The 40393-nt window shown below is 46.0% G+C and carries 44 protein-coding genes; 21 read left to right on the forward strand and 23 right to left on the reverse strand.

Annotated features, from left to right (window positions below; translation table 11 throughout):
• Nucleotides 1-133 precede the first annotated feature (133 nt).
• Nucleotides 134-1186, forward strand: a complete 1053-nt coding sequence (locus WBA89_RS17230) for an NAD(P)/FAD-dependent oxidoreductase (RefSeq protein WP_424408398.1) — start codon at nt 134-136, stop codon at nt 1184-1186.
• A gap of 51 nt (nt 1187-1237) precedes the next feature.
• Complete coding sequence (locus WBA89_RS17235; protein WP_424408399.1) at nt 1238-1720, forward strand: hypothetical protein; 483 nt, start codon at nt 1238-1240, stop codon at nt 1718-1720.
• Between the two features lie 75 nt (nt 1721-1795).
• Here WBA89_RS17235 and WBA89_RS17240 read toward each other — a convergent pair whose 3' ends face one another.
• The 5 genes from WBA89_RS17240 to WBA89_RS17260 form a co-directional block, all read right to left on the reverse strand.
• Entirely contained in the window at nt 1796-2125 is a 330-nt protein-coding gene (locus tag WBA89_RS17240) for a MafI family immunity protein (RefSeq protein ID WP_424408400.1), read from the reverse strand.
• A gap of 16 nt (nt 2126-2141) precedes the next feature.
• Nucleotides 2142-2342, reverse strand: a complete 201-nt coding sequence (locus WBA89_RS17245) for a hypothetical protein (protein WP_333144455.1) — start codon at nt 2340-2342, stop codon at nt 2142-2144.
• Nucleotides 2339-2638: a BrnT family toxin gene (locus tag WBA89_RS17250; protein WP_424408401.1), complete on the reverse strand. Its 300-nt coding sequence runs from the start codon at nt 2636-2638 to the stop codon at nt 2339-2341. Before WBA89_RS17250 ends, WBA89_RS17245 begins: the two co-directional genes overlap by 4 nt.
• Nucleotides 2639-2970: 332 nt before the next feature.
• The gene (locus WBA89_RS17255) at nt 2971-3387 is read right to left on the reverse strand and encodes an NUDIX hydrolase (protein WP_424408402.1); all 417 of its coding nucleotides are present in this window, start codon (nt 3385-3387) and stop codon (nt 2971-2973) included.
• 285 nt (nt 3388-3672) lie between these two features.
• Nucleotides 3673-6291 (reverse strand): M1 family aminopeptidase, encoded by a 2619-nt coding sequence (locus WBA89_RS17260; protein WP_424408403.1) that lies wholly within the window; start codon nt 6289-6291, stop codon nt 3673-3675.
• Between the two features lie 226 nt (nt 6292-6517).
• Here WBA89_RS17260 and WBA89_RS17265 point away from each other — a divergent pair, with 226 nt between their 5' ends.
• Together WBA89_RS17265 and cas6 are read left to right on the forward strand one after the other, a co-directional pair.
• Nucleotides 6518-7600: a class I fructose-bisphosphate aldolase gene (locus WBA89_RS17265; RefSeq protein ID WP_424408404.1), complete on the forward strand. Its 1083-nt coding sequence runs from the start codon at nt 6518-6520 to the stop codon at nt 7598-7600.
• A 320-nt stretch (nt 7601-7920) separates the two neighbouring features.
• Complete coding sequence (gene cas6, locus WBA89_RS17270; protein ID WP_424408405.1) at nt 7921-8802, forward strand: CRISPR-associated endoribonuclease Cas6; 882 nt, start codon at nt 7921-7923, stop codon at nt 8800-8802.
• On the opposite strand, the gene WBA89_RS17275 is transcribed toward cas6, so the two are convergent.
• Complete coding sequence (locus WBA89_RS17275) at nt 8803-9129, reverse strand: antibiotic biosynthesis monooxygenase (RefSeq protein WP_424408406.1); 327 nt, start codon at nt 9127-9129, stop codon at nt 8803-8805. It lies immediately after the preceding gene.
• A gap of 352 nt (nt 9130-9481) precedes the next feature.
• On the opposite strand from WBA89_RS17275, the gene WBA89_RS17280 reads away from it, so the two are divergent.
• Both WBA89_RS17280 and WBA89_RS17285 read left to right on the forward strand, forming a co-directional pair.
• Nucleotides 9482-9952 carry a response regulator gene (locus WBA89_RS17280; RefSeq protein WP_424408407.1) on the forward strand — a complete coding sequence of 157 codons (471 nt, stop codon included), beginning with the start codon at nt 9482-9484 and terminating at the stop codon, nt 9950-9952.
• A gap of 100 nt (nt 9953-10052) precedes the next feature.
• The gene (locus WBA89_RS17285; RefSeq protein WP_424408408.1) at nt 10053-10346 is read left to right on the forward strand and encodes a DUF2103 domain-containing protein; all 294 of its coding nucleotides are present in this window, start codon (nt 10053-10055) and stop codon (nt 10344-10346) included.
• Here WBA89_RS17285 and WBA89_RS17290 read toward each other — a convergent pair.
• A complete protein-coding gene (locus tag WBA89_RS17290) occupies nt 10335-10961 on the reverse strand; it encodes a HEAT repeat domain-containing protein (protein ID WP_424408409.1) in 627 nt (208 codons plus the stop codon). The genes WBA89_RS17285 and WBA89_RS17290 overlap by 12 nt on opposite strands.
• Before the next feature lie 204 nt (nt 10962-11165).
• The gene (locus WBA89_RS17295) at nt 11166-11870 is read right to left on the reverse strand and encodes a helix-turn-helix transcriptional regulator (RefSeq protein WP_424408410.1); all 705 of its coding nucleotides are present in this window, start codon (nt 11868-11870) and stop codon (nt 11166-11168) included.
• Between the two features lie 91 nt (nt 11871-11961).
• Between WBA89_RS17295 and WBA89_RS17300 the strand changes: the two genes are divergently transcribed.
• Entirely contained in the window at nt 11962-12666 is a 705-nt protein-coding gene (locus WBA89_RS17300) for a DJ-1/PfpI family protein (RefSeq protein WP_424408411.1), read from the forward strand.
• A 251-nt stretch (nt 12667-12917) separates the two neighbouring features.
• Here the strand turns inward: WBA89_RS17300 and WBA89_RS17305 are convergent, their stop codons facing one another.
• The 6 genes from WBA89_RS17305 to WBA89_RS17330 form a co-directional block, all read right to left on the reverse strand.
• Nucleotides 12918-13751, reverse strand: coding sequence for a HEAT repeat domain-containing protein (locus tag WBA89_RS17305; RefSeq protein ID WP_424408412.1), 834 nt, complete (start codon nt 13749-13751; stop codon nt 12918-12920).
• 177 nt (nt 13752-13928) lie between these two features.
• Nucleotides 13929-14225 carry a phycobilisome linker polypeptide gene (locus WBA89_RS17310; RefSeq protein ID WP_424408413.1) on the reverse strand — a complete coding sequence of 99 codons (297 nt, stop codon included), beginning with the start codon at nt 14223-14225 and terminating at the stop codon, nt 13929-13931.
• 301 nt (nt 14226-14526) lie between these two features.
• Nucleotides 14527-15396, reverse strand: a complete 870-nt coding sequence (locus WBA89_RS17315; RefSeq protein WP_424408414.1) for a phycobilisome rod-core linker polypeptide — start codon at nt 15394-15396, stop codon at nt 14527-14529.
• A gap of 234 nt (nt 15397-15630) precedes the next feature.
• The gene (locus tag WBA89_RS17320; RefSeq protein ID WP_194066803.1) at nt 15631-16446 is read right to left on the reverse strand and encodes a phycobilisome linker polypeptide; all 816 of its coding nucleotides are present in this window, start codon (nt 16444-16446) and stop codon (nt 15631-15633) included.
• A 151-nt stretch (nt 16447-16597) separates the two neighbouring features.
• Complete coding sequence (gene cpcA, locus WBA89_RS17325) at nt 16598-17086, reverse strand: phycocyanin subunit alpha (RefSeq protein ID WP_424408415.1); 489 nt, start codon at nt 17084-17086, stop codon at nt 16598-16600.
• Nucleotides 17087-17184: 98 nt separating this feature from the next.
• Entirely contained in the window at nt 17185-17703 is a 519-nt protein-coding gene (locus tag WBA89_RS17330; RefSeq protein WP_193972088.1) for a phycocyanin subunit beta, read from the reverse strand.
• Between the two features lie 508 nt (nt 17704-18211).
• Between WBA89_RS17330 and WBA89_RS17335 the strand changes: the two genes are divergently transcribed.
• The 8 genes from WBA89_RS17335 (at nt 18212) to WBA89_RS17370 (ending at nt 26748) form a co-directional block, all read left to right on the forward strand.
• Nucleotides 18212-18394, forward strand: a complete 183-nt coding sequence (locus tag WBA89_RS17335; protein WP_424408416.1) for a hypothetical protein — start codon at nt 18212-18214, stop codon at nt 18392-18394.
• A gap of 284 nt (nt 18395-18678) precedes the next feature.
• Complete coding sequence (locus tag WBA89_RS17340) at nt 18679-21504, forward strand: cation-translocating P-type ATPase (protein ID WP_424408417.1); 2826 nt, start codon at nt 18679-18681, stop codon at nt 21502-21504.
• Nucleotides 21505-21812: 308 nt separating this feature from the next.
• Nucleotides 21813-23045 carry a DNA replication/repair protein RecF gene (locus tag WBA89_RS17345; protein ID WP_424408418.1) on the forward strand — a complete coding sequence of 411 codons (1233 nt, stop codon included), beginning with the start codon at nt 21813-21815 and terminating at the stop codon, nt 23043-23045.
• A gap of 286 nt (nt 23046-23331) precedes the next feature.
• The gene (locus WBA89_RS17350; protein ID WP_424408419.1) at nt 23332-23514 is read left to right on the forward strand and encodes a hypothetical protein; all 183 of its coding nucleotides are present in this window, start codon (nt 23332-23334) and stop codon (nt 23512-23514) included.
• 202 nt (nt 23515-23716) lie between these two features.
• Complete coding sequence (gene psb27, locus WBA89_RS17355) at nt 23717-24115, forward strand: photosystem II protein Psb27 (protein ID WP_424408420.1); 399 nt, start codon at nt 23717-23719, stop codon at nt 24113-24115.
• Nucleotides 24116-24683: 568 nt separating this feature from the next.
• Nucleotides 24684-25175, forward strand: a complete 492-nt coding sequence (locus WBA89_RS17360; protein ID WP_424408421.1) for a molybdenum cofactor biosynthesis protein MoaE — start codon at nt 24684-24686, stop codon at nt 25173-25175.
• A 163-nt stretch (nt 25176-25338) separates the two neighbouring features.
• Entirely contained in the window at nt 25339-25998 is a 660-nt protein-coding gene (locus WBA89_RS17365; RefSeq protein WP_424408437.1) for a sigma-70 family RNA polymerase sigma factor, read from the forward strand.
• Between the two features lie 144 nt (nt 25999-26142).
• Nucleotides 26143-26748, forward strand: a complete 606-nt coding sequence (locus tag WBA89_RS17370; protein ID WP_424408422.1) for an anti-sigma factor family protein — start codon at nt 26143-26145, stop codon at nt 26746-26748.
• Nucleotides 26749-26999: 251 nt separating this feature from the next.
• Here WBA89_RS17370 and WBA89_RS17375 read toward each other — a convergent pair whose 3' ends face one another.
• The 4 genes from WBA89_RS17375 to WBA89_RS17390 form a co-directional block, all read right to left on the reverse strand.
• Nucleotides 27000-27212, reverse strand: coding sequence for a hypothetical protein (locus tag WBA89_RS17375; RefSeq protein ID WP_424408423.1), 213 nt, complete (start codon nt 27210-27212; stop codon nt 27000-27002).
• A 143-nt stretch (nt 27213-27355) separates the two neighbouring features.
• Nucleotides 27356-27658, reverse strand: a complete 303-nt coding sequence (locus WBA89_RS17380) for a type II toxin-antitoxin system RelE/ParE family toxin (protein WP_424408424.1) — start codon at nt 27656-27658, stop codon at nt 27356-27358.
• Nucleotides 27655-27936 carry a ribbon-helix-helix domain-containing protein gene (locus tag WBA89_RS17385; RefSeq protein WP_424408425.1) on the reverse strand — a complete coding sequence of 94 codons (282 nt, stop codon included), beginning with the start codon at nt 27934-27936 and terminating at the stop codon, nt 27655-27657. The genes WBA89_RS17380 and WBA89_RS17385 overlap by 4 nt, the downstream gene beginning before the upstream one ends.
• 94 nt (nt 27937-28030) lie before the next feature.
• A complete protein-coding gene (locus WBA89_RS17390; RefSeq protein WP_424408426.1) occupies nt 28031-30463 on the reverse strand; it encodes an NACHT domain-containing protein in 2433 nt (810 codons plus the stop codon).
• 223 nt (nt 30464-30686) lie between these two features.
• Here WBA89_RS17390 and WBA89_RS17395 point away from each other — a divergent pair, with 223 nt between their 5' ends.
• Together WBA89_RS17395 and WBA89_RS17400 are read left to right on the forward strand one after the other, a co-directional pair.
• On the forward strand, nt 30687-31256 hold the full coding sequence (locus tag WBA89_RS17395) for an ATP-binding protein (protein ID WP_424408427.1): 570 nt from the start codon (nt 30687-30689) through the stop codon (nt 31254-31256).
• A gap of 48 nt (nt 31257-31304) precedes the next feature.
• On the forward strand, nt 31305-32039 hold the full coding sequence (locus WBA89_RS17400; RefSeq protein ID WP_424408428.1) for a response regulator transcription factor: 735 nt from the start codon (nt 31305-31307) through the stop codon (nt 32037-32039).
• A 4-nt stretch (nt 32040-32043) separates the two neighbouring features.
• Here the strand turns inward: WBA89_RS17400 and WBA89_RS17405 are convergent, their stop codons facing one another.
• A complete protein-coding gene (locus WBA89_RS17405) occupies nt 32044-32448 on the reverse strand; it encodes a gamma-glutamylcyclotransferase family protein (protein WP_424408429.1) in 405 nt (134 codons plus the stop codon).
• A gap of 120 nt (nt 32449-32568) precedes the next feature.
• Here WBA89_RS17405 and WBA89_RS17410 point away from each other — a divergent pair, with 120 nt between their 5' ends.
• Nucleotides 32569-33168, forward strand: a complete 600-nt coding sequence (locus tag WBA89_RS17410; protein WP_424408430.1) for a glyoxalase-like domain protein — start codon at nt 32569-32571, stop codon at nt 33166-33168.
• A gap of 175 nt (nt 33169-33343) precedes the next feature.
• Here the strand turns inward: WBA89_RS17410 and WBA89_RS17415 are convergent, their stop codons facing one another.
• From WBA89_RS17415 to WBA89_RS17425, 3 genes are all read right to left on the reverse strand, one after another.
• A complete protein-coding gene (locus WBA89_RS17415; protein ID WP_424408431.1) occupies nt 33344-34615 on the reverse strand; it encodes a bifunctional sterol desaturase/short chain dehydrogenase in 1272 nt (423 codons plus the stop codon).
• Nucleotides 34616-34746: 131 nt separating this feature from the next.
• The gene (locus WBA89_RS17420) at nt 34747-35370 is read right to left on the reverse strand and encodes a restriction endonuclease subunit R (RefSeq protein WP_424408432.1); all 624 of its coding nucleotides are present in this window, start codon (nt 35368-35370) and stop codon (nt 34747-34749) included.
• Nucleotides 35371-35494: 124 nt separating this feature from the next.
• Nucleotides 35495-36391: a polysaccharide deacetylase family protein gene (locus tag WBA89_RS17425; RefSeq protein ID WP_424408433.1), complete on the reverse strand. Its 897-nt coding sequence runs from the start codon at nt 36389-36391 to the stop codon at nt 35495-35497.
• A 101-nt stretch (nt 36392-36492) separates the two neighbouring features.
• Between WBA89_RS17425 and WBA89_RS17430 the strand changes: the two genes are divergently transcribed.
• Nucleotides 36493-37194 (forward strand): Uma2 family endonuclease, encoded by a 702-nt coding sequence (locus tag WBA89_RS17430; RefSeq protein ID WP_424408434.1) that lies wholly within the window; start codon nt 36493-36495, stop codon nt 37192-37194.
• A 108-nt stretch (nt 37195-37302) separates the two neighbouring features.
• Here WBA89_RS17430 and WBA89_RS17435 read toward each other — a convergent pair whose 3' ends face one another.
• The gene (locus tag WBA89_RS17435) at nt 37303-38952 is read right to left on the reverse strand and encodes a family 10 glycosylhydrolase (protein WP_424408438.1); all 1650 of its coding nucleotides are present in this window, start codon (nt 38950-38952) and stop codon (nt 37303-37305) included.
• 314 nt (nt 38953-39266) lie between these two features.
• Between WBA89_RS17435 and WBA89_RS17440 the strand changes: the two genes are divergently transcribed.
• Nucleotides 39267-39413 carry a hypothetical protein gene (locus WBA89_RS17440; RefSeq protein ID WP_424408435.1) on the forward strand — a complete coding sequence of 49 codons (147 nt, stop codon included), beginning with the start codon at nt 39267-39269 and terminating at the stop codon, nt 39411-39413.
• Nucleotides 39414-39806: 393 nt separating this feature from the next.
• A complete protein-coding gene (locus WBA89_RS17445; RefSeq protein WP_424408436.1) occupies nt 39807-40187 on the forward strand; it encodes an SH3 domain-containing protein in 381 nt (126 codons plus the stop codon).
• Nucleotides 40188-40393: the final 206 nt, after the last annotated feature.

Genomic DNA, 40393 nt, shown 5'->3' on the forward strand with positions numbered 1-40393 from the left:
TCGCCTGCGGACTGAAGAACACAAAGTAATTTTAACAGTCCGTTCTTCAACCCGCTTTGGTAGCGTGAAAGTTTGTAGAGACGCGGTTTCAACCGCCCGGTCTTCTTCTATAAAATAGAAAATATAATATTGAATGGTTCGCGTTGCAATTATTGGTTGTGGTATTGTCGGGACATCGATCGCCTTTGAACTAAGTAAATTCCCCGAAGTCAAAGTCACAGTATTCGACAAACAACCGCCGGCACAGGGTTCTACAGGTGCGGCCCTCGGCGTTTTGATGGGAGTTATCAGTCACAAAACTAAGGGCAGAAATTGGCAGTTGAGGGAAAGCAGCCTTCAGCGCTACGAAACTTTAATTCCTGAATTGGAAGCAGTTACGGGGCGGAAAATTCCTTTTAACAAACAGGGAATTTTGATGCTTTGTGCGGAGGGAGAGGATTTAAGTAAATGGGAAAAACTAGCAGCAATTCGCGAATCTCAAGGTTGGAAATTGGAACTTTGGGATGTGGAACGAGTGCGCGAGTTTTGCCCTCATCTCTATCTAAATGATAAGATTGTTGCTGGGATTTATTCGCCTCAAGACCGGCAAGTCGATCCGACGGCGCTAACTTTGGCTTTGGTGGATGCTGCTGAACGAAATGGGGCGATTTTTGAATTTGGGGTGGAAGTTGAAGGGGCGGCGATTGCTGCCAGTGGCGAGTTCGATCGACTAATTGTGGCGGCTGGTTTGGGTTCTGCTGCTGTCACTGCATCCTTAAATCAATTGGTTGACATTCGCCCGGTGTTGGGACAAGCGCTGCATTTGCGGTTAAAACATCCGTTAGGAAACCCAGATTTTACGCCGGTAATTACTTGCGACGACGTTCACATTGTACCCTTGGCAAATCAAGAATTTTGGATAGGCGCGACGGTGGAATTTCCCGAAAACGGCGGGGAAATTCCGGCGAATGCTGATATGTTAGAAAAAGTGATGGCGAGGGCGAGATCGCTTTGTCCCTCCTTAGCCGAAGCTGAAATCCTCAGAAAATGGTCGGGATTGCGCCCGCGGCCCGAAGGACGGCCGGCCCCAATTATCGAGACGCTTCCGGGTAACAGCCGCGTTCTCATCGCCAGCGGCCACTACCGCAACGGTGTTCTGCTGGCCCCTGCAACCGCGCGATCGATCCGAGAAGCAATTTTGCAATAATTAACAAATGTTAATACAATAAATAAAGTCATTCATATCTTACCTCAAAAAATGTCCGACAAACCTTTAGGTAAACCCCGCTCTTTGTGGCGAGTAATTTTGCTGTCCGCAGTCAGCTTGCTGCTATATTACGGATGGTACAAATGGATTATTCAAGAAGAATTGCGCCGCTATAACGGCACTGGTTGGTCTGGGAATCTTTGCTTGCTGCCCTTTGTTTTAGGAGTAGCCGTTCCCCAAGCTTTGCGGATATTCGACCCCGATGTTCCCGGATGGTTTGGTTGGTTTTCCTTCATCGGAATTGCTTGGATTTACATCGTGCAGTTCAAACTTTACAGCACAGTCAACGAACTTTACCGCCAAGAAGGAATCAAAGAACCGCTAACAGTTTGGTGGATTTTTGTACCGGGTTTAAATTTAATTGTTGGTTTGCGTCAAATCCACTTTTTGAGCCAATTTTGGGCAAGAAAACAAGGAATTGAAGTTAAGGATAACTTAGCCGAAAGCCTTCCTTTCCTCTCAGCTAACGCTTAATCTGTATTAAGGCATCTGGACTTTTTGCTGCAATTTCCCTGGGATTTGCAGCGATCGCATCTACATATTCTCTTCTCAAGGAGTTACGTGGACTTTTAACATTTCCCAAGTTTCCCGTTCCACGTTCAAGATATTGCCCACTTCTTGCAAAAGTTCATAACCCTTTAAATCTATGGAAATTTCTTCTTCAATGAGAATATCGCACAAAGTCTCTAATGCCAAATTCCACTCGCCCACTTGAATATCTGAAACAATAAATTCTATTTGAGTCTGTGACAGTTGTGGTTTCACGATGTTAATGACTTCATGGAGTTTACTTTCTACAAGTTTATAATCAAACATGAGTCTATCTCCTTTTGGGATCGATCGCGATCGGGCATTATGAGCCAAGCCACTTGAGAACACAAACTGGGTTTCTCACCTACTCAATACTTTGAATTAGTTTAATGTTATTTCTCAGCCATTCATTGACCAAAACTTGAACCTCAATCTTTTTATGTTCAGCAATTTTAGTCACAAATTCCTCGACATCAGGTTCGAGATAAATGGGATAATGAAACGTAGCATCAGGATGGTAAAACTTGCCTTGCTCTGATGAAGAAAAGTCATACTCTGATTTCATAATTTCCTCTCTTGATAAGCTTGGGTTTCAATGAAATTAGCTTGACGCGCTGAAATAATCCTAATTATACAGGAGGTGCGATCGGTTTGTTCAAAGGTATGGACAACTACCCTTAAAGTTCCTGTTTCATCTAAGCCTATGGTAATCCATCTATCTTCATCTTGACTGTGTTCTTCATCATATATTGTTAATTGAGAACGATCGCGGAAAACAGTTGATGCCAAACGAAAATTTAATTGATGCTTGCGAATATTTTGCTTCTCTTTGGCTGGATTCCAATCAAAGTTATAATCCAAGGCAATTTATTATGGTAAACGAAGGTGGAATTAAATTCTAACATAAATTATGAGTTAATGACTTCATGGAGTTTACTGTCAACAAGTTGGCAGTCAAACATGAGTCTATCTCTTTTTGGACTCGATCGCGATCGCACATTATGAGCCAAGCCACTTGAGAAATCTATAGCGAGCGAAATCTTGTTTGGTGACTTAAATCCTGGTAAGTGACTCCTGGAATCGCGCACATTTTAATCTTAACATTGCTGAACTTTGACTGCACTTCCGATTCCAGCTTGTCGAGAAGTTTTACAGCCCCGACTTCTTCAAGAAGTCGGATATCTGGGTATTGTTCACCAAAATTTAGGCGACAAATCAGCAAGAATCAGTTTGAGTTCCGGTTCATTAACCCGCTTAATTGCTTTCGGAATACTTACCCACTGCCGGTTTCTCTTGCTAGCTTCCGGCCAAACTTCCAGAACTGCTTGCACTTGCAGTAAAAACACTCCTACTTGACAAATACACCCGGACTTTTGATACTCGTAAATTCCCAGCAAATCCGGGAACACTTTACCCAACAAACCTGCTTCTTCCCAAGCTTCTTTGGCCGCAGAATCTTGGGGAGTCATGTCAGGTTCAATTAACCCTTTGGGAATCACCCAGCGCTTGCTAGCCGAAGAAGTAATCAGCATTACTTCAATTTCTCCGTCTTGAATGCGGTACGGAATTACTCCCGATTGTTCTACCAATACAGCGGTTTTTATACTCATATTTTCGGCAATATTTCTGGATGTAAAAGCTGCTTCAACCTCATCAACACTCCATCGCTATAAAATAAAAATTGCCTTCTGATTATAGATTATTTCCCAGTTGAAACAACAATCAAGTGTAGCATAAAGATATTTAGCTTTTTCTATCTGTTGAAATTAATAACTGTAGATGCAATGCTGAAAAATAATAATATGATTGCAATTGCGCGCAATCCTCTACCGACACGCAGATAAAAGCCGATCGCCAAAATCAGCCTCTATCCGCGCCAGTATGCAGTTTTCCCTCTAATCTTTCTTCGCCTTAGCCTCCAGATTTTCCATCCGACTCCTCAAATCTTGATTCTCCTTCTTCACCTGGTCTAACTCCTCCCGCAACTGCTTCACCGCTGCATCGGAACCAGCATTTCTCTGCACTCTTTGCACCGCTTCATCAGCCATCATACGGACGCGGCCGTCGGGAGTTTGGTCAGCTAAAGAACGCAAAATCCGAATTGCTTTGCGATTTTCCATCTGTCCTAAAGCCACTACCACAGATACTTGAGTCAAGAAAAACGTCTCCTTAGATAATTCTGCCAATCGGTGCAAAATTCGTTCTAAATTAAGCTTAGTTTGACCTGTTGAAATTGTCCCCAAAGAACGAATTGCAGCCAAGCGCAAAGCTTGCGGAGTACCGATGGCTGTATATTTCAAAATTAGATTCAGCGCATCTTCAGAAGTTTTCATTTGCGCCAAACCGGCAATAGCACCCGATCGCACAACCTCATTCCAGCCCTGACGTTCTTTCAGTACCAATTTTAACTCTTTGAGTACCTGTTCGTCCGTCGGTTTTTCGTCGGGATTAGCGCCTGCAATCGAGCCCATAGCACTAGCTGCGGCCGCTTCTACATAATAGCTGTCGTCGCCTTTTTCGACGATCGACCTCAGCGACTTATAAGTTTCGTGAGTCTTGATTTTACCCAGCGCATTCACCACAGCGCGGCGAACCCTAGCATCTTTATCTTTCAAACCACTTGCTAAACCTTCAAAAGCTTGGTCGAGTTTAATTTCAACTAACTGACCGGCTACTTCAGCCCGCACCCCCCAAAACCGATCTTTTTTGAGAACTTCTGACAGCGCTTTCACAGCTTCCAGTCCTCCCTTTTTTGCCAAAGCTTTGGCTGCATAAATCCGGGAAACCGGGTCGGGGTCGAACTGCAACTGAGCTTTTAATTCGGCAACTCCATACTCTAAAGCAACGGTTTTTAAGTATTTATTGCCGACATCAAAACTGATAAAAGCGGGCTTCTCTTCTAAGGGAAAATAGAAACTTTGCTCGCGTTCGTGCACTCGAACCGTGAAAGTTTTTATATTAGCAGAATTTCGCTCGCCTGCATCTTTTTCCGGCTTATAACCGAAGCCGATCGGAATTTTTAGATCGAAGACATCTTTGCTATTACCGTTGTCCTTTTTGCTATCTTTGATCTGAGTTTGTGTGACAGTCACTTTGGCTAATTTGCTGTCGCCGTCCCAGGAATAAGCAACTTTGTAATCTGGATGACCGCCGCGATAAACGTACTGATCGAACAAAAACATTAGATTGCGGCCTGTCGCGTTTTCGATCGCCCTTAGCAAATCGATCGTTTCTACAGTTTTGTGAGCGTTATCCCGCACAAAAGTGTGAATTGCTTTGTAAAATAGTTCGTCGCCTAACTCGGCGTGAATCATGTGATACACGCAAGCGCCTTTTTCGTACAAATGGCGATCGTACAATTCGATCGCTTCCCGGTAAACGTGAGTGACAATCGGGCGGCGGTAACGAAAACTGTCTTCAGCTAAATAATTGCGGGCTTCACCCAACATATAATAAGCCGCATCTTCTTTGCCGTATTCTTTGTCAGTCCACAGCACCTCAGAATAGGAAGCCATACCTTCCTTGATCCAAGCATGAGACCAGTGTTTAATTACTACTAAATCGCCGAACCATTGGTGAGCCAATTCGTGAGCAACCAAGCTTTCTGTACCGCGATTGTCAAGGCTAGCGCGTTCGTCTAGCAAGCACCTATCTGTTAGCAAAGTTGTCGAAGTATTTTCCATGCCGCCGAAGATGAAATCATCGACGCAGACTTGAGCGTATTTAGGAAAAGGGTAAGGATAGCCAAATGCTTTAGAGAAAAATTCAATCATTTGGGGCGTTTTGCCCATGCTGCGCTTGCCGTCGGCTTCGCGGCCTTTTTCGACGTAATAATTAACTGGTTTGCCGTTCCATTCGTCTTTAATTTCGGCAAAATCTCCGACGGCTAAGGTCATTAAATAAGTTGGGTGGATCTGGGTTTGCGACCAGTGATAAATCTTATCGTCGCCGTCATTTTTTGTGCTAATTAATTCGCCGTTAGATATTGCAAAAAGTTGTTTCGGTACTTGCACTCTAATTTCGGAAGTTGCGAGTTGTCCGGGATAGTCGAAACACGGAAACCAGAAGCGGGAATCTTCGTCTTCGCCTTGAGTCCAAACTTGTGTTGGTTTGTCGGGATAGTGTTTGTCCGGCCCGACAAAATAGAGACCGCGCTGGGGTTTTTCGACCGAGTATTCGATCGCGATTGTAATTGGTTCGTATGCTGCTGTTGGTTCGCGCAGGTGAATTTGCAGCACTTCGCCGTCGCTGTCGAAATTTTGCTCGGTTTCGCCGATTTTTACTGATTTAATGTTCAGGTTGACAGCATCTAATGTTAATTTGTCAATACCGCTGCGGACTGGATTGATGCGGATGCTGCAAGTGCCGCGAAAACTTTGTTTGGGAATATCCAGCACTAAATCGAGGAAAATATGCTCTACTTGTCCGGGGCGATCGGGGTTGTAGTGGGGTTTGGCACCGGGCATCTCGAAGGATTTGTGACCGTTTTCAGAATCAAAGTAAGTTTGTGACATTGTGATGGCGGATTGGTGTATCGATCGGCGATCGCGGGCAGCAGCGAGGAAAGCTAAACTGCCAGCTTATTCTAGAGTAGCGCGTCCTAGTTGATGTTGTCTCTAATCTTGTTAAAAACTCTGGCGATCTTTGCCGGGATGAAAAAAATGATTTTTTCGCTACAATATCAGCAAGGCTAATGTCTGCAATCATCAGCCTGAAATTGAAATTGAGAGGGAAATCTGCATGACAGCTACACGATCAGTTCCCAATTCCATCGCATCTTTGCTGGGCGACGAAGCCGAAGACTTGCTCACCCATCAAGCAAAAGTTTCTAAAGATTTGTTGCACCTGCCAGGCCCGGATTGGGTCGATCGCATTTTCGCCCAAACCGATCGCTCTCCTCAAGTTTTGCGATCGCTCCAGCAACTCTATTCTAGCGGACGCTTGGCGAATACCGGCTATTTATCCATCCTGCCAGTAGACCAAGGAATCGAACACTCAGCAGCCGCTTCTTTTGCACCAAATCCCATTTATTTTGACAGCGAAAACATCATCAGACTAGCAATTTCTGCAGGCTGCAACGCTGTCGCCACCACCCTAGGAGTGTTGGGCAGCGTATCTCGAAAATACGCCCACAAAATCCCTTTCATTCTCAAACTCAATCACAACGAACTGCTGACTTATCCCAATCAATCCGACCAAATAATGTTTGCTTCAGTCGAACAAGCTTGGAATTTGGGAGCAGTTGCAGTCGGAGCAACAATTTATTTTGGTTCCCCAGAATCGGCGCGACAAATCCAAGAAGTCAGTCAAGCTTTTTCCCTCGCTCACGAGTACGGAATGGCAACAATTTTGTGGTGCTACCTCCGCAACGATATCTTCAAACAAGACAAAGATTATCACTTAGCAGCGGATTTGACAGGTCAAGCAAATCACCTTGGAGTGACAATTCAAGCTGACATCATCAAGCAGAAATTGCCCGAATGCAACAACGGCTACGCAGCAGTTGCTAAAGCCAGCGGCCACAGTTACGGCAAAACCGACAAGCGCGTTTATTCCGATTTGACGACGGATCACCCGATCGATCTAACACGCTATCAAGTGCTCAACTGTTATGCGGGAAGAATGGGTTTAATCAACTCCGGCGGTGCTTCGGGAAAAAACGATTTTGCCGAAGCCATTCGCACCGCAGTAATCAACAAACGCGCTGGCGGCTGCGGCTTAATTTCCGGCCGCAAAACTTTTCAGCGTCCCTTTGAAGAAGGTGTAAAATTGTTCCGCGCCATTCAAGACGTTTACTTGTCGCCCGAAATTACGATCGCCTAATTCATTAATATCAGCCGTAGGGTGTGTCGCCTGCGATAAATCTTTGCCAAAAAAGGGACAATTTGATAGCGACGCACCCGCACGGATTAAGAACTCTTGTAATACCATTTATCTAAAATCATGCAATAGTCTCCGACCCCCCCTAGCCCCCCCGAGCTCGCGGGGGGGGACAAGAATACTGTTGCATTATTTTTTGAAATTGGTATAAACAACCCAAAAATGTATTGTAGGAACAATCATTAGAAATATTATAAATTGCAAATTAACTGTAATATTAATACTAGCTGAACATATATACAGACAAAATATATAATTAAAAGATGCCTCACAGCCTTATTTTAAACCTGCGGCCAGTTGCACCAATCCCATCCCAGTTTTTTACGGGGCGACATCTCCACGCCTTATTTCTCAACCTTGTGAGTGCTGCAGACAGCGATTTGAGCGCGTACCTGCACGACCAATCCAACGAAAAAGCTTTCACATTAAGCCCTTTCCAAGTAAGCAGAAAAGAGGCTTACAAAACTAGCGCACCGCAGCCACAAAAGAGGGTTTTGCCTCCGGCGGGGCGCACAAGTTCCCATACCCTACAGTGGGAACACAATCAAGCAATTGGGGAAAATACAGCGATTTGGTGGCGAATTTCTCTGCTGGATGACGGTTTGTTCGATCGGCTAACTCAACTTTGGCAGCAACTGAATTTTGACCGCCCTTGGCATCTGGGCCCGACAGATTTGTACATTACCAATATTTTAAGCGAACCGCAATCAAACCAGCCTTGGGTGAATTTTTGCAGTTACGCCGAATTGTTCGATCGCGCTTCCGACACCAATCGCCAAATTGCATTTAGTTTTTGTACTCCTACTAATTTTCGGCAAGGTGTTTACGACAGTGCTATGCCCACTCGTGAAAGTATTTTTGGCAGTTTGGCGAATCGGTGGAACAAGTACAGCAATAGGGCGATCGAACCTACTTTTATAGAAGCTATTTTCCCCAGTTTCTTCGATATCCGCACCGAAGTTTGTACGGATTCTCGCAGTAAATTTATTGGCTGCGTCGGTGAGGTTAGTTACCGAAGCATGGGAGATGTCGATCCGGTTGCTATCAAGCAAATTAACTGTTTAGCAGATTTTGCGCTTTACAGCGGAGTTGGGCGAAAAACGCCGATGGGAATGGGAATGACGCGCCGGTTGCATATTTTTTAATCATGCACTTTTCGGCTTAATTTCACTAACTATTTCGTAAATATCTGTGTCGGGAATTTTGGCGAACAAAGGAGTCATCTGCTTCAATATTTCCTGATAAGCTTCGCTTTGATTGGCGGCCATTTCTTCTACGCTTTCCCAAAAAATGATCGCAATACCTTTGTCTGTATTGGGCAATTGCAGCAGGTACGCTCCCTTAAAACCTGTGGCATAAGTTGCAACGGCTTTTTCAAAAAGTTCTTCTGCTTCTTTGAATTTCCCTGGTTTAAATTCGCCAATGGCAACGTAGGCAAACTGATGTCGGAGAAAGTCGAGAAATTCTGACATATCCTGTTCCTCAAGAAATCGCTATACACCAGGTTATATTTTACCCGATCGCCCGAAATTTGTGAATAAGCTGGTGCGCGTCTAGTTTTAACAAATATGTTTCTGGAAACAAGGAGTGGGGCGTTGCTTTGAGCGGTGCCAGAAAAATTCAATCTCAATACCGCAACAGGTTAGTAAGTTTTGGAGTGTCGCGCTCAGCCCAGCGGCGAATTGATGAGATACTGCACGTAGCTGCGATCGCGCTTTACCCGAAAAAAACGGTTTTTTGCAATAACCCTATTGAATTCACAAAATTTACCTGCAAAGATTATAAGGTATAAAGACAAATAAATTAGAGAGGCAACTAAAATAAATGCCAAAAATATTAGTAATTGAAGACAATAACTTTATCCGAGCAACCGTTATAGAACTCTTGCAATTGCACGGTTTTGAAGCTGTAGGCGCCCAAAACGGACAAGTCGGTATCCAGTTAGCGACCGCCCAAATTCCCGATTTAATCTTGTCTGATGTGATGATGCCGGAACTCAACGGTTTGGAAGTATTCGCGGCTTTGCGATCGCACCCTGCAACCGCCAGCATTCCGTTTATTTTTATGACGGGTTCAGAAATAGAAAAAGCGATCGAACTCAAAGCCGACGGCTATCTCAAGAAACCTTGCAGCGCCACAGAAATGTTCCGGGCGATCGCAACTCAACTAGAAAAACCAAAAGTTACCAACCCAAAACATCAAAAAGTACGGGACAATTCCGGTAAAGAAAATCTCAGCTTGGGCGCCCGGACTCAAAAATATCGGTTTGAGATGGCGTCGGTTTGCTCTCAATGACAGGCACTGTAACGTTCTTGATACATAAGTTGAGGGAATTTCAAATTGGTTCCAGCCAGAGGTGACTTAGACTGGGTATGTTGAATTTGGTTAAAAAGTCATGAACCCACAATCTAAAGGCCGCCTAGTTTGGAATCACTCCACCCACCTTCCCGGTTTGATCCCAATTTTAGAGCGCCTCACCCTCAAAATGGGCATTCAAACTGTCACGCCGGGGGTCATCAACAAAGTTAAAGGACACATCCCCCGCATGACATTAAGAGTGTCAGTACCCATCCGCGGGGGATTTAAAATCATCGCCAGACAGGGCAAAACCGTACAAGAAGTCTTTATATTAACCACTCTCAGTCAAGGGGACTTGGAAGAGATAATCGCCCAAACCCTAGCCCGGTGACAATTTTTCCTTAGCAAGCACTGCGCGAGCTCTAACTGCTAAAGTTTCATCGCTTTGGGCAATTTCCTCAAGTTGGGCCAAAACTTCCGTTAACCAATCCGGTTGAACAGTTGCAGCAACCGCCAAAGCTTGCAAAGCCCCCGCTGCTGCGTAGCGAACCACCCATTCCGGGTCTCGGGACGCTTGCAGCAGGGTTTTCACTGCGCGAATTTGAGCATCTAAAACTTGTTCTGCGGGCATAAGTTCCCAGCAAATCGTCCCCAAACCCCTAGCCGCCGCCCGCCGCACGCTCAAAGCAAAGTCATTCGCCGCAGCATCGAGCAAAATCTCTAAACCTCTGGGGTCGCCAATTCCAGCCATTGCCCGAACAGCCCAAGCCCTCGCTCCGTAATTGTAGCCGTCAAGCTGTTCTAGAAGCGGGAGTACGGCGGGTTCTCCGAGTTGAATCAGCCCGTCAACGGCGGCAACTGCAGCGCCGGGGTTGTTGTAGCCGAGGACTGTAATTAAGGTAGGAATTGCTTCTTTGGAAGGAGTCTCCGCCAGTGCTTTGACTGCGTTTAACAAGCCTTCGGAAGAATCTGCTTGTTCGACTGCGCGAATTAGTTCTAATGCCATTGATTTATATAATTTACAACAGGTTTACACAAAATTTTAGAGTGGAAATTTTTGATTTTAAGAATATAGGGCCGATCCACGGATGGCCAGAAACCGGGTTTTTTGCGAAAATTCTTCGCTGTAATCCGCAGATTATGTAAAAAACCCGGTTTCTTTGGTCTTGATGTGTAATTCCTGGAATATTGCAGGTACACTCAAAACCTCTTAAAGTCGCGCTATCATCTCGGTGCGAGAGCCAACATTGAGTTTGCGGAACATCCGTTTGAGAGCTTGCTTGACAGAATTCTGCGTAATCCACAGCGCTGCACCAATTTCAGCATTTGTTAATCCCCGCGCTACCAGTTGAGCAATTTGTAGCTCTCGCGGTGTCAAACTACTAGCTAAGGGGGAATTAAGTTCGATCGCACGTACCTGTAACGTTGCCAGACTCGCTGACAAGTGAAGACACAAAGCACCCAAGTTAGCAATTTCTTCGGCACCAAATGCAGGAATGTCGCCCACGCGGGCAAAATTAACTGTACCGATGAGGCGGCCGCCGCCGACAATTGGCCCTGTCATAATGTGTTCGTGGTCGTAGTAGGAACAGCAGCGCTGGTAAAGTTCGCACTGCTTCCAACCGCCTGATGGTAGCACCATTTCTTCGTGAGCGGGAGCGTGGCGGAGGGCGACGTAGCGCAGCACCGGATCTACTGCCCGACCAACTGTTTCGTAGCGCTCCAAAAAAGCACTAACATTTGGTACGCCGCGAACATCAATTTCAGCAATGCCGGAATGTTGGTTCAGGAAAGAAATCCCCCAGCGCTGTACTCCAAAATGCTCGCCAACTCCATCCATAAACCGCCGTCGAAGTTCTGCCTCGTCGCGCGCGCGGGCGATCGCATCAAATAGGGCATAAAGAGAATTAGCCATTTATAGCTTTAAAGTGTACCCACTTGGGGACTGTGCAATTTTTAGATTACTTTCTACCATAATTCGTAGCAAGGTTCAAATAATTAGAAAAATGACAACTCAAGCAAAATATCATATTGGCCTGGTGATTTTTCCAGGCATGACTCAACTCGATATGACCGGCCCTTACCAGGTATTTTCGATGATGCCTGACACTCGCGTTTTGCTGTTGTGGAAGACTCTAGAATCGGTGACAAGTAGCGAGGGGATGACGATTTTACCTACCGCCACGTTCAATGACTGTCCGACTTTAGATGTTTTGTGTGTTCCCGGTGGCGCGATCGGACAAGTGGAAATGATGCAAGATATAGAGGTACTGGATTTTCTGCGCCAACAGGGCAAAACAGCAAAATATATCACCTCGGTTTGTACTGGTTCTTTGATTTTAGCTGCTGCTGGACTGCTTCAAGGATACCGCGCTGCTTGCCATTGGGCATTTCGCGACCAGCTAGCAATGCTGGGTGTTGAAGTTGGAACCGAAAGAGTTGTTGTCGATCGCGATCGAATTACAGGAGGCGGCGTAACTGCTGGCATCGATTTTGGATTGGTGCTTGCCGGCAAGCTCTGCGGCGAGGAAACTGCCAAAATGATTCAGTTACTTTTAGAATACAATCCCGCGCCGCCTTTTCATGCTGGTTCCCCAGAAAGTGCTGGAGATATTTTAGTTGAGCAAGTGAAGAAATTTGGGGAACAGCTAATATCTGCCTCCCTAGAAGTTACTAAGAAAACAGCGCTCGGATTGGGTATTAACAATTAAGGATCGAAAACTTAATAACTGAAACACCTTCTACAGTCCTCTCTCTTGTAAGTTGCCAGATAAAAGGAGGCAGAGCCAAAGCATCTGCATTACCAGGCTCTGCCTGGTAACGATCGAAAGAAAAGAGCGATCGTATTAGGTATGAATAGTTAAGTTAATATCAATCTCTGTTGGCTCTTAGTCCGCGTAGGCGGACTTCGTTTTTGTAGCAGCGATTTCAATCGCCGAGGCCGATCGAAGAGTTTTAAAGTTTACAGCAAACTATCCATTAAATCCATAACCCGGATAGCTTCATCGGACAAAGATAGAGATGTTTGTTGATTTAGGTGATGCTCCAAAACTCCTTTGAGGGCAATCAATTTCATGCTATTTTCTGCTAAAGTTTCAGCAATAGCTGGCGCTGACGGCAAATAGCCGATCGCCCCCAAGTCCATCAAAGCCGATCGCCGCAACTGCAAATTATCCCCATTCAAAGCTGTCACCAATAGATCTCCGTAAATGCGATCGCCAGTCAACTGATACATCGCCCGCGCCGCAGCGTACTGCACCCGCTCCACAGAATGATCTAAAAAAGGTGCAATTAGCGGTATAGCTTCTGTCGCTCGCAGCGTGCCCAAAGCTTCAATTACCGAGTCGTAAGGCTGCACCAAGTGCGATTTGCCAGCCACACGCACGGCCCTGGCCACGCCCCCATCTAAGAGTTTCATCAGCGACGGAATGGAATCGATATCGCCCAGCATTTCTAGAGCTTGAGCCGCCGCTTCCCGCACGTAATAATCCGCGCATTCCAAACACCGAATCAGTGCCGGTAAGGCTTGTTTGTCGCCCAATTTACCCAGCGCCCGCGCCGCATTTCGCAATAGGGAATAATCGCCTATTTTTGTTTGTTCTGATTCTTCCTGCAAGGCTGCAATCAAAGCTGCGATCGCCGCCGGTTCTTTGACTCGAAATCTGCCAACCCACCAAGCAGCGTAATACCGGAGACTGTAGTCTTGGGAGTGCAAATTTGCGATCGCCTGTTCTACTGTTAAAGACTCGCCGTCAGCTACACCCGCCGGCGGTGAATCGGATTTGTAAAAATCCATAGTTATTTAGTTATTGGTTATTGGTTATTGGTTATTAGTTATTAGTTATTAGTTATTAGAAACTCGGCGATTGAAATCGCAGCTACAAAAACAAAACCCGCCTGCGCGGGTTGGGGAACCGGGCGATTTCGATCGATCTTTCAATCACCGACTTTAATCGCCCTTTGAAGGAGACTATTAATTATCATCCTCGGATGATTCAGGCGCTGATTCTGCCGATGATTCTGCCGATGATTCGGCGATCGCACTTAGCGCCTGAATGTTCACAATCTTTCCGCCCATGCGAGTAATCCGCTGCATTTCTTGATTCATCCGATTGTACGGCACGGTGATAAATGTACTGCCGCTCGATCGAATCGAATAATCAATATTTTCTGTATCATCGCTTTGGCGCAAGCCAACCACTTCGTACCGAAAACAGCGACCTGCGGAAGCTGTATTGCCACTTTTTCCAGCTACAATTTGACCGAACATAAGCTTCTTGGTAATTGGTAATTCTGACTGTTGACTGTTGACTGTTGATTGTTGACTGTTGACTGTTAGCTGTTGACTGTTGACTGTTGACTGTTGACTGTTAGCTGTTGACTGTTAAGAGGGCGGGCACGGGGGCACCGCCCCTACTGACTGTTAAGAGGGCGGGCACGGGGGCACCGCCCCTACTGACTGTTAACTGTTGACTGTTGACTGTTGATTGTTAACTGTTAACTGTTGACTAATGACTAATGACTAATGACTAATGACTACTGCCAACTGCCAACTGCCAACTGCCAACTGACTAAATTGGAGTAATGCTGGCGATTTTTGCGCCCATGCGCTGAAATTTCTGCATTTGCGAGGACAAATCGTCAACAGGTACGATAAACGCCTTGCTGCTGCGGCGCACGCTGGGATAGCCGCCGGTGCGAATTCCCGAAACTTCCACGCGGAAAAGCCGCCCTTCTTTGCCGTAAGCTGCGCCGCCGCCGAAACCGGTGCCGGGAGTTACGTTTCTGGCAGAAGGCCGATATGCCCAACCCTCGTTACCGCCAGAAGGCCCAACTACTGCTGTAGCGCTGTTAGTACCGAGTTCAACTGCTAAGCGGGAGTTATTGCCTTCTAGTTGCGATGTATCGCTGTTTGCGTAGCCGCGGTACAGGCGGAACATCCGGGTAAAACCGACGGTTTTTTGCCCGCGCTGCGTGTTAAAGCCGCGGTAGTAAGGGACAATATTTTCGCCGAAGTTTTCTTGATACTCTACTGAATCGACATAAGAATCGATATCAGCATCGTAGCCTTGTGTTTGGTACAAATCTAAGTGGTAAACTACTTCAGATTCGTCGTAGGGAGCGCGACCGAGCAAGTGTTTGTAGTTTAGTTCGATCGTCCGAGTTTGAAAGCTGCTGTATAAAAACTTGGTTTTGTACAGTTCCGATTTTGCCACGGCGCGCACAAATTCTCGCACTGTTAAGCTGCCATCTCGCAGCAGAGACTCAGCACTTGTCAGGCGTTCCGATTTCATTAAATAATCGTTGCCCAACAACTGACGGTAAACGGCGCGAATTACTATTTCTACATCATCTTTGGTGTAGTTTGGGCGCAATTCTACCTGCGGTGCATCGCTCAATGCGGATGTTCCCAGCCTGGACGCTGCTGTTGTAATAGCCACCAGATTTTCTCCTAAATTAATAACAAAAATTTAAAGCTTCGTTGCACTTGAGATTGTTAAGACTAAGCCTAATATGTGTAGGGGTAGGATGCACAGTAAGTCGGGCGGGTTTTGCCACAATCTACTGCTGGTTTGCATATATTTTGGCTAAACCCGCCCCTACAAGTTTTTCCTACCTATCTACTTAGTCCTAAGTTGTTTGCTGACGCTTGCAAAAAAACGTCTTTACAAACTTTAAGCTGTGGTAATACTTACCACTTTGCCGCCGCGTTTGTTGATTTGTTGCAAGCGGCTTGAAAGCTGTTCGTAAGGTACGAGATATTCGGTAGTAGTCCGCCGCACTTGGGGCGAAAACTTAGCCGCACCTTGCATTGCGGTGACTCGATAGAGTTTACCGCGATCGCCCCCGGCCGCGCCAGCTAGAGATTGTCCGCTAGAGGCTGTGTATATCGGCGATGCCGTATTTCTCGCGACTTCCCAAGTTAACCGCGCTTGGGTTTGGTTTTGCGAGCGATCGCTATTTGCGTAGCCGCGGTACAGTTGAAACATCCGGTTAAAACCGACGGTTTTTTGATTTCTTTGAGTCGAGAAACCGCGATAGTAAGGCACTATACTTTCGCCAAAATTTTCTTGATATTCAACGGAGTCAATATAAGAATTGATTTCAGCTTCGTAGCCTTCGGCATTGTACAAATCAACGTGGAAAGCAATTTCCGACTCGTCGTAAGGAGCGCGGCCCAACAAATGTTTGTAGTTTAGTTCTATCAACCGCGTTTGCGAGTTCGGGTAGAAAAACTTTTTCCGATAAATTTCGGACTGAGCAATTGACCGTACAAAATCTTTAACTGAAATCTGTCCTTGCATCAGCAGAGATTCAGCGCTGGTAACTCGCTCGCTGGACATTAAATACTCGTTGCCGAAAACTTGCCTGTAAGCTGCGCGAATTACTGCTTTCGCATCATCTTGCGTCCAGTGGGGGCGAAGTTCTACCTGTCCCGCTTCTTCAAATGCTTTTATTCCCAATCTTTCGGCTGCACCTAATCCCGCCATCTTTAGCTTCTCCCTTTTTTGGTTTAAAAACTGAAAACTTCTTAAAAAAAAGTATTTGGAAAACTAGGCTAAGATCGCAGATGCCCGGAATCGTAAACAACCGCTAACACTTTAGCTAACAGCAGCTTACAATTCCGGGCATCACGCAAATCTAGCTCAGGGCGTTGATTGCGTAGTCGAGGTAGGAATTAGCTTCCACTGCGGGGTCGCCGCTCAGGCCGTGGTTGCCTTTGATGTACTTGAGAGCTTCAACGTACCAGCTAGGGGACAATTCAAATGTCCGGTTGATTTCGTCGATGCCTGCAATCAGGTACTCATCCATTGGGCCTGTGCCGCCTGCAACTAAGCAGTAGGTCACCATCCGCAGGTAGTAGCCGATGTCGCGGGCGCACTTGGCTTTACCGGTTGGGGTAGAAGCGTAGTTGGGGCCTTGCATTTGTTGGGTGTACGGGAATTTGTTGTACACTGCTTGGGCTGCACCGTCGATCAAGCGCTGAGAGTTGCCTGTCAAAGCTTTGGCAGCTTCTAAGCTGGCGGATGCTTGGCGGAAACGACCGAAAGCTGTTTGGATTTCGGTGCTGCTCAAGAAACGGCCTTGAGAATCTGCTGCTGTGACTGCTTCAGTCAATGGGGTCTTCATAGTTTTGCTTTCTCCCTAATGTTTGCGGTTTTTTTGTACGAATGCGATTTGTAATAGCGATCGCGCTATTTGACAAATTTGGTTGCAATGGCTGGGGTTTAGCCTACTGCGGAAGCGGCGCGATCGAAGTAGCTGCCGACTTCAGACATCAGGGAGTTGCAATCTCCACGAGTTACACCGTTGGGATCGTTAGCGATCGCCAAAGCGGCTTCTTTCATTTTTTGAACGCCAGTTGCTACGGAAGCGCCGGGTGTTCCCAATGCCAAGTAGGTTTCGCGAAGGCCGTTCAAGCAACGGTCATCGAGGACGCTGGCGTCGCCTGCGAAAATCGCGTAGGTGACGTAGCGCAAGATGATTTCCATGTCGCGCAAGCAAGCTGCCATGCGACGGCTGGTGTATGCGTTGCCGCCGGGGGCGATCAACTGAGGCTGCTCAGCAAACAAGGAGCGAGCTGCATTGGCAACAATGCTGGAAGCGTTGCTGGTGATGCGGTTGACTGTATCCATGCGCTTGTTGCTTTCTGCAACCATTTGGCTCAGGGCATCAAGTTGGCCTGTTGCCAAAAATTCGCCGCGAGCGTCTGCTTGGGAAACCACTTTTGTAAATGCGTCAAACATGAAAGAACTCTCCTACTTGAGTTAATTGAGTTTGGTTGCGGTATAAAACCGTTAAGTTAAATTTGTTCAGGCCGTTAAACCTGCAAGGGTTGAAGGTTGACGCCGGCTACTGGGCCGATCGGCTCCTTCTCTCCTTTTCCGCTACCTGTACTATTGTGACATTGCAGCGGACATTTAAGAAACCTTAGAAAATTTTACACCTTTTATGAGATGCGACAAACCTTGTTAATCAGTGTTTTTGTTAACTTGCGTCTGTCGTTTCAACCTTCTTATGACCTTTATACAATGCTCGCAGGCTTTTGTTTATTACAAATTATTACAGGAACTTATCCCTCTGAGAAGGTAAATCGAGGGTAAAAAAATGCTGGCTAATCTACTCCTTAAGATAGATGCGGGGTATTAGTTAATAAGCATGAGTTTGGTTAAATCGCCTGTTTGTGACCGTGGGACTGCACCGAATTCTCCTGCAGTCCGATCGCACTCAGAGCTTTGCCGCCCCAAAAACCCATTGTTAAGAAAAGTTAAGGAAATTAAAGTTTTGCCACAAGAGGGCAGGGGAATAGAGAAAACAGCCAAAATTCTGCCCGATCGGTTCTACGATCGGACACTCCTGATTGTGGATTCAAACAGAAACGGCAGGCTTCGCCAGTCTGGCGTTTTGGAGCAACGACATTTCGGTAAAATCCAATAGGTTGCCAGGGCGATCGGCACAGCCACAGCTTTTACCGAAAATATCAGCACTTAACGATAAAACTCAGCCTTTGGCGCTTGGGTAAAAGCCGAAAGAATTGCTAATTTTTAGTAGTAAGGTGGATAAGTGCTATCAGCGGTAAATCTACCAACCGATCAAGAAAGGCAGAGATAGAGAAGTGTCTAGCTTCCTGCTTCTTACCTCGAACCAATACCTATGCAATATCCATAGGCTGTAGCTGTCCGGCCGCAACCACCTTTATGCCCCACGCTCGATCGTAATTTATGTCTTCTTTAAATTCTCCCTCTTCTTGGCACACCGTAGCAATTGACAAAACCCTCAAGCAGCTAAACAGCAACAAAGACGCTGGCTTGAGCAGCCAACAGGTGTCAGAACGCTTGCAGCAATACGGCCCCAACGAACTCGAAGAAACAGGAGGCCGCAGTCCGTGGTCGATATTTATCGATCAGTTCACCAACATCATGTTGATAATGCTGATGGGTGTGGCCGTGGTTTCTGGATTCTTAGACATCAAGTCGGATAATTTTCCCAAAGATGCGATCGCCATTTTTGCGATCGTCATACTCAACGGCATTCTCGGCTATTTCCAAGAACAAAGTGCTGAAAAAGCCCTCGCAGCCCTCAAAAACCTCGCTTCCCCCCTAGTCAGAGTCCTGCGGAACGGCAAAACTTCGGAAATAGCAGCCAAAGAACTCGTACCAGGAGACGTGATGCTGTTGGAGGCTGGGGTAAAAATAGCAGCAGATGGCAGGTTGATCGAAGCATCAAATCTGCAAGTCAGAGAATCTGCCTTGACGGGAGAAGCAATGGCAGTTACCAAGCAAGCTGAGCTAGAACTTGCCGAAGATGCTTCCTTGGGCGATCGGCTAAACCTAATTTTTCAGGGTACAGAAGTTGTTCAGGGGCGCGCCAAGGCGATCGTCACCAACACCGGAATGCAGACTGAACTGGGCAAAATTGCCGCCATGCTTCAGTCAGTAGAAAGCGAACCGACTCCCCTGCAACAGCGGATGGGACAGTTGGGAAATGTTCTAGTCTCCGGCGCCCTCGGCTTAGTCGCAGTTGTCGTCATCGGCGGCATGATTACCTTCAACAACGGCGGCATCGGGTTAGATACCAGCAGATTTGAAGAATTGTTGGAAGTTTCTCTCAGCATGGCTGTGGCTGTAGTTCCCGAAGGACTCGCAGCAGTTGTGACAGTTACTTTGGCACTCGGAACTAGGCGGATGGTGAAGCGAAACGCCCTGATTCGCAAACTTCCTGCTGTAGAAACTTTGGGTTCGGTGACTACCATTTGTTCCGACAAAACAGGTACTCTGACTCAAAATAAAATGGTCGTTCAGCGAGTGTCTACGGGCGACTGTACGATCGGGATTGGAGGCGACGGCTATGCCCCGATCGGAGATTTTACCGATCGCCATACCTCGACCCAAATTAATAATTTAGAAGAATATCCAGAACTCGAATCTTTATTAATTGCCTGTGCCGTTTGCAACGACGCAGTATTGCAGCACGAAGAGCAAGAATGGAAGATTTTGGGCGACCCCACCGAAGGATCTCTGCTGTCTTTAGCGGCAAAAGCAGGCATTTATAAGGAAAAACAGTGTCAATTGCTGCAGCGCACGGCGGAATTTCCTTTTTCTTCCGAACGCAAGCGGATGAGCGTGATTTGCGAAGTGCCGGGTCGATCGGGACATTCGGGATTTCCAGCAGAAAACGGACAGCAGCAGAATTATTTGATGTTTACCAAAGGTTCTCCAGAGTTGACTTTGGAGCGCTGTAAAGGCATCATAATCGGCGATCGAGTACAACCTTTAAATCAGGAAATGCGCGATCGCATCCTCGCCGAAAACAACAACATGGCAAGCGAGGGTTTGCGAGTCCTCGGATTTGCCTACAAAATCTGGGAAAACCTGCCGCCCGAAGATTCTGACGAAACCAGCGAACAAGACATGATTTGGCTGGGACTCGTCAGTATGCTAGACGCCCCGCGCCCGGAAGTGCGCGAAGCTGTGGCGAAGTGCCGCGATGCAGGAATTCGGGTGGTGATGATTACAGGAGACCACCAGTTGACAGCAAAGGCAATTGCTAGTGATTTAGGTATTGCACAAAGGGGCGATCGAGTTCTCACCGGTCAAGAATTAGAAAAACTCAGCCAAGAACAACTCAAACAGCAAGTCGAACACGTTAGCGTTTACGCCCGCGTTTCCCCCGAACACAAATTGCGAATAGTCCAAGCTTTGCAAAGTTGGGGCAAATTTGTCGCCATGACAGGCGACGGCGTTAACGACGCACCCGCATTGAAACAAGCCGATATCGGCATCGCAATGGGAATTACCGGCACCGATGTCAGCAAAGAAGCTAGCGATATGGTGCTCCTCGACGACAACTTCGCCACAATTGTCGCCGCCGCTGAAGAAGGGCGAGTGGTTTATACCAACATTCGCCGCTTTATTAAGTACATTTTGGGCAGCAACATCGGCGAAGTTTTGACAATTGCGGCCGCACCATTAATTGGTTTGGGAGGAGTGCCGCTAACGCCGCTGCAAATTTTGTGGATGAACTTAGTCACAGACGGCGTTCCCGCTTTGGCCTTGGCCGTGGAACCGGCCGAACCGAACGTGATGAACAAGCCTCCTTTCAGCCCGCGAGAAAGTATTTTTGCGCGGGGTTTGGGTTCTTACATAATTCGGATCGGGATTATTTTTGCAATTTTGACGATCGCGATGATGTCCTGGGCTTACGGATATACTCACGCTCCGGGACACAGGAATCCAGAGGCTTGGAAAACAATGGTATTTACAACTCTTTGTTTGGCGCAAATGGGTCACGCGATCGCCATTCGCTCTAACACTCGGCTAACTATCGAGTTAAATCCCTTCACTAATCTTTTTGTTTGGGGAGCTGTAATTGTTACTACTGCTTTGCAATTAATGCTGATTTACGTTCCACCGCTGAGAGCATTTTTCGGCACTCACTATTTGTCGCCCTTTGAATTGATGGTTTGCTTCGGTTTCAGCGCCCTAATGTTTGTCTGGATTGAAATGGAAAAACTGTTCGTGCGCTTGTACAACAAAACTCGTAAATAGTGTTAACGGCTGACGGATAATGAGCGATGTTTCATTATTCGTTAGACCCTTCACATTTGGCGCGAGTCTAAACACTATACATTGCGAACACAACGCTCCGCAAAAAAGCAATTGCAGAAATTCGCCCTTGAATAGGTAAGGTGCTCTTCGGCGCACCCTACGATGACTGTATTACCAATAACCAATAACCAATAACCAATAACCAATAACCAATAACTAATAACTAATAACTAATAACTAATAACCAATAACCAATAACCAATAACCAATAACCAATAACCAATAACCAATAACCAATAACTAATATTATGTATTTGAAAACGCTGCACCTACGGCAGTTTCGGAACTACTTCGATCAAAAGGTAGCGTTTGACGCTCCCAAAACCATTTTAGTAGGAAATAACGCTCAAGGAAAATCTAACTTGTTAGAAGCAGTAGAGTTGCTTTCTACCTTAAAAAGCCACAGAGTATCGCGCGATCGCGATTTAATCCTCGACTCCAAGCCGATCGCCCAAATTGATGCTATGCTAGAACGTCAAACCGGAGCGATCGACCTATCTTTAACACTGCGATCGGGAGCGCGCCGCAGCCTGAAGCTCAACGGCGAGCCGCTGCGCCGCCATTTAGACTTTTTGAGCGTCTTAAATGTAGTACAATTTTCCTGTTTGGATTTGGACTTAGTGCGCGGCGGGCCCGAAGGAAGGCGCAATTGGATCGATCGGCTAGTCATCCAATTAGAGCCGATTTACGCTCACATTTTGCAGCAGTACAACCAAATTTTGCGCCAGCGCAACGCTCTGTTAAAACGTTCTAAAGCAATCAGACAAGCCGAATTTTCCGAAAATTTTGACAAAAACCGATTTTTTGCACCCGAAAGTCCCGAACCCGAACATACCCAAGACTCGCCAATTCCCAACTCCCAATCCCCCATTCCCAGTTCAGAATTAGCCTTGTGGGATGCACAGTTAGCGACAGCGGGCGCTCGCGTGATCCGCAGGCGCGATCGAATTTTGGAGCGTTTGATGCCGTTAGCTCGCAATTGGCACCGTTCAATTAGCGGTTCAGCAGAAGTTTTAGATGTGAAATACGATGCTAATATTGAAGTAAGCTCGGAATTAATTGGTAAAGACAATCTCGAAGGAGTGCGGCAAGCATTTTTAGAAAAAATTCAAAAAAGGGCGATCGCAGAACAGTTTCAAGGAACCACATTAGTCGGCCCCCACCGCGACGACATTATATTTACAATTAACAATACCCCAGCTCGTCAATACGCATCCCAAGGCCAGCAGCGAACTCTCGTATTAGCATTAAAATTAGCCGAATTGCAGCTTATTGAAGAAGTCGTAGGCGAAGCGCCTTTACTATTGCTAGACGACGTACTTGCAGAACTCGATCTAAACCGCCAAAATCAACTTTTAGAAACAATTCAAGAACGATTTCAAACTCTAATTACTACGACTCACTTAGGCGCTTTTGACAGTCAGTGGCTGCGACAAACCCAAATTCTCTCCGTTGCTTCTGGACAAATCAATCGATTTTAGATTTGAGATTTTAGATTGATATCGTATCCGGTGCATCTACTGCGATCCGGTTTGTAGTGCCGACTTGCAAGCGCTCCATATCGTCGCGGAAAGTCCGCAGGCGCTAGCCATTTTTGTTGTGGTGGTAATCGACCGGACATGATATGATTGACGGATTAATTGACGAATTAGAGATTAATAAATCAATCAATTTTTTGTTTTTAGATCGGGTATTTGAGATTGATTGGCGGATTGATTTTAGATGATAAATTAATCAATCAATAAAAAAATAGAGATTGATTGACGATTGATTTTAAATTGGAGATTCGTAAATCATATCAAATCCTCTCTTCATCGGAATAGTAAATTCACTGTTAACAGTCAACAGTTAACAGTCAACAGTCAACAGTCAACAGTCAGTAGGGGCGGTGGATGGTGCGGGCCCGCCCTCTTAACAGTCAACAGTCAACAGTCAACAGTCAACAGTTAACAGTTAACAGTTAACAGTTAACATCATGTATGAGTGCAACCGGAATTGATATCAATCCCTGTGAGATTGACAAACTGTACTTTTCATGGTATCGCTACCACACATAATAAAAGTTTGACATTATTTGACATTGTTAGCTCAATTCGAGATACGATAAAGGTTAAATTTGATTGCCGCTTTCGCTTCCTTTTTTCTAACCCCTATGAAGCATTACATTTCCCGTCTGTTAGCCCTCGTATTAGTTGTTGTCATCGGCGTAGCTGGCTGTACCAATGTTCCCGCCACTCTGAGTGGAGACTACGGCCAAGACACATTAGCATTAGTCAGCAGCTTGAGAACAGCGCTGACTTTGCCAGAGGACGCGCCGGAAAAAGCAGCCGCTCAAGCCGCTGCTCGCACAAGTATCAACGATTTTTTTGCTGCATACCGCCGCGATCCCGCTCTTGCCAAGCTGACATCTTTCACAACAATGCGGACGGCCTTAAACTCTTTAGCAGGACATTATAGTTCCTATCCAAACCGTCCCGTTCCTGAAAAGTTGAAAAATCGTCTTGAGGTAGAATTTCAGCAGGTAGAATCTGCTCTTAATAGAGGAGCTTAATCTCAAAATTCGGGGAGCAAAGATAAATTTCAATAATTTATCTTTCATCCTTGATATTTGAGTGTTAACAATTTCGCTCTCCTGAACTTTTGGCGATCGGTTAATATAATCTATGGTAATGGGTAACGGGTAAGAAGTCACGAATCGATCGCCAATTACCTTTTTCCAATTACCCATTCCCCCGCAGCAAAATATACATTTTTCCCCAACCAAATATCCGAAAGAGCCGGCGATTCCTTAACGCTTCACCGAGATATGCTGCTAGGTACTCTGACATCTCTCCACCTTCGTTTAGAGTTTCCCAATGCCCGGTAGCTGACTGTGGATATTCTACACAGAAAGTCCTCAAGCTCCTAAAGTAGTTTTAAACTGAACATCTTGCACCATTGTTAAGAACAGGCAAGATGCCTGTTCCACAACAAGTGCATTTTATTGTGGGGTGGGCCGGAGAGCCCGCCCATAAAAAGCTTATTGAAAATGGTGCAATATCTCAGTTTAAACCCAATTTTTCGAGAGTTCGCGACTAGATTTGTGTCAAGATCGAGTTCTCCAGCAACACCTCAAAGCAATGAACTCTCTTTCTGCACTTTCGATCGGCAAAATACCTCAATGCCACGCATCAGACAGCTTCGCCGTTACCATAGCGCCGTTATCTGTAGAAGAAATATACACTTTGGCAGATGACCCCGCCAACGGAGCCGTGGTAATGATGAGCGGTACAGTCCGCAACCAAACTGACGGTCAAGCTGTAGTTTCCCTAGAATATCAAGCCTACGAACCGATGGCCGTGCGAGTATTCCAGCAAATCGCTACGGAAATCCGCCGTCAGTGGGCCGATGTGAATCGGGTTGCCATTCACCACCGCGTGGGACACTTGCAGGTGGGGGAAATCAGCGTACTGGTAGCTGTTGGCTGTCCCCACCGCGACTCGGCGTTTGCAGCTTGTCAGTACGCCATAGATACGCTCAAACACAACGTACCGATTTGGAAAAAAGAACATTGGGCCGACGGTTCTAGCAGTTGGGTTAGTATTGGAGCGTGCGAAGTTGTCGGTCATTAGTCATTAGTCATCAGTCATTAGTCATTAGTTATTGGTTGTTTGTTATCAAAGCTTTTCGGGATCGTGTCCCATGCCCCAGTCTCCATCTCTTCCCCTGTTTGGGAACTTGTGACGATCGGTCAGCGTCAACAACTGTGGAATGTTCGATGAGCCAATTCCACCCATGAGCGACTTTATTTCCGTGTCCTGGTCTGCGGTTGTGGCGACCGTTCAAAGAGTGCAATTGCCAGCCGAAAAACTCTCTAATTATGACTTGGTGTTGCGGTGTCAGGAAGGAAATCGACCTGAGACTGCTGCCTTTTCAGAACTGTTAAAGCGGTATCAATCCCACGTAGACAGGGTTCTCTATCACTTAGCCCCTGACTGGCAAGACCGAGCAGACTTGGCTCAGGAAGTCTGGATTCGTGTCTATCGCAATGTTAACCGCTTGCAAGAGCCTGTTAAATTTCGGGGCTGGCTGAGCCGCATCGCCACTAATTTGTTTTACGACGAGTTGCGGAAGCGCAAGCGGGTGCGAACTCCGCTATCGCTAGATGTACCCCGTGCCCTGGAAGACGGGGAGGTCGATTGGGAAATTGCGGCAGACAGTCCGGGGCCTGATGAAGATTTGACGACTAGAGAATTTTACGACGAGTTGCGGGTGGCGATCGCAGATTTGCCGGAAGTATTCCGCACGACAATTGTTTTGAGAGAAATCGAAGGTTTAGCCTATGAGGAAATAGCGGAAATAACTGGAGTTTCTCTGGGAACGGTCAAGTCGAGAATTGCTAGAGCTCGCCAAAGATTGCAGTTGCAATTGCAAAAATATCTCGACGGTCATTAGCAAGAGTAATTTCCGAGGCGGTTCAAGCAAATTTGGTGATGTTTGCTGTGACATCAAAACTTCTTTTTGAAAATATAAATAAGCAGTAAATCATTTTAAGAGCGATCGCGTGATTCCCCCAATTTTGAGCAAGTGGTGTGAAATATGAATAGTAACTTTGAATCAGCAAAAAATCAGAATCAGCAACCGATGGGGGATTCACTCGGTGAAACTCCATCTAACAACAATTATTCCCAGGGCAATGTAACTACTATGATGCGCGATCGTTTTGAATTGCTGAGTGCCTACCTTGACGGCGAAGTGACGGCGACAGAACGCCGAGAAGTTGAAGAATTGCTGAAAAATGACCCCGCGACGCAGCGTTTGTACTCGCGACTTTTGAGTATGCAGCGAAGTTTTAGCTCAATGCCGGTGCCGGCTGCGGAACAATCGGCACAGGATTTGGCGGCGAAGGTTTTGCAGCGGGTTGAACGCAAGACGAAACGAAATTGGGTTTTGGGTGGAGGGGCGATCGCAGCTTTGTTGATTGCGGCGGTGTCTGGTGTCGCTGGCGGCCGCCAATTGTTTGCTCCTCAGTTGGCGACATCGCCGGTTCCTGCTGAATCTGACGGTTTGGTTGTCGCTTTGAACGAGCCGGTAATGGAGATTCTTAATCCCAACGATTTGATGCTTGGGGTGAATGCGCCGGTGATGGATATTCCGAAAGTTGATGTAGCAAGCCCTCACAAGTTATTGCCAAAGGTTCAGTAGGATTGATGTTTTGAGCAATAATAAAAGTTATTAAGCCCCCTGAAAAACGGGGGCTTGCTCGTTACCAGGCTCTGCCTGGTAATGCAGGTGCGGAGGCTCTGCCTCCTTTGAGGAAGGCAACTTACAGGAGAGAGGACTGTAGGAGGTGTTTAAGTTATTAAGTTTTCGAGCCTAAGCTCCCTAAAAAAGGGGGCTTTTTGCTGTTTTTCCCAGTTTTTCAAGGTGGATAGATCCTTTGACGCTTCCTCGGCTTAGAATGACGAATTGTGGGGCGATCGCATCTTGATATCCGAGTAGGTAGCCAGTGGAATTAGAGCGGGCGATTCCCTACGGGATAGCTTCGCACGCGCGTACTTTTGACGTGTTTTTTCGATATGGGCGATCGGCAACAGCAATGTCTCCTCAATTTCCTGCCGCACAGCAGGAGATACTACATTACAACTCACATCTTGCAGCAATGTCAATAAGGGGATTTTTCGCGGGGGAGGGCGGGTTTATTTAACCTTTATGCAAGCTTTAAGGCGTCGGGTGAACCCGCCCCTACAGCTTATTGAAAATGGTGCAATATCTCAGTTACAACGGATATTGAGGCAACCTAGCAGCAATTTCACTCCCGATCATCAGAAAATAGAGAAGGTAAATCCCGTTCTCCCCTCACGATCCGAACAATTTCAATTAAGTTGTCCAGCGCCCGATAAAGAATTATGTAACCTCTGATAGGAATTCCCCGCACAGAAGGAGCTAGTTCCTCGTAACTGCGCCCTATATTGGGGAACTTAACTAAATTACGACACTTTTTATCAAAGTCTTCAACAAATTGTTCACCTGCATCTATATTTTTAGTTGCAAAGTAATCGGTAATTTCATTGAGATCGCGACTGGCTTCAGGGGAAATAATGTAGCGGCTCATTGTTGATTTTCCCGCATTTTGCGAAATTTTTCCCGCAATCTAGCTATAACTACCTCCCCATCAATTCCTTCGCCGCGTTCAAGCTGAGCTAGTCCTGCTGCTACTTTTGGACGAGTTTCATCCACCCATTCTTGATAACCATCGCTCTGTTGCAGATCGCTTCTGTCTGCGAGTAGTTCCAACGCCGCAGCAATTACCTCATCCACCGAAGAATATTTGCCACTTTTGACTTGCGCTTCAATAAATTTATTATGGTCAGGTTTTAGAGTAATGTTCATGCGCTTTACTTCTAATAACTTTTAGCCATTATATCATTTCCACTGGCTCTCTCCGTGTAAAGGCGAAGGGGAGGGCGATGGCGAGCAATTAAACTCAATCGCACTTGTCACCGGTTTTTTGCAGATTGGCGATCGGCAACAGCAATGTCTCCTCAATTTCCTGCCGCACAGCAGGAGATACATTACAACCGCTATTGAGGCACTTTACCAGCAATTTATTAGCATCGTAATAATTCTTCAGCAATGACTTCTGCTGTTCGCTAAATTGCCAAACGCGACCCATATCGCGATACAAAATCATCATTTGTCTTAATCGCTTATCCCAAGCCTGACCGTTATCTTGCCACCATTTTGCAAATATCTCTTTGTCACTTTTTGGATCGGGCAGTTGTTCCAGAAGTTCTTGTATCCCTTGCCTTTGTTCAGGCTTAAGGGCAGGTACAAGGTCGCAGTCAAGAACAAGGTCAAGGTTAGGGACGAGGGTACGTTCAAGGGTAAGGCTGATGTAACCAAGAGTAGGCTCAAGCGCATCCTTAAGGACGGTATTCAGGGCAAGGTCAAGAGCACCTTCAAGTACAAGGTTAAGAACCTGTTCCAGAGCTTGTCCCACAACTTTTTTCAGATTAGGGTCAAGAGAAAGGGCAAAGCCGCAGTCAAGGAGGGGATATTCAAGGGTCAAGTAAAATGCTCTAACTGCCGCAGGTTTGTAGGCACAATCAACAGAAAGGGATTTTTTGTCGATCCATATTAGGAACTGCTGCAACTGCTCATCGTCAGCGACCAGTCCATCAACTTGCTGCTTAATTGACAGCAACAAGTCATCAGCTTTTTGCAACATCCCAACTGCTAACAACGAGACTTCTCGCCAACGCTTCTCGGTCAGGTGGCCGATCAGTTTTTTCAAAGCTTGTGGAGCAGAATTGTCAACTATTTCTCTAGCAGTAAAATACTCTTGAAATGTTAGATGAGAAAACGAATAAATCCCTCTTGCCCTTTCCACTAATAATCCATGTTGTGCTTCGATCGCCTTCAGCACAACCTCACTATGGATCTCCAACTGAACGGAGTCATTTGTGGCATCGGGCAAATTAGCTAGATAGTCGGCAATCAATTGCTGAACTGTGTTTTTTTCAAAAAAGTAATCGCCCCGATCGAAAGTAATAGCTGCCACAAAAGCAAGTAAATGTTTCTTGCGGCACAAATTCAAATCGTGATAAATTTCATCCCGTTGAATCCCTCTAGTTTCATCCCATTTTCTGAGCATTATTTCCATTCCTTCCTCATACAACTTGGCTCTGTTGGATGGAAAATTCGCTTTGGATTGGAATACTAAGCAAGTCAAATTTAACAAAATAGGCGTTACTGCCAGTTCTCGGATTTGCTGATTTTTTTGCAGTGTCAGCTTCTCTACAAATTGAGATGCTAAAGCTTTCCCTGCCTCCAGATTCTGGGAAAATGCCACAAACCAATTGCGGGCAAAGGCAGCGATTTGCTTATCATTAAAATCGGCTACCTCAACACAGGTAAATCCTTCGTCGTGAAATCTGTACTTAGCAGCGGCAATTCTACAGGTAATAATAAACTGATTGTTGTAATACTTTCCGGCAAAATGACGAATCTGTCTGACGACTGCATCGCTATCTGATTCTGGCACTTCATCTAAGCCGTCCAATAAAATCAAACCTCTGCCTTGACTGAGTGCGAATTCAGTTTGCGATCGCCCCTCAACTCCGCAACTGGCAAATTCGTCGCTGATATATTCTAATAAATCAAGATTAGGGATTTCAGCAAAGGTTTTGAGAGGGATAAAAATTGGTATTTTGTTTGCTTCAAATTTTGCCCGATCGCACTGAATGGCAATGTGTTTCAAAAAAGTAGTTTTACCCGAACCCGGTTTGCCCAGTACCATCAGTTTAGAGTGAGATTTCACCGCATCCAATCCTGGTACTCGTTTCTGGCGTACTTTACCTAAACCCAAGCGATTAAAGTTATCCGCATCTGGGTTGAAGTCTCTCAATAAATCGCTAATTTCTCCCGGCTGCCAACTGGTAATTTCCTCCAAAATGTTGACTTCAACGTAGAGGTTGCTGACATCAACGGGCTGTGCAATATCCAACAGTTGCATTTTGCTGTAAAGCTGTTGGATTTTGCTGTGGCATTTTTGCCGTATCTCTTCCACTACCGAATCAATAGGCTGTTGGCAAAAATCTCTAACCCCTTCAACCCCCCCTTGGTAAGGGGAGGCTAAAGGAGGACGATCGACAATTTCTTCCCAATCCAACTGCAAAACCGTGCAGAAAGCCCTAAAAGCATGGGCTTTAATTGGTTCTCTTCCTGCTAAAAAACGCCTCCAAGTTGGCAGCGATAGGCCATCAGCATAGGGCCCGGCCTCTGTCCAAGCGCGATCGGGTTCTAATGTTTGACTAGCTTCTACTAGCCATCTGGGGTCTTCTATCGTCGAGCCCCTCTCTCTTCTAGCTTGCCTAATTTTTACTAATCCCTCGTCAGAGGCTTTGAGGGTCGTCATTATATAATTTACTTTTGTATTTGTCAATGTCAATTTTAGATCAGTTTAGCGATCGCAAACTGAGTTTGTCAATACCCCAGCAACTAAGAGAAAATGATCCTGACAACAACTGCACGGCATAGGGGAAAAGTCAGGCATAAATCATGCAAACTTAATCGTTCAGAATGCCACTCTCTTTTTTCGGTAAAAAAGTACACCTTAAATAATAACAAAGGATAGCAAAATGAGAGAGAGTATAGATGAAATTGGGTCAGGTGGGATAGGTATAAAACTCATTGGCAAAATTGCCGATGAACTCAGTTATACCCGTGATGGTCTAAGAAACTGTTTGTTAATCGTCAAATATTTTCAGCCTGTACTACCCCAAGATAGCACTCAAGCTTGGGTTAAGCCGGCGATCGATGTTTTCAGCTTTAACTGGCTTACAAAGCAGCGAAATCGCCAGTTAGAACGAAGTTATAACCAGCCAATTAAAACAATACACCTTCAACTAAATACTGACATCAAAAGTGTTCCTCAAGTTTTGTGGTGGGTCGAGCAGTTAGAGGATCTACCCATTCCCGAAGCAGTTTTGCAGCAGTGCAAACTTGCTACGATAGAAGGGTTTACAAATGCTGTTCGCCACGCCCACAAAAATCTGCCCTTTCAAACTCCGATCGACCTTGAAATAACCGTATTTAACGAACGCCTAGAAGTCAAAATTTGGGATGTGGGAGAGCCTTTTGACATCCAAGCTAAGTTGCTTGAAGAATTGCCTGTTATTTGGAGCGAGCTGGGATGTATGCTTGACTAAATCTGTAATCGTCAACTTTTAACTAATAAGAAAATTATTTCTTTTGTGATGACTGCTAATACTGCTCCCAAGATTCTCGTGGTGGATGATGACCCATCCATCCGCACTCTAGTTCATCGTTTTTTAACTCAGAAATATCAAGTAGATTCGGCAGCAGATGGCGAGACTGCTTTAGCATTGTTTGAGGAATTTAAGCCAATGCTAGTAGTTCTAGATTGGAATTTGCCGGATACTACAGGCTATCATCTTTGCCAGGAAATGCAGCGCCGTACTAATGTTTTTGTGGTAATGCTAAGCAGCCGCACAGACGAAGCGGATAAAATTAAAGTCCTGTCTGCAGGTGCTGATGATTATATCTGCAAACCATTTGGTCTTCAGGAATTAGCAATGCGGATCGAAGTTGTGTTGAGACGGATGAGGTGTGTTACTCCATCGCGTATGGTATTCGATCGATTCGCGATCGATTCAGCGCGCCGAGAAGCAACACTAAACGACCAAATTATCAAGTTAACAGCTTTAGAATTTAATATTTTGTATTTTTTGGCCAGTCATCCCGGTAAATCTTGGAGTCGCCAACAGCTAATCGAAAAAATCTGGGGTTGGAACTGCAGCAACACAGAAGAAGAGAAAGTTGTTAGCGTACATATCGGTCAGATTCGCAAAAAAATGATTGAAGTTGATGCTACTGGATCGCAGTTTATTAAAACTATTCGGGGTTTTGGTTACAGGTTCGAGCCGCCCTCGCCCGCGGCAATGGCAATTTCCTCAGCTCATCGGCATTAACGCCTTATTTTGTGAAAAACCTATTTTCCCACGTCCCATCGGGCAGCCAGATGCCTCCTAAAGCACGAACGCGATCGGGTACCATGCAGTAAGCCCAAGCCGTGCCTAAAGGTTTGAAGTGTCGATCGCAGATTTCGATTTCCTGTCGCTGATATTCGTTTTCCGTCGGTTCTCGCAGCGGATTGTAGTCTTCTAGGCGGTCTAAATCGTCTAAAATGACCGCATTGGCGAAACAAAGGAGAAAACCGCAGACGATGCCTTCTCCGGCCACCATCGCAGGATAGCCGATCGGCAGCGCAAAAAGTTGACCGCGGGCGATCGCCGGACAAGCATCCACAACCTTTCCCTCGCAGTAGCGCCGGTAGTTGCACTCCCCCGGTTTGAGAGTACCGTAGACAAAGACTTTCATCGGGTAGGGCCTAACCGCTAGTTTTTGCTAAGATAGATGGCTAAGCTAATAGTTTAATTCTCGCGGGCGATCGCGACGGCAATCTTGATAAATTTCGTTGTTTACCCTTTCTTATAATTCATGACTCTAACAGTTAGTTTTATTGCTTTTGGACTTCAGCCCTTGTACGTGAGCTCTTTTTTGCCAGACCTGCCCCTCGACAGCTTGTTTTCGACTCAAGGGATTATGGTGATGCTGCTGGCCGCCTATGCGGGGGCGATGTGGATGTTTCTCACCAGTGCTCCGAAGGTACACACGGTGATGGTATCGGATCTCGGACAAGCCAGAGAGTTTTATGAAGGTATGCTAAACCTGCCCGTCGCAGAAGTGCCGCTGCATTACTACTACAATTACGAGCAAACCTTGGGAACCACTGGTATCGACCCCCTGTATTTGTCGCCGAATGTCGGCAGGGGAACGAGCTCTCAAACGATGGCGAGTCCCGAAGGTTTGTGGTACCAGTTGATGAAAAATACCCAACTGCACATTATTAGCGGGGCTGGTGTAGGGGAGAAAAATCGCCAGCGTCACGTTTGTTTCGATCGCGATTGTTTGGATCAGCTATTGATGAGGGTGCAAACTCGCGGCATTAGTTATAAGATTCGCCGGGAAAAGCCGCTGAATTTTTTGGTCAAGGATTATGACGGCCGCGTCATTGAAATGGCCGAGGTTAGTAATTAGATAAGAGTCGGCGGTTGAGAGTCGGCGGTTGAAACCGCGCCTATAGAAACGATGTCCGCCTCCGCGGACTGAAGATAATAACGTAAATTTAACGGCCTGTCTTCAACCCGCGGAGGCGGGTTTTGTCTGTGTCGCCGCGGTTTCCAACCGCCCGGTTTTCTGCGTTTCTGCTTTGTCAATTAATCTTAGCTTCAACGCTGGATTTTTCGGCTCCTTCTTTTATCTCTGAAATCGCTTTCCGGCTGAAGGTTTGGAAATACAGAGAAACAAAAAACTCTTTAACTGGGAAAACGATAAAAGTTAAAGGATTAATTGTCACGATGATATTGCGGACATCAGCTTTAGCTTGTTTGACAATTTGCTGCGCTACCCAATCTGGCGACATAATGCCGATCGGGTTTAAGTTGCTTTTAAACGGCCCTAAAATCAGCTTGCGAACGATGCAGGGCGCGTCCAGCCTCCGCAAAGTAACTAAATCTCCCAAGGCGCGTTTGCTGAGTTCGTACAGCGGGCTGACAGCGGGAATGACTTCTGCTTCTGAAGTATTGATCCAGACTTCTTTGCAAGCGATGTTTTCGTTAGTTCGGACTGTTAAGAAAAAGAGTTCCATCAGCCGCCACGCCGAAAAAGTGTTAATCTCGTATGAATTTGCGATCGCCTCTCCGGTTCTTTCTCCCTGTACGTTAATCCCGTGATTGATCACGAGAATATCGATTTTTTCTAACAATTGAGCTAAATCTGCCTCTGCGCCAGCGTGCCAAGTTACGGTTTTTACAGGGAAACTTTCGCCGTCTAAATTCAAAGTAATTTGCTCGTTTCCAGAGGATAGGGCGATAACTTTTGCACCAGCTTTGTGCAGGTGTTTGAGAAGCAAACGCCCTAAAGTTCCCGATGCGCCGGTGACTGCTACAGTTTTGCCTTTAAGAGAAAGTGCTGTGCCCATAAGTTTATCTATTAAGGTGAAAGTACCGCAATAGTAAGCATTTTGATTGTCGAAGTGATGCCGCCAATGATAAGGTTTATTAACGAACCAGTTGCCGGGGGTTGTCTGGAATTCTCCCGGTTGGTGGGTGATGTCGGTTAATTCGTCTGCACCTTTAATGCCACACGCGCGGGCGATCGCACTCAACAAAAAGCCTAAAGTATAAATACAACCTGCTGCTGCGCCCCAGTGATATGCCGGCAGCACAAAATAAGCTAAAACCCACAGCAACAAGCCCAAAACCATCATCGCCGCAGCTTCGGGCACATCGTGACGCCAGTGTGCTTGCTTGTAAATTGTCTCGCTGACAGCAGTCAAATTCGGGCGGAAAACGCGGTGATGCCAATTGTGCAGCTTTTGCAAAGGCGGCACATAATGAGACGCGACGTGATAAAAGTCTCGGATGATTTCTGCCCAAAACACAGAAGCTATTGCTACAGCGCCGACTATCCAGTAATTTACCATGCTCGCAGAAGTTAGAAATTTTAGATATTATATCATATCCGTCAGAAAAACACTTCGATCGCGGTCGTTATCGGCGGACATGATATTAGATATTGTCTGTTTTGAAAAAAAGCTTAAAATTGCTTTTATTGCTAGTCTGGCAGTTGACTCAGGCGTTTTAAAATCTGCAAAACGCGGTACAATTCATTGCCGGGATTGCGGATTACAAATTCTGGCGATAAGGCATACTGCGAAGTTTCACCTCTAACTAACTTGACAAAGCTGAAGTTAGCACCTGTGGAAATCATGCCAAAAGTAGGAGTTTCTGGATTCGGATCTGCCAGCATATATGTCAGGAGTTGGGCAAGTGCTTCGTCCGTTGAAAACGAAAGTTGTTTGGATTCAATTACTGTCACCCACAAGTTTGTTTTCATAATCAGGATATCTATTCTGCCTTCGATGATTCTGCCTTCGTCTTCCTCTTGAATGGATATCGATTTTTCGGCTTTGACTTGAAAAGGAGACTCAAACAAACCGGCAATAAACAAAATAGGGCTGACTATCGTGAGTTTGACTGCATTTTCCAACACGGGCGGGGTGTCTACCAAGTTGAAGTATATGTCTTGAACGCGATCGAGCAATTGTTTCTCGAAATCAGTTACTTCGGGCAAGTTTTCTTGCCATTCTCGGAAAAATTCGCTGTTGCGAACTCGCTGCAAGCCGAAGTTATCAATTAGATAGCGGAGGTTAATGTCTCTTGATTGAAGTTTTTGCATTATAATTTATAGAGTTTGAATTATTGGTAATAATTTTACCATGAGTGTCATTGCAACCGCAGATTGAGGCAGATAAACGCAGGTGAACGCAGATGGGTAGAGTTGATTTTGTTGAGGTTTTTGTTTATTTGGGTTTGAGATCGCCATTTTGCTGTTTTTGGGCTGCTTGCATTTGCAGCAATTGCGGTATGGTGACAAAACGGTATCCCTGCTGTTTGAGTTTGGGAATAATTGCAGAGACTGCCTCGACTGTTTGCTGGCGATCGCCCCCGCCGTCGTGCAACAATACGATCGCCCCTGATGTGGCTTGAGAAATTACAGTATGTGCGATCGTATCTGCAGGCAGTTGTTGGTAGTCTTTAGGGTCGATCGACCACATAACAACTACGTAATTTTTCTTTTTGGCATAATCTGCAAAACCGTTATTTAAACGGCCGCCTGGAGGGCGAAACAACAAACTTTTGGCACCAGTCGATCGATGAATGTGAATGCCTGTATAATCGATTTCATTCGATGCTGTTTTTTCGGTAACATCGTGATAGTAGTGATGCCACGTATGGTTGCCGATCGCGTTTCCGGCTTGTACAACTTTTTTAGCAATTTCTGGATATTCTCGCAGATTTCTACCCAAACAAAAGAATGTAGCCACAGCGTTGTGTTTCTGCAAAACTTCTAATATTTTCAAAGTTTCTGGTGAGGGCCCATCGTCAAATGTCAGGGCGATAACTTTGGAGTTGCTGATACTTGCTTTATAAACAATTTGGCTGCGAAATTGCGCCGGCGGTGCGAATACTAAAGGTTGTTCGGCGGGTTTCGGAGTCGGAGTTGTGGCGGGAGAAGGCTGTATTTGGGGTTTTGGCGGTTTCTGGAGGTTGGGCGGGAAATTGTCAAAAGGGGGGATTTGGGCGAGGGAATTGGAATTACCAGTTTGTGGGTTTTCTGAAAGTAGTAAAATTAGGGCGATCGTTCCAATCAGTATAATACTTTTAATCGCTAATTTTTTAGTAAATTTGGGATTCATTAACTGTACTATTTGCTGTTAACGATATAACGATAGCTTACAACTTTGTCTAAAATTAGATAAAATTCAAGATAGCAACGCATCATCACAGGAGAAAAGCCATGATTGCTCCGGCAAATCTCAGCCGCATCACGATTCCCCCTCTGGAAAATGGCGATTTGCTTAGCCGCGCAGAATTCGAGCGGCGCTATACAGCCATGCCCGCACTCAAAAAAGCAGAATTGATTGAAGGAATTGTTTATATGGCTTCACCCTTACGCTTTGAACCCCACGCCGAGCCCCATGCTCGCCTAATTACTTGTCTTGGCTTCTATGTTGCTTTTACCGCGCATACTCGGATCGGCGATAATCCCACCGTGCGTCTTGATGTGGATAACGAACCTCAACCCGATGCTGTACTGCTAATTGATGCCCAACGAGGCGGCCAAACTTGCCTTAGCGATGATGGCTATATTGAAGGTGCACCCGAATTTGTTGCCGAAATTTCTGCAAGTACCGCTACGATCGATCTGCGGGACAAAAAACGAGTTTACCGCCGCAATGGAGTCAAAGAATATCTCGTTTGGCAAGTCATGAATCGCCGGATAGATTGGTTTTCGTTGCAGGAAGAAGAATATATTTCTTTGCTTCCCGATGCTGAAGGAATTATCCGCAGCCGAGTTTTTCCGGGGTTGTGGCTGGCAGTCTCAGCACTTATAGATGGGGATATGCCAAGTGCAATCGCCACTCTTCAAGCCGGATTAAACAGTGACGCACATCAAGAATTTATCCAACAGTTAGCCAGCTTTCCAAATCCCGCTTAAATATCCCCTCAATCTCTTAGTCTGCGGAGGCAGACTTCGTTTGTATAGTCGCGGTTTCAACCGCCGAGCGAGCAATCGGGTAATCAACCCAGATTTGATATCATCCCCCTAAAAGCGACAAGTCTGCCGTGCCCTTTCATCCTCCGGTTCTTGCCAACCCCAAGAAAAATGACTCACCGCATTAATTTGCGGCGTTGCTGAACGAATTGCCTGCATTTGAATCTCCAAAGACGGCCGATTTTTCACAGATTTTCCCCAATCTCCGGCAATGGCAGGAATAATTTTTGCTCCCGGAGGTGCTAAACTCACTGTCCGCTCCACCTGCGGTACAATACAGCTTACATTGCCGCAGTTTCCGTAAGACATCGCGTGGAATTCGACAGCAGCCGGAAAGCTGTCCCAAGGCTGCAATCTCGAATCAAATCCGCCTTGATTTATCTTTTGGTTTGCGTTGGGAAAAAACACTGCTCCTACAGGAATTCCCATCCTTTGAGCTGGCGCAATTGCCATTCCAAAAAACTCTAAAACTCCTTGGACTGCGTGAGCAACGGTTAGTTGCCAGAGGTCTTTTTGCAGAATGCCCGTGTCGGGAAGCGGCGGTTTTGGTGTCGGTTTTGGCGCGGGAGTTGCAGCATTTGGCGATTTTGTGGCGGGAGTTTTTGAGGCTACTTTTGATGCGGCATTCTGTCTTGTAGAAGGGGGAGTTGCTGCTGCTATAGGTTGCGGAATTCGCCCCTGCCAAAGAGGTTGTTGCTCGGTCGGATACTGTTTGACTACTGCTTGAACGTCATTAGTATTGATAAATCCTTTGGTCAAATATCGCTGAATTAAATCTCGCCCTTGCTGGTTGTTAGCCCGCTGCAAAAGTATTTGCTGCGATGCTGGGCCGTAAATCCACAAGTCTTGAACTTTGGTAGCCACTGAAGCTGGCCCGACACCCCGCAGATAGCGAATGTAGTCGAATAACATTCCTTGCGGCCTGCGCTTGACTATTTGATTTACTAATAAAGTATAGTCTTGTCTTGCTTGCGGACTGTAGGGATCGATAAAGGCTTGATTTCCCGGAACTTCTCCGAAGTCGTCGTTAATTGTTGCGTCTTTAATTATTGTTAAACTTGTCTGGTTTTTACCGTTGAGGGCGAGGGTTTGCTGTCTGTCGGGACGCTGAGAATAGGTATAGCCAAAGTTCATGGCAAACAACCAGGCGTATACTTTTAAACCTCGCTGTTTGCCTTTGGCGATCGCCTTTTCTAGCAAATCATATTTCTCGTAGCCGCGATTTCTCAAAACCGAAGGCCAAGCAGTTGGATTGTCTGCTGCTGGGAGCAGCACTTGACCGTCGTAAAACACTTCGACATAGACTTGGTTGTAACCTTTATTGACAACTTTGTCTAATACTCGATCGATTTCTCCGGGCCTGACATCGCAGGGATACAAACGCAGCCAAACTGCTTGGGTTTGGGGCCAAGTTTTTTGGCGGCATTGTGCTATTTCCCGCGCGTGTTGCTTCAAAACAGCAAAATATGCTTGCTGGGATTCCGTTTTTCCTGACAGGGCGGCGCGGCGCAAGTCTTCTTTTTGATTTACCTGTTCTTTGGATAATTGGCAATAGGCTGATGTTTCGGCAAAGGCTGATTTATTTTCGATAAAAGGCAAAACAAGCTGGCTGATGAAGCTACTGGTTATCGCAGCAGTTACCGCACTTAAAAAGCGTCGCTGATGTTGAAAATTCGCGATGCGAGTTGGTGCAATTTTCATGGGATAATTGAATCGGGTTTTCTGGTTGAAATTGGTTTGCGATCGCCCAAAGGGATCGCGCAGACGCACGGCTACAAATTTTCTACTTTTTTCGGTTGACTTAGTTATGCCACAAGTCGATCGCACAATGCAAATTCTGTGGGGCGGCTATTTAGATCCTTTCTAAGTATTCTGGGTAGTGCCGAACCCTTAAAAAGCCCTCGCATTCAATCGACAATCTCATCGAGCCGCACCTTACGCGCAGGGTTCGCGGAAACAAACCCCAAACTTGTTTTGTATCGCTTTTTATCATAATAGTATGTCAGCTTGCATCTTTGTCTGGGACAAAGTTCGGGCAAACCTTCACCAAAATCTCGATCGCCCGCAATCGCTCTAACACCTGCGATCGGGTAAAACCATGTCGCCCAAAGCAAATTAAGACGGTGCTTCAAGGCGAGCCGGAGAGTTGCGCGATCGAATAACGGTCGGTCGCAGGTGTAGCAAATCAATCCGTCAGCACACAAAAATCAGCAGTCTCGCGGCAGTCTCGCGCAAGCAATCTCCAACCCCAAACGATGACTGCTATCCCTTTTTTATGACACACTTAAGTTTAATTCTGCGCTCCTGGCGATCGGCACAGTCAAAATTTTTAGCAGACAATGTAAAGTTTATTTATTTTTTTGTTCCAAAAAGCTCCTTAAATGACATGATATACTTGTGCTGGATTCACGCAAAGCAAGCGAATACTAGGCAAAACCAAGACTGTAACGCTATTTTGTGCATTTTCTGACACGTAAATTAAGGTTTTGGGCTGTGAATCGAGATTTTGACTTGAGCCTGCACCAACAAATGTTAACAACAATCATGAGGAAACTATGGAAGCACTAGCATTGAATCATTCTTTTGTTGCTTATGAATCTCCAGAGTCCGAACTCCAACTGGAATTGAAAATTCCTAATTCTGCATGGATAGGCGTTGCAGGTGTGGCAGTAGCCTTATCTGTTCTGGGCACCACTGGCGAAGCCCAGGCAAGTTGCCACTACAAGCGCTGCGGCGGCGGCCATCGCGGTCATCACAGCTACGCCAAAGTTGCCACCAACGGCGGTCGCCTGAATATCCGCCACCGCCCCAATGGCTGTGCTCATGTCATCGGCAAGTTATATCGTGGAGACCACGTAAAATTGACCGGTCGTTACAGAAACGGCTGGGCCCAACTCAAAGGTGGTGGCTGGGTTTCTACTGCCTGGATCTCCTAACTCTTAACTAGATCGCTTTACATTTCTAGCAAGAGTTTTAATCGTTACCCGATTCGGATCGGGTAACGATTATTGTAAAGAGGCATCGCGAGAATAATTGAATAATTGAATATCTGAAACTAAACTTTACCGCCGCCGATCAGATACAGTAAAGCCATCCGCACCGCTACGCCGCTGGTAACTTGCTGAGAAATCAGGCTAAACTG

It is taken from the genome of Microcoleus sp., assembly GCF_049646505.1.
Lineage (GTDB): Bacteria > Cyanobacteriota > Cyanobacteriia > Cyanobacteriales > Microcoleaceae > Microcoleus.

Bases quoted from the DNA above. Each gene is read 5' to 3' on its own strand.
- WBA89_RS17345 (WP_424408418.1), top strand. From the start codon at position 21,813: ATGTATTTGAAAACGCTGCACCTACGGCAGTTTCGGAACTACTTCGAT.
- WBA89_RS17280 (WP_424408407.1), top strand. From the start codon at position 9,482: ATGCCAAAAATATTAGTAATTGAAGACAATAACTTTATCCGAGCAACC.
- WBA89_RS17235 (WP_424408399.1), top strand. From the start codon at position 1,238: ATGTCCGACAAACCTTTAGGTAAACCCCGCTCTTTGTGGCGAGTAATT.
- WBA89_RS17245 (WP_333144455.1), bottom strand. From the start codon at position 2,342: ATGAAATCAGAGTATGACTTTTCTTCATCAGAGCAAGGCAAGTTTTAC.
- WBA89_RS17420 (WP_424408432.1), bottom strand. From the start codon at position 35,370: ATGCAAAAACTTCAATCAAGAGACATTAACCTCCGCTATCTAATTGAT.
- WBA89_RS17320 (WP_194066803.1), bottom strand. From the start codon at position 16,446: ATGGCGGGATTAGGTGCAGCCGAAAGATTGGGAATAAAAGCATTTGAA.
- WBA89_RS17305 (WP_424408412.1), bottom strand. From the start codon at position 13,751: ATGGATTTTTACAAATCCGATTCACCGCCGGCGGGTGTAGCTGACGGC.
- WBA89_RS17425 (WP_424408433.1), bottom strand. From the start codon at position 36,391: ATGAATCCCAAATTTACTAAAAAATTAGCGATTAAAAGTATTATACTG.
- psb27 (WP_424408420.1), top strand. From the start codon at position 23,717: ATGAAGCATTACATTTCCCGTCTGTTAGCCCTCGTATTAGTTGTTGTC.
- cas6 (WP_424408405.1), top strand. From the start codon at position 7,921: ATGCCTCACAGCCTTATTTTAAACCTGCGGCCAGTTGCACCAATCCCA.
- cpcA (WP_424408415.1), bottom strand. From the start codon at position 17,086: ATGAAGACCCCATTGACTGAAGCAGTCACAGCAGCAGATTCTCAAGGC.
- WBA89_RS17385 (WP_424408425.1), bottom strand. From the start codon at position 27,936: ATGAACATTACTCTAAAACCTGACCATAATAAATTTATTGAAGCGCAA.
- WBA89_RS17435 (WP_424408438.1), bottom strand. From the start codon at position 38,952: ATGAAAATTGCACCAACTCGCATCGCGAATTTTCAACATCAGCGACGC.
- WBA89_RS17380 (WP_424408424.1), bottom strand. From the start codon at position 27,658: ATGAGCCGCTACATTATTTCCCCTGAAGCCAGTCGCGATCTCAATGAA.
- WBA89_RS17430 (WP_424408434.1), top strand. From the start codon at position 36,493: ATGATTGCTCCGGCAAATCTCAGCCGCATCACGATTCCCCCTCTGGAA.
- WBA89_RS17405 (WP_424408429.1), bottom strand. From the start codon at position 32,448: ATGAAAGTCTTTGTCTACGGTACTCTCAAACCGGGGGAGTGCAACTAC.
- WBA89_RS17400 (WP_424408428.1), top strand. From the start codon at position 31,305: ATGACTGCTAATACTGCTCCCAAGATTCTCGTGGTGGATGATGACCCA.
- WBA89_RS17300 (WP_424408411.1), top strand. From the start codon at position 11,962: ATGACAACTCAAGCAAAATATCATATTGGCCTGGTGATTTTTCCAGGC.
- WBA89_RS17295 (WP_424408410.1), bottom strand. From the start codon at position 11,870: ATGGCTAATTCTCTTTATGCCCTATTTGATGCGATCGCCCGCGCGCGC.
- WBA89_RS17395 (WP_424408427.1), top strand. From the start codon at position 30,687: ATGAGAGAGAGTATAGATGAAATTGGGTCAGGTGGGATAGGTATAAAA.
- WBA89_RS17310 (WP_424408413.1), bottom strand. From the start codon at position 14,225: ATGTTCGGTCAAATTGTAGCTGGAAAAAGTGGCAATACAGCTTCCGCA.
- WBA89_RS17330 (WP_193972088.1), bottom strand. From the start codon at position 17,703: ATGTTTGACGCATTTACAAAAGTGGTTTCCCAAGCAGACGCTCGCGGC.
- WBA89_RS17285 (WP_424408408.1), top strand. From the start codon at position 10,053: ATGAACCCACAATCTAAAGGCCGCCTAGTTTGGAATCACTCCACCCAC.
- WBA89_RS17445 (WP_424408436.1), top strand. From the start codon at position 39,807: ATGGAAGCACTAGCATTGAATCATTCTTTTGTTGCTTATGAATCTCCA.
- WBA89_RS17340 (WP_424408417.1), top strand. From the start codon at position 18,679: ATGTCTTCTTTAAATTCTCCCTCTTCTTGGCACACCGTAGCAATTGAC.
- WBA89_RS17265 (WP_424408404.1), top strand. From the start codon at position 6,518: ATGACAGCTACACGATCAGTTCCCAATTCCATCGCATCTTTGCTGGGC.
- WBA89_RS17255 (WP_424408402.1), bottom strand. From the start codon at position 3,387: ATGAGTATAAAAACCGCTGTATTGGTAGAACAATCGGGAGTAATTCCG.
- WBA89_RS17290 (WP_424408409.1), bottom strand. From the start codon at position 10,961: ATGGCATTAGAACTAATTCGCGCAGTCGAACAAGCAGATTCTTCCGAA.
- WBA89_RS17230 (WP_424408398.1), top strand. From the start codon at position 134: ATGGTTCGCGTTGCAATTATTGGTTGTGGTATTGTCGGGACATCGATC.
- WBA89_RS17365 (WP_424408437.1), top strand. From the start codon at position 25,339: ATGAGCGACTTTATTTCCGTGTCCTGGTCTGCGGTTGTGGCGACCGTT.
- WBA89_RS17415 (WP_424408431.1), bottom strand. From the start codon at position 34,615: ATGGTAAATTACTGGATAGTCGGCGCTGTAGCAATAGCTTCTGTGTTT.
- WBA89_RS17390 (WP_424408426.1), bottom strand. From the start codon at position 30,463: ATGACGACCCTCAAAGCCTCTGACGAGGGATTAGTAAAAATTAGGCAA.
- WBA89_RS17260 (WP_424408403.1), bottom strand. From the start codon at position 6,291: ATGTCACAAACTTACTTTGATTCTGAAAACGGTCACAAATCCTTCGAG.
- WBA89_RS17370 (WP_424408422.1), top strand. From the start codon at position 26,143: ATGAATAGTAACTTTGAATCAGCAAAAAATCAGAATCAGCAACCGATG.
- WBA89_RS17360 (WP_424408421.1), top strand. From the start codon at position 24,684: ATGAACTCTCTTTCTGCACTTTCGATCGGCAAAATACCTCAATGCCAC.
- WBA89_RS17410 (WP_424408430.1), top strand. From the start codon at position 32,569: ATGACTCTAACAGTTAGTTTTATTGCTTTTGGACTTCAGCCCTTGTAC.
- WBA89_RS17275 (WP_424408406.1), bottom strand. From the start codon at position 9,129: ATGTCAGAATTTCTCGACTTTCTCCGACATCAGTTTGCCTACGTTGCC.